Origin of the sequence: Microbacterium aquimaris (assembly GCF_039531285.1) — a bacterium.
Classification (GTDB): domain Bacteria; phylum Actinomycetota; class Actinomycetes; order Actinomycetales; family Microbacteriaceae; genus Microbacterium; species Microbacterium aquimaris.
The window spans coordinates 1,598,260-1,654,759 of sequence record NZ_BAAAPT010000001.1 but is presented as its reverse complement, the minus strand read 5'-3'; the positions used below and the strand labels follow the sequence as shown (position 1 = coordinate 1,654,759).

Genomic DNA, 56,500 nt, shown 5'->3' with positions numbered 1-56,500 from the left:
CCGCACGCTGGGCGCGCCCGAAGGATCCGATCGAGGCCTGACGTGACCTACCAGATCCCGCAGCCGATGCTCGCGAAGTCGGTGCCGACGGTTCCGGACCCGGCGAAGACGCCGGGAGGCCTCAGCTTCGAACCGAAGTGGGACGGATTCCGCGCGTTGGTGTCCTTCGACGGCGAGCGCGTCGAGATCGGCAGCCGCGGGGCGAAGCCCCTCACGCGTTACTTTCCGGAACTCGTTGGGGCGTTCACCCGGATCCTCCCCGAGCCGTGCCTGATCGACGGGGAGATCGTCGTCCCCACCGGCCCGACCGGCGCGGAGCGTCTCGACTGGGAAGCCCTCACCCAGCGCATCCACCCCGCAGCCTCGCGCGTGACGATGCTGTCGGAGCAGACCCCGGCGATGCTCGTCGCGTTCGACCTCCTCGCTCGTGGCGACCGCGACCTGCAGCCGGAACCGTTCGGGGCGCGTCGCGCCGAGCTGGTCGATCTGCTGGGGGACGTGCCGCATCCGGTTCACGTGACCCGCACCACCGACGACCCGGCCGCCGCCGAACAGTGGCTGGCGCAGTTCGAAGGCGCCGGCCTGGACGGCGTGATCGCGAAGCCCCTCGCCGAACCGTACGCACCGAACAAGCGCGCGATGTTCAAGATCAAGCACGCCCGCACCGCCGACGTCGTCACGTTCGGATATCGGGTGCACAAGTCGGGATCCGGGGTGGGCTCGCTCCTGGTCGGCCTGTACGACGGCGACGGGAAGCTGTGGAACGTCGGCGGGGTCGCCGCCTTCACGGACAAACGGCGACGGGAGCTCATCGACGAGCTCGAGCCCCTCGTCGTCCGGAACGACGACGGGGTGGCGGTGACCGGCGAGGCCGAGAAGTCGAGGTTTTCGGGGGGTCGAGACGCGGGCTTCGTCCGTCTGCGCCCGGAACGCGTCCTGGAAGTTCGCTACGACCAGCTCGAGGGGCACCGCTTCCGCCACACGGTGCAGTTCGCCCGCTGGCGGCCGGAGCGCGAACCGTCGTCGTGCACGTACGACCAGTTGGAGACGGTCGCCGCCTACGACCTGGGTGACGTCCTCGTCTGACCGCTCACTCGGCTCGAGGCGGGGTGAATTCGATCACGGGGATCCCCGCGTCGCCGCCGGCGATGCTGTCCATCGCGCCCTTGAGGTGCTTCCAGGCCGTGGGGTTCGCGAGCGCATACGCGGCCAGCACACGGTCGCATTCGTCTCCGGACAGGATGCGCACGTGCGCCGGAACGCGGCGGGCCCTCCCCGTGGACAGGTATGCGACGCCGTTCGCGACGAGGTTCTTGTACCACTGCGATCGGGTCCCGAACCCCGACGCGACCCGGATCACGTTGCGTTCGCGCGAGATGATCTCGACCACGACGAATCGCGGCTCGCCGCTGGAGCGCCCGAGGTGCTCGATCATGACGAACCGGTCCCCGAGCATCCACCCGAGCCCATGGCGGTACATCGGGATCGGTAGCCTCATCAGCCACGGCGTGGCGAGCAGGCGCGCGAACACGCGGTCGAGCAGGGGCGCCTGCGCGTCGGTCATGACCGTCCTTCCATGAGCGGTGTGTCGATGAGCCTAGCGATCCTTCTTCGCCCGACTCGGCTGCACCCGGGGCGGCTCGCCCGGCATCTTCGGGAAATCCGGCGGGAAGGGCAGCTCGCCGAGTCCGGCGTCGAGGTCGCCCGCCCACCACTCCAGCAGAGTGTCGATCCGTCCGGGCCGTGAGGCGAGGTCCGCCCAGGGATCGCCGACCGTCGCGATCCGCTCCGGGATGCTTCGCACGGTGAACGACGCCGGGTCCACCCCGGCCTCGAGTTCCTCCCACGTGATCGGGGTCGACACCGGCGCGCCGGGCAGCGCCCGCGGACTGTAGGCACCGGCCATCGTGCGGTCGCGATTGGCCTGGTTGAAGTCGACGAACACCCGATCGCCGCGCTCCTCCTTCCACCACGCCGTGGTGACCCGCTCGGGGAGGCGTCGCTCGAGCTCACGGCCGACCGCGATGACGGCGTGCCGGACATCGAGGAACTCGTGGGTCGGCTCGATGGGGCAGAACACGTGCAGCCCCCGGCTCCCACTGGTCTTCACCCAGGGCTCCAGCCCCGCATCCCGGAGCACGGCGCGAAGCTCGGGTGCCACCGCCGCGGCGTCGTCGAAGTCGGTGGCACCGTGAGGGTCGAGGTCGATGCGCAGCTCGACCGGCCGGTCGGTATCGGCGGCGAGGGATGCCCACGGGTGGAACACGACGGTGTTCATCTGCACCGCCCACACCGTCGCGGCCGGTTCGGTGAGCACGAGTTGCGGATGCCTGCGCCCGCTGTTGTAGGTGACGGTCGCGGCTTCGACGAAATCCGGCGCCCCTTTGGGTGGGTTCTTGGAGTAGAAGCGCTCACCGTCGATTCCGTCGGGGAAGCGTTCGAGGGAGACCGGGCGATCGCCGTTCGCGGTGAGGAACGGCCCGGAGACGGCGATCATGTACTCGGCGAGGTCGCGCTTGGTGATCCCCGAATCCGGCCACAACTCACGCCGCGGGCTCGACAGCCCGACCTCTCTGTCGCCGTGCGGCCCGGGGACGGTCAGGGTGATGCGCTCGGACGCCATATCCCGACCCTAGGGCGAGCCCCGCATCGACGAAACCACCTCGATGCGACGAAACCACCCCGTTTCGACGCCGATTCGGGTGGTCTCGACGAGCAGGGGTGGTTTCGTGTGGGGGTGCGGGTCAGGCGAGCGCGATGACCGGCGCGAGCTGGTCGCGGCTCAACCGGATCCACGGACCCCCTGGGTCGATGACGATGCCGCCGATCTCCGGGTCCGCGGTCAGGGCGCCGGCCAGCTGGGCGGCCGTCACCGGTGCCGGCTGGTCTTTGCGCTTCATCGCCGCGACCTCGAGCGGGTGCGTGAACACCTCCAGGTACCGCGTGCCGTCGTCGGCGCGGCCCTGGGCGATGCCCATCTTCTCGCCGTCGGGCGCCTTGCCCACCGCGACCCACAGACGGGCTCCGGGGATCGCCTCGACGACCGCCTCGGGCGTGGAGTCGGTGCGCGGACTCGACAGCAGCGTCTTGATGGCGAGCTTCTCGTCGGCCTGCTCGAGCATCTTCTCGATCAGCTCGCGCGGCACGACCGCCCGCGCGGGGGCGGAGGCCGGGTCGATGATGAGTCCGGCGTAGGTGCCGCTGAGCACGTACTTCAGCACGGCGGAGACCGGCTGGCCGACCGCCGAGGTCTGCGCGTCGTTGTCGGCGGCGAGACTCTTCTGCAGGGCCGCTCCGCTGCTGTAGGCGAGCACGAACTGCTTCTCGCCGATCTTCGTGACCGCCAGCGGCAGGTTCTTGCCCTCCGAGAGCAGCGCCCGGGCATCGCCCTTGACGCGGAGGAAGAGATGACCTTGGAGCAGCTGGCGGGCGACCTCGAGCAGACCGTCCGCCGGCGCCGTGTCCGGGAGCTTTCTGATCGCCTCACGGACGGGCACGTTGTCACGCACCCCGGGGATCGACTCGGCACGCGCCGGACCGCCCTGCTTCGGGGTCGCCGTGGCGTTGTCGGTCGCGCCGGGCCGGGACGCCTGGGCGTCGGCCACCATCGATGACGAGGCGTCCGACCCGCGCGGGGCGGTCGGCGTGGCCTGCCCGCCGCCGAGGCCGCGGAAGGACGACATCGAGATGTTCACCGACGCGGCCGCTTCTGCGGCGTCGACCTCCGGGCTCGACGTGGCGTCGTCATCGGTCTTCGGGGCGTCCGTCGACTCCGTCGGCTCGGAGGCTCCCTCACGGGAACGATCGGGCTCGGAGTCTTCGCGCTTGCGGCGGGAGAAGAAAGCCATCCCCTCGAGACTATCCCGTGGGCGGCGCGGAGCCATCCGGATGCGGCGTGCTCTCAGCCGATCTTCTCGATCGGCGCGATCTTCACGAGGAGTTTTTTGGGACCGACCGCGTCGAACCGCACGTGCGCGACGCGCTTGGCCCCCTCGCCGGTGAGGGTGTCGATGCGTCCCTCGCCGAAGTCGTCGTGACGGATGCGGTCGCCGGGCGCGAGCACCATGTCGCCGTTGTCGCGGACCTTCGACGGGATGCGGTTGGTGAACTTCTCCAGGCCCGCCTTCGGTTCCCGACGTCCCAGCGGTGCGAGGTCGTCGCCGTAGCGGCCACCGCCCCCACCGCGTGACGACCCGCCGCGGGAGTTGAGCGCCCGCGAGCGGGTGCCGCCGCGGGAGTTGACATCACCGGGCGACTGGCGCCAGTGCAGCAGCTCTGCCGGGATCTCCTGGAGGAAGCGGCTGGGCATCGCGACGGTGACCTCGCCGAACTGCGCCCGGGTCATCGCCAAGGACAAGTAGAGGCGTTTGCGGGCGCGGGTGATGCCGACGTAGAACAGTCGCCTCTCTTCCTGCGGTCCGCCGGGCTCGCCCGCCGAGATGCGATGCGGGATCAGATCCTCTTCGACGCCGGTGAGGAACACGGCGTCGTACTCGAGGCCCTTCGCGGTGTGCAGCGTCATCAGCGACACCGACCCCGACGCGTCGTCGAGGTCGTCGGCGTCGGCGACCAGTGCGACTTCCGTGAGGAAGTCGATGACGGTCCCCTCCGGGTTGTTGCGGGCGAACTCACGGGCGACCGCGACGAGCTCGTCGAGGTTCTCCAGACGGGCCTCGTCCTGTGGGTCGCGACTGGCACGCAGGGCATCGGAGTACCCGGACCGGTTCAGCAGGAGCTGCAGGCCCTCGGCCACCACGGTCGGCGGCGCGATCTCTCCGGAGCGCGGCAGCATGAGGTCGGACGCCTCGGCGATCACCGCGTCGAGTTGCGTGATCGCCGCTTGGATCTTGGGGCCGACGCCGAGTGCGGAGGCGTTTGCGAGGGCGTCACGGAACGTGATCTGCTCGTCGGCGGCGTACCGGGCGATCGCGGTCGCGGTGACCTCGCCGATCCCCCGGCGCGGCTTGTTCAGGATGCGACGCACCGCCATCTCGTCGGCGGGGTTGGCGACGGCGATGAGGTAGGCGAGGGCGTCCTTGATCTCGGCGCGCTCGTAGAACTTGGTCCCCCCCATGATCTTGTAGGGCAGTGCGGCCCGGATGAAGATCTCCTCGAGCGCGCGGGACTGGCTGTTCGTGCGGTAGAACACCGCGATCTGGGAGTAGTCCAGGCCGTCGCGGTGCAGTCGCTCGATCTCATCGGCGACGAACTGCGCCTCGTCGTGTTGGGAGTACCCGGTGAACCCGACGATCTGCTCCCCCGCGCCGACGTCGGTCCACAGCTTCTTCTCCTTGCGGTCGAAGTTGTTGCCGATGACCGCATTGGCGGCCGAGAGGATGTTCTGCGTCGACCGGTAATTCTGCTCCAGCAGCACCACCTTGGCACCGGGGAAATCCCGCTCGAACTCGCTGATGTTGCGGATATCGGCACCGCGGAACGCGTAGATCGACTGGTCCGAGTCGCCCACCACCGTCAGCGACGCCGCGTCGCCCTCAGCGGGCTCGGCGTCCCAGATCATCATGCCTCCGCCGCCGTCGACGGGCTCGGCGTCGGCGCCCGGCGGGCGGGTGAGCTCGTGGATGAGCGCGTATTGGGCGTGGTTGGTGTCTTGGTACTCGTCGACGAGGATGTGCCGGAACCGACGCCGGTAGACGTCGGCGACGGTCGGGAACGCCCGGAACAGGTAGACCGTCTGCGCGATCAGATCGTCGAAGTCGAAGGCGTTCGCGCGCTGCAACGCCCGCTGGTAGTCACCGAAGACCTCGACGAACACCCGCTCGGCGGGGTCGCTCATGTTCGCCTGGCGTGCGTACGACTCCGCATCGGCCAGCTCGTTCTTGAGTTTGGAGATCTTCGACTGGACCGCCGCGGGGGTCAGCCCGAAGGCGTCCGCCTCGTGCTCTTTCACGAGCCTCTTGATGAGCGCCCGGGAGTCTCCGGAGTCGTAGATCGTGAACGCGCGGGTGAACCCGAACTGTTCGGCCTCCCGGCGCAGGATGCGCACGCAGGCGGAGTGGAAGGTCGAGATCCACATGCCGCGGGCACGGTCTCCGATGAGCTGCTCGACGCGCTCGCGCATCTCCCCCGCGGCCTTGTTCGTGAAGGTGATCGCGAGGATCTGACTCGGCCACGCCTCACGCGTGCGCAGCAGACTCGCGATGCGGTGGGTGAGCACGCGGGTCTTCCCGGAGCCGGCGCCGGCCACGATCAGCAGGGCCTTGCCGCGGTAGGTCACCGCCTCGCGCTGGGGCGGGTTGAGCCCCTCGACGAGGTCCGCGTCGACGCGGCTCTCCCCGGGACGGGGACCGTGGTCGGCGCCGACGATCAGGGGCACGGATGCCGCGTCGGAGGCGGCCGGAGAGGCGTCGGTCATTGCGTCACCAGTCTAGGGCGCCCCACCGACATCGCCTCGGGCGTCACCGCAGCGCGCGGCGGGCATCGCCGATGCGGGCCAGGGGCTTCTTCAGGGCCGGGGGCCCGCCCGCGGCCTGCTCGCGCGCCGCGCGGACGATGTCGTCGTAGACCTCGGTCGGCTCGCCGGCCCGGCCGGCCAGGACCGCCTCGCGCTCGACGAACCGGGCGAAGCTTCGGGCGTCGCGGTGGGCGCCCAGCCGATCGTGCACGATGTCGCCCGCCTCGGCGAGGGCTGCGACCTCGCCGGGATGCAGGTCGGGCGCGGCGGCCGCGATCGCCTCGGAGATGTAGCGCAAGCGGCGCCCCGCCTTGCGCAGCGCGTGCAGCGACGCGTCTGTCCCGTCGCGCGCCTCGGCGCGGCGGCCGACCCGACGCGCCTCCCGTCGCAACACGTCGATCGCCGGTCCCTCCGCAGGCGATGCGCCGTCCTCGACGCGACTCTCGGCCACGAACGCCTCCAGCAGCCGGGCCCGTTCACGGGCGCGGCGGAGGTCGGCCAGCTGCACGAGTCGCGCGTGCGCGCGTGCGTACTCCACGCGCGGCGCCTCGACGAGCCGCTCGAACGTCGGACCGTCGCCGACGTCGCGCTCGACCAGCGCCGCCTCGGCGGCGGCGGCGAGCACCTCCAGATCCCGGGCGACGCCCAGCTGACTGCCCCACTCGGCATAGAGCACGCGGAGGCGCTCGGCGGCCGGCTCGTCCAGCACATCGCGGAAGCCCGCGAGCACGCTGCGTAGCCGCCGCACCCGGGTGCGATGCTGGTGGAGCGCGTCGGGCAGGTCTTCGAGCATCGGTGCACGTGTCGCCTCGAGCTCGTCCGCGGCGGTGCGCAGGATCCGCGCGAGGAGGTCGTCGGAGCGAAGGCCGGACGGGCGCGTCATGGCACTCACTCTAGGGGCGCGTCACCGCCGGCAGGCCGTCCGCGGGGAGGGTGACGGTGAACTCCGACCCCGCGCCGGGTTCGCTGCGTACGGTGACGTCGCCGCCGTGGGCGCGCGCGATGCGCCGGGTGAGGGTGAGTCCGAGGCCGGTTCCCGTGTTGCGCCGGGCCAGCGACGAGTCGATCTGCACGAACGGTTCGAACACCGCCTCGATCATGTCTGGCGCGATGCCGATCCCGTCGTCGCGCACGACGAGCGCGAGCATCCGGTCACGCCACTCGACGGTCACGTCGACGCGTCCTCCGACGGACGTGAATTTCACGGCGTTGCCGAGGAGGTTGATGAGCGCCTGGACGACCCGCCGACGATCGGCGGTGATGGGCGGGAGCACCGGCGGTGTCGTCACGTGGAGGGTGAGCTCACGCTGATCGGCCATGTCACGCACGACGGAGACCGCCTCGTGGACCGCGTCGACGACATCGACCTCGACCGCGTCGAGGGTCAGGCCCTCCGCTTCGGATTTCGCCGCGTCGAGGATGTCGTTGATGATCCCGAGGAGATGCCGTCCGCTGCGTTCGATCCTGCGGACCGCGTCGAGCTGGTTCTCGGCGAGGTCGCCGTAGATCCCCCGGCCGAGGATGGAGGCCAGTCCGATCACGGAGTTCAACGGCGTGCGCAGTTCGTGACTCATCCCCGCAAGCAGGTCGTCCTTGGCGCGGGCGGTCCGCTCGGCGGTGTCGCGTGCACGACGCAGCTCCGACTCGATGGCCTTGCGTTCGGCGATGTCACGGCCGATGAGAGCGGTCACCGGTGATCCCGACACCGTCGCACGCACGACGGTGACCTCGACGTCGACTTCGGCGCCGTTCACCGTCCGCACCGACAGCGCGATCGCGCCGCCGGTCTCCAACGCCGTCATCGTCCGTTCCCGGTATTCGCGCCCGGTGCCCTGCGGCAGCAGTCGCCGCAACGGGGAACCGATCAGGTCCTCCCGCGTCGTGTCGAACATCTCCGCTGCGGCCGCGTTGGCCCCCTGGATCACACCGTCGTCGCCGAACGTGAGCATCGCGTCGGCCGCTTCGGCGAAGATCGCCCGCGCGAGCTGCGTGATGTCCTTCTCCCGTTGCTCCGCGCACCGGCGCTCGTCCTCGGCCTCCGTCGCGGCGATGAGGCTTCCGGCGGCGGCGGCGACCGGTGTGAGGTATTCGATCGCCCAGTCGTCGAATCCGCCGGCGGCGTTGGCCAGTGCGATCACCCCGAAGACCGCCCCGCCGCGCACGATCGGCACCGCGACGATGCTGTGGAGATCCTGGACGGTCTCGGGCACGCCGGAGGCCGCGACGCCCGGGTCGTTGGACAGCAGCGGCATCCGCGTGGCCACGACATGCCCGAGCGGATTCCCCTCGACCGGGATCTCGCACATCAGCCGCCCGTCGGGGAGGGTGGTGCTCCCCTGGCGCCGGTCCCAGTGGAACCGCGTGGTCGCCCAACTGCGCAGGTGGGCGCCGTCGGCGTCGCCGCGCACGTCCGCGATGATGCCGTGCTCGGCGCCCAGGGAGTCCATGAGTGCGTGGAGCACGTCGTCGAAGAGCGCGGCGAGGGCGTCGCCGGCGAGGAAGCTGGTCTGCATCGAGGTGACCGCGTGCAGGAGCGCGTTCGAGCGGGTCAGCTCGTGGTCTGCGCGGGTGAGGCTGGAGATGTCCTCCATGACCCCCTCGAAGAAGGCGACCTCGCCGTCCGGACCCGGGACGGACCGCGAGCGGACCCGCACCCAGACGGACGAGCCGTCCAGGCGGCGTAATTCAAGTCGTTCCGCCGGCACCGCCTCCCCGGCGAGTGCACGGTCGAGCAGAAACTCACGCCGCGTCGGCTCGGCGTACAGATCGCGCACGCTGACGCCGGCCAGTTGCTCGAACGATTCGGCGCCCAACAGCTGGACGAGGGCGTCGTTGCCGGCGACGAATTCCCCCTCGACGGTGGTGCGGTACACCGCGACGGGCAGTCCCGCGACGATGTCGCCGAGTACCGACGAGTCGACCCCCGGCACGTCAGTCCTGCGCGTCGAGGGTCTCGGTCATCACCCGTGCGAGCTGATCGAACTCGAGCGGCTTGTTGAGCACGGCGTGTCCGAGCGAGGCGGCGCGGTTGAGCACATCGGCGCTCTGCGATGCGGTGACGAACACGACGCGCATCTTCTCGAGCCCTTCGATCGCCGGCAGGCGACGAGCCACCTCGAGGCCGTCGATTCCGGGCATCATGACATCGAGGAAGAGCAGGTTCGGCTGTTGCGCCCCGCACGCCACCAGGCCCTCCCAGCCGTCCAGCGCAGCACCGACGGTCACCGACGCGTCGACGTGTCGGGTCGCGGCACGCACGATCTCCGAGGTGACAGGGTCGTCGTCGATGACGAGCACCGACAGCTCGGCGCGGATGCCGAGGGATTCGGCGAGGTCTTCGAGCTCCCGGCGCCGTGCCGGATGCGGCTCGCTGCGGCCGCGCTCCCAGGAGTTGATGGTCGGGTAGGACACTCCGAGGCGACGGGCGAGGCCCTCCTGAGTGTCGCCGTTCGCGCCGCGGATGCGGGAGACAAGTTCGGATGTCGTGAGCACGGGATGAGCATACAAGACTTTATGAAGTTTCATGCGAGGGGTGGGCAAGAGGATCATCGATGCCGGCACCGCGCGACACGCGGACGATGTCCGGGTGTCGGAAGCCGGCAGGGGCCGCATCCGAGGGAGCGGGCGGTGGTCACATGACTGGGGGCATTCGACCCCGCGCGCTCGACCAGCGGAGGGCCCGGGCATCGCACCGGGTACCGGCATCGACGATGACGGCCGGGCGCGCCGCACGCACGCCCGGCCGGATACGCGACGACAACGGCGGGACTGCCTGATGGGGGGTTCGGCAGTGAGGCTCAAGGCCCTCCCCCTCCGTCGGTGTCCGTCACGATCTCTTCGAGCATACATAACTTTATAGCGGCTCATAGTGTCGTTGTCAGAGCTTTTCCCGAAGAGCACGACAAGATGGGGTCATGCGTCTTCTCCTCAACATCATCTGGCTCGTCCTGTCGGGCTTCTGGATGTTCCTCGCCTACCTGCTCGCGGGTGTGCTGCTGTGCATCCCGATCATCACCATCCCCTGGGCGATCGCGTCGTTCCGTGTCGGCCTCTATGCCCTCTGGCCCTTCGGCCGCACCATCGTCGACAAGCCCGGCGCCGGCGTCGGCTCCTTCCTCGGCAACGTCATCTGGGTCGTCTTCGCGGGGATCTGGCTCGCGATCGGCCACATCGCGACCGGTATCGCCATGTGCCTGACCATCATCGGTATCCCGCTCGGCATCGCCAGCTTCAAGCTCGTGCCCATCTCCCTCATGCCCCTGGGCAAGGACATCGTCGACGTCGACCAGGCGCGCGCCGTGCCGGTCGTGCGCTCCTGAGGGCGCGGCGGGGCGTCAGCGGGTGACGGTGCCGCGCGGAGGGCGCTTCAGCTGCGTCGCAAGCGCCCAGCCCGCCGCGACGAAGACCCACACGAACAGGGCGAACACGACGGCGACGTAGACCGTCCGCGACACCGGGTCCGCCCACACCGTGCTCCAAAAGCCCCCGGGACCGGCGACGGACATGGCCGAGAGCACCACGACGCAGCGACCCACCAGCGCACCGCCGGCGGCGGCGAACACCGGCCACGGCGACCTGCCCCACGCGAGAAGGCGAAGCGAGACGGCGAACACCCCCCAGGCCAGCAGGGTGACCACCAGCTCGGTGAGGGCGAGGAACGAGGCCTGCACGACGCTCGTGCCGACCAGCAGCGCGGCGGGGACGCCGAAGGTCAGCCGACGATCCAGCGGCAGCATCCCGAGCGTCGATTCACGCGCGCGCCAGGGGCGCGTCGAGGACAACCAGGTCGATCGCGCGGCGGCGGCACCGGGCCGTCGCACCAGGCGGGTCCGGGCGGCGAGCATCCCGATCACGAGCCATGCCGCGGCCAGGGCCAGCAGAACACGGGCGACCCAGGCCATGGCGGCGTCGCGTTCTGCCCGCTCCGGCGCGGTGACCGGATCGAACGACGCCTGCTCGAGGACGCCCACCCAGCGACGCAGATCGGGTTCGGGGACGACCACCGCGAAGACCGCGCCGAGCGAGAGGAGGACCAGGAGGGTGGCCACAGCGAGGATGCCTCGCCGTGCCGCCGTTGTCATGTGATCACGGTAGCCGATGCGCGGCGCCGCTCATTACCACAGCAACCCCGCCGCCGCGATGTCGGAGTTTCGAGCCGATGTCGGAGGATCCAGCCCACATCCTCCGACATCGCGCCGACTCTCCGACGCGCGGGATGCGGGCCGTCCTGGGAGCGGGTCACCGCCGGAACAGGTCCACGCCCAGGTCGGGATGATCGACGAAGACGCCGTCGACGCCGGCGTCCCTGAGCAACGCCCACTCGCCCTGCCAATCGCCCCGGGCGGCGCGGTCGAGCCCGTTGCGGAACTGCGGCGTGAGGAAGGCGTTTTCGGGACGGCAGGTCCAGGTGAACACCGACAGTCCGCGCGCGTGCGCATCCGGGATGATCCGCGAGCGATCGGTGACGCGACCCCGCGTGTCCGGTGCCAGCAGCATTCGTTTGTGCACGCTGATCCCGTCGACGGCGTCGCGCAGAGCGTCCAGCCCTTCCGGCGCGGCCAGCGAGGCATAGGTCGCGGCGTCGACGCCGTCACGCGCCACGAGATCCGCGGGTGCACCGGATGCCTCCAGCAGATACACGAACGTCGCCGACACCCCACGGGCCCGCACGTGGCCGAGGACGGTCTGCTCGAACGACTCGATCGTCAGCGGCGGCGCCCCCTGGCCCCAGCCTGCGGCACCGAGTTCGGCCGCGACCAGCTCCGCGACATCCCACCCCCGGTCCGCGAAGAACGTCGCGTGTTTGATCTCGAGGACCACGCCGACCTCTCCGCCGCCGCGCACCCGCACCAGATCGAGCACGTCGCGCAGGCGCAGCACCGGATCCCGATCGTCGTGCGCGGCACTTCCGGGGCGCAGCTTCGGCAAGCGCTCCCGACAGCGCAGGGTCGACAGCTCCCCCCACGTGAAGTCCTCGACGAACCAGCCCGACCACTGGACCCCGTCGATCAGCTTCGTGGTGCGACGGCCGGCGAACTCCGGCCGGTCGGCGACGTCCGTCGTGCCGGAGATCTCGTTCTCGTGACGGACGACCAGCACGCCGTCGCGACTGACGACCACATCCGGCTCGACCGCGTCGACACCCATCGCGAGGGCGAGTTCGTACGCGGAGCGCGAGTGCTCGGGACGATATCCGGATGCGCCACGATGGCCGATCACGAGGGGACGGGACACGTGTCCAGGCTACGGTGACCGGCCCGGCGCCCCACCGACGCGGGGACCGTTCATAGCCCTCTCACAGCCGCCCGACTCCCGCGGAATATCGCGGGTCGGTTAGTGTTGAACAGCAGCACGATGCTGTGAAACCCCGCGACTTTGGAGTGTGAGAGCAGTGGCCCTCAACAACCCCGCATTCAACAACCCGGCGTTCCAGGACTCGCGCGCGGTGCAGCGCTACCCGGGAGGTGCGAACGCCGCGAACCTGGGCGGTGCGACCTCGACCGCGCAGCGCGCAGGCACCGACGCCGCCGCCCAGGCCCACCTGGAGGGCATGTACGCCGCACCGCCGGCCGGATCGACCGACACCGGCCGCATGACCGTCGAGGACACCGTCGCCAAGACGGTCGGCCTCTTCGCGATCCTCCTGGTCGGCGCCGTCGCCGGATGGCTGTGGACGATGTCCCCGGTCACGGCGCAGAACCCCGTCCCGACCGCTCTGCCGATGATCATCGGCGGTCTGGCAGGCTTCGTCCTGTCGCTCGTGGTGATCTTCACGTCCCGCAAGAAGGTCCGCCCCGGCCTGATCTTCGCCTACGCCGCGGCGGAGGGCCTGTTCGTCGGTGGCATCTCGGCGTTCTTCGAGTTCATCTACCCGGGCATCGTCACCCAGGCCACGCTCGGCACCCTCGTGGTCGTCGGCGTCACCCTGGCACTGTTCGCCAGCGGCAAGATCCGCGCCTCGAAGCGTGCGACCAAGATCTTCCTGATCGCCATGGTCGGCTACCTCGTCTTCTCGCTGGTCAACGTGGGCCTCATGCTGTTCGGCGTCACCGACAGCGCCTTCGGCCTGCGCAGTGAAGTGACGATCTTCGGCATCCCGCTCGGGGTCATCATCGGACTGCTCGTGGTCATCATGGCCGCGTACTCGCTGGTCCTGGACTTCGACCAGATCCAGCAGGGCGTGCGCAACGGCGCACCCCGTCAGATGGGCTGGCTCGGCGGCTTCGGCATCATGGTCACCGTCGTGTGGCTCTACGTCGAGATCCTGCGCATCATCGCCATCGTGCGCGGCGGTGAGTGACCTCTCCCCGCGTCACACGGAGGGCCGTCCCGACCGGGGCGGCCCTTCGTCGTTCCCGGAACCAGAATCCGACCGCACTCTCTCGATGTCGAGCGATCATCACGAGGGTCCCTTGTCGCCGTGTGATCAGAGGAGGATCCTGGAAGGACACAGCGGGAAGGAGAACGTCATGACAACCTCCACCCTCCACCGGCTGAGCACCGCCGAGTGCTGGACCCATCTGGAGGCCGAGAGCGTCGGCCGGCTCGCGATCGTCCGAGACGACGGCGGCCCCGACCTCTTCCCCGTCAACATCGCCGCCCACGAGGGCGCGGTGTACTTCCGCACCGCGTCGGACTCCAAGGTCGTGCGTTTGACCGCGCACCCGGCCGCGGCGTTCGAAGTCGACGGACACGACGACCACGGCTGGTGGAGCGTCGTGGTCCGCGGTCATGCCGAGCGCATCGCCGATCCCACCGAGATCGAACGCAGCGGTGTCTCGCGCCTGCTCACGGCGAGCCCGCGGTACAAGCCGCACGTGTTCCGTCTCACCCCGGACGCGATCACCGGGCGCCGGTTCGAGGACCGCGACGTCGTCCGGGCCCCCACCCACACCTCCGTCGTCGACGCCCAGTCCGGTGATCCCGCCGACACGACACCGGACTCGCCGCCACACGAGCGGTATGAGGCCCCGCAGCGCATCCCGTCGCATCGGCCCTACTGACGCGCGCGGGATGACGGTCATCGCGACGATGCGCCACGCGGCCGGCGACCTGTCACGATTCGACACACTCCTGACCGTGTCGGTCGCGGCCGCTAGCGTGGGGACATCGCGGCGATCCGGGCGGCCCCGGGCGACGGTTCATACCCGATCGTGCTGCGGGTTCGACTCCCGCCGTCGCGTCTACGCCCCCGGGTAAGGCCCGCTGAGGCATCCGTACGCACCCCCGCCCAGCCCCGCCATACGCCACACTGGACGGATGCCGATCCAGCACACTGTCGTTTTCCGCCTCGCGCACGCGCCGGGTTCGTCGGAGGAGGAGGCGTTCCTCGCGGACGCGCGCACAACGCTCTCGGAGATCAGCGGCGTGGAGGAGTTCCGCGTCCACCGACAGGTGAGCGCGAAGAGCGACCTCCGACACCAGTTGTCGATGGTCTTCGCCGACGCGGAGGCGTACGCGGCCTACAACGACCATCCGGCGCACGTGGCGTTCGTGGCGCAACGCTGGATGCCCGAGGTGGCCGAGTTCCAGGAGTACGACTTCGTCGAGGCGTAGGCCGAGTTCAACCGGGCCGGCTCACTCCCATTCGATGGTCCCCGGGGGCTTGGATGTCACATCCAGCACCACACGGTTGATGTCGCGCACCTCGTTGGTGATGCGGTTGGAGATCTTCGACAGCACGTCGTACGGGAGGCGCGTCCAGTCGGCTGTCATCGCGTCTTCGCTGGAGACGGGACGCAGCACGATCGGGTGCCCGTAGGTGCGACCATCGCCCTGGACCCCGACCGACCGCACGTCGGCGAGCAGAACCACCGGGCACTGCCAGATGTCGCCGTCGAGACCGGCCTTGGTCAGCTCCTCGCGGGCGACGGCGTCGGCGTCACGCAGAATCTCCAGACGGTCGGCGGTGACCTCACCGACGATCCGGATGCCGAGACCCGGCCCCGGGAACGGCTGTCGGGAAACGATGACCTCGGGAAGCCCCAACTCGCGTCCGATCGCGCGCACCTCGTCCTTGAACAGCGTGCGCAGCGGTTCGACGAGCTCGAACTGCAGATCTTCGGGGAGGCCGCCCACGTTGTGGTGGCTCTTGATGTTCGCGGTGCCCGACCCGCCACCGGACTCGACGACGTCCGGGTACAGGGTTCCCTGGACGAGGAAACGGATGGGCTCCCCCTCCGCCTCGGCCTCGGCGATCAAATCGGCCTGCGCCTTCTCGAACGACCGGATGAACTCGCGCCCGATGATCTTGCGCTTCTGCTCGGGGTCGCTCACGCCCGCCAGGGCGGTCAGGAACTGCTCGCGCGCGTCGACGGTGACCAAGCGGACGCCCGTGGAGGCGACGTAGTCCTGCTCCACCTGCTCGCGCTCCCCCTTGCGGAGAAGTCCGTGGTCGACGAACACGGCGACGAGCTGGTCGCCGACGGCCTCGTGGACCAGCGCCGTGGAGACGGCCGAATCGACGCCGCCCGACAGCGCGGACAGGACGCGACCGGAGCCCACCTGCGCGCGGATCTTCTCGACCTGCTCCGCGATGACGTTTCCGCTGTTCCAGTCGGCGGGAAGGCCGGCGGCCTTGTGCAGGAAGTTCTCCAGCACGGCCTGACCGTGGTCGGAGTGCTTGACCTCCGGGTGCCACTGCACGCCGTACAGGCGCCGTTCGTCGCTGCCGAACGCGGCCACCGGCGTCGCCTCGGTCGAGGCGAGCACCTCGAACCCCTCGGGGGCGCGGGAGACCTGGTCGCCGTGGCTCATCCACACGTTCTGGGTCGCGGGCTGACCGCCCAACAACACCCCGCCATCACCGGCGAGCGCCGCATCCGTCGCCCCGTACTCGCGCAGACCGGTGTTGGCGACCTCGCCGCCCAGCGCCCGGGCCATCACCTGGAAGCCGTAGCAGATACCGAGGGTCGGCACCCCGAGCTCGAACACGCCCGGGTCGAGGGAGGGCGCACCGTCCTCGTAGACCGATGACGGCCCGCCCGAAAGGATGATGCCGAGCGGCTTGCGGGCGGCGATCTCCGCCGCGGTCGCGGTGTGCGGCACGATTTCGCTGTAGACGCCGGCCTCCCGCACGCGGCGGGCGATCAGCTGGGCGTATTGGGCACCGAAGTCCACGACGAGGACCGGGCGGAACTCGGTGTCACCCTCGAGTGCGGGGCTCGCCTCGGAGCCGTCGAACGTGTCGGTCCGGTCGATGTGGTCGGGGGAATCTGTCACCGGTGGTTCTCCGTCGGGATCTCGTGGGTCAGCGTCGAATGGGCGGCGTGGGTGTGAAGTTCTTCGTCCTCCCGGCGGCGCAGGTACTCCTTCACCTCGCGGGCGACGCGGGCCTCCATGAAGAAGGACAGCAGCGGGACGATACCGCCGAGAGCGAGGGTGAGGAACCGTCCGAACGGCCACCGCATCAGGCTCCAGATGCGGAAGCACGCGAACAGGTAGACCACGTAGAACCAGCCGTGCGCCACGAGGATGAACAGCGAGATGTTCAGGCCGTCGCCGGTGGAGATCATCTCGCACTCGTTGGTCATCGGGGCGAACAGGGACCACCACTGGCAGTCCGCGCCCGGGATGACGGTCGCGAACCACAGCGCCCCGCCGGATCCTCCGGCGAACAGCTCCACGTGCAACGGCGTGTACTTGAGGAGCATCTCGGCGACCAGCAGCAGCAGGCCAACGCCGGTGATGATCGACGCCACCTGGTAGAACGTCAGGGCGCCGCGGATCGCCGGGAACGAGGAGAGTTTGGGGGCGCGCGGCATGGGTCGATTCTAGTCGTCGCGCCTGAACGCCCGATCCGCGCTACGCGGCCGCGGCGTCCTCGATGTCCTCGACCTCCTTCTCCCACGCGTCTCGCGAGAGGCGGTACCACATGTAGAACGCGAAGCCCGCGAATACGGCCCATTCGGCGGCGTAGAAGATGTTCAGCCAGTTGACACCCGATCCCAGGTCCGGAGGACGCGTGGTGATGTCGTCGAGGGTGCCGGATGCGGTCTCCGCCACCAGGTACGGACGGTAGACCTCGAGGTCTTCGATGTCGCTCCACCGGCTCAACAGGGCCGCGGGCGACATGCGGGTCTGGGTGAACGGGTCGACGCTCGGCGACGGCGGGACCGGGCCTTCGTCGGAGATGAGGCGCCCGGTGACGGCGAGGGCCGCGGCATCGGCATCCCGGGCGGCCGCGTCGGCCGAGAGCTGCTCGAGGGCCGCGAAGGCCTCCTCCTCGGTGGCCGCCCACCCGACCGCGACCGCGATCGAGGTCGGGTCCTCCGCGGTGGCGAGCCGGAACTGTCCGGTGACCCAGTAGCCTTCGACGCCGTCGTTGTAGCGCGAGGAGACCACGACGAAGTCGTCGGCCACAAACCCCCCGGTGACCGTCACGCGCTGCCCCACGAGCGGTTCCGGCAGGTACTCCCCCGGTTGCACGACCTCGTCGATGGGCTGCACCTGCTCGGTGGCGCCCTCCGGGAGGGGCTGCATGTCGACCGCGCGCGACAACTGCCATTGGCCGAGCCACGCGAACACCCCCGCGACGACCAGGCACAGGGCGAGCACGCCGAGCCAGCGCGGGCGCAGCATCACTTCACGTAGCGTCGGCGGGAAGACCTCAGGTGGCACCGGGTCGGGCTCGGGCGTGGTCATCCGGCGTGGTAGGGCGCGACGACGACTTCGCAGCGCTGGAATTCCTTGAGGTCGGAGTAGCCGGTGGTGGCCATCGACTTCTTCAGCGCGCCGATGAGGTTCACCGTGCCGTCGGCGACCGGCGCCGGCCCGTACAGCACCGACTCGAGCGTCGCGAGCTGGTTGACGGCCACGCGGCGTCCGCGCGGGAGCTTCGGGTGGTGGGCCTCCGGGCCCCAGTGGTAACCGAGCCCCGGCGCATCGGTCGCGCGCGCGAGGGCGACACCGAGCATGACGGCGTCCGCGCCCATCGCGAGCGCCTTGACGATGTCCCCCGACGTGCCCACACCACCGTCGGCGATCACGTGCACGTACCGTCCGCCCGACTCGTCGAGGTAGTCGCGGCGGGCGCCGGCGACATCGGCGACGGCGGTCGCCATCGGGGCGTGGATACCCAGGGTCGCGCGTGTCGACGAGCTGGCACCGCCTCCGAAGCCGACGAGCACGCCGGCCGCGCCGGTGCGCATGAGGTGGAGCGCGGCGGTGTAGGTGGCGGCACCGCCGACGATGACCGGGACATCCAGGTCGTAGATGAACTTCTTGAGGTTCAGCGGGGCCGAGACGGAGGAGACGTGCTCGGCCGACACGGTGGTGCCGCGGATGACGAACAGGTCGACACCGGCGGCGACGACCGTTTCGTAGAGCTCTTGCGTGCGCTGTGGGGTGAGCGAGCCGGCGACGGTGACGCCTGCGGCGCGGATCTCGGCGAGCCGGTCACGCACGAGCTCGGGTTTGATCGGCTCGGCGTACAGTTCCTGCATGCGGCGTGTGGCCTGCTCGTCCGGCAGCGACGCGATCTCGGCCAGCAGCGGCTCGGGGTCGTCGTAGCGGGTCCACAGGCCCTCGAGGTCGAGCACGCCCAGACCACCCAGCTGGCCGAGCATGATCGCCGTCTTGGGGCTGACCACGGAGTCCATCGGAGCGCCGAGGACGGGGATGTCGAAGTGGAACGCGTCGATCGTCCACGCGGTCGAGACGTCTTCCGGGTTGCGCGTGCGGCGTGAGGGGACCACGGCGAGGTCGTCGAACGTGTACGCGCGGCGGGCGCGCTTGGCGCGGCCGATCTCGATCTCCATGCTCACCGGGCCAGCCTACCCGGGCCACCCGACACCCGCCGCGCCCCGTGCCCGCATCCCCGCACACCATCCCCGCACGCCGATGTCGGAAGATCGCGCCGATGTCGGAGGATTCAGCCTCGATCCTCCGACTTCCGCACGACTCTCCGACATCGAGACGTCATGGGCGCGGGCCAGGCCGCGGGGTGTGCGCCTACCGCTTGTAGTTGGGCGCCTCGACGAGGATCTGCACGTCGTGCGGGTGCGACTCCTTCAGCCCGGCCGAGGTGATCCGCACGAACCGGCCCTTGGCGCGCAGCTCGTCGATGGTGCGCGCGCCGACGTAGAACATCGACTGCCGCAGTCCCCCGACCAGCTGATACGCGACGGCCGAGACGGGGCCTCGATAGGCGACCTGACCCTCGATCCCCTCGGGGATCAGCTTGTCGTCGTTGGGCACGTCGGCCTGGAAGTACCGGTCTTTGGAGTAGGAGGTCTTCTTGCCCCGCGTCTGCAGGGCACCCAGGGACCCCATGCCGCGGTACAGCTTGAACTGCTTGCCGCCCTGGAACACGACCTCACCCGGTGACTCATCGGTCCCGGCCAGGAGCGAGCCGACCATGACGCTCTCGGCACCGGCGACCAACGCTTTGGCGATGTCGCCGGAGTACTGCAGCCCGCCGTCGGCGATCACCGGGACACCCGCCTCGCGTGCGGCCAGCGACGCCTCGTAGATCGCGGTCACCTGCGGCACGCCGACCCCCGCGACGATGCGCGTGGTGCAGATGGATCCGGGACCGACACCGACCTTGACGGCGTCGACGCCGGCGTCGATGAGCGCCTGGGCGCCCTCTCGGGTCGCGACGTTGCCGCCGATGACGTCGATGTGGTCGAACGAGGAGTCGCTCTTGATGCGGCGGACCATGTCGATCACACCGGCGGACTGTCCGTTCGCGGTGTCGACGACCACGACGTCGACACCCGCGTCGCGCAGTGCCTCGGCGCGCTCCCACGCGTCACCGAAGAAGCCGATGGCGGCGCCGACGCGGAGGCGCCCGTGCTCGTCCTTGGTGGCCAGCGGGTACTTCTCGCTCTTGTCGAAGTCCTTGATCGTGATCAGGCCGGCGAGCCGGCCGTCGTCGTCGATGAGCGGCAGCTTCTCGACGCGATGCTCGGCGAACAGCGCGATGACCTCGTTCGCGCCGATCCCCACCTTCGCCGTGACCAGACCGTCGCGGGTCATGACGTCTTTGACCCGCGTGGTCTGACGTTCGAAACCTGAGACGAAGCGCATGTCACGGTTCGTGACGATGCCCACGAGCCGTCCGTCGTCGTCGACGACCGGAAGGCCCGAGATACGGTATTGCGCGCACAGTCCGTCGACCTCTTCGATCGTCGCCTCGGGAGTCGTCGTGATCGGATCGGTGATCATTCCCGACTCGCTGCGCTTGACGCGGTCGACCATCGCGGCCTGATCTGCGATGGAGAGGTTGCGGTGGATGATCCCGATGCCCCCTTCGCGCGCGATGGCGATCGCCAGACGGGTTTCGGTGACGGTGTCCATGGCCGCCGAGATCAGCGGCGTCGCAACGGTGATCCGACGGGTCACCCGACTGGAGGTGTCGGCTTCGCTGGGGATGACGTCGGTGTGTCCCGGCAGAAGCAGGACATCGTCGTAGGTCAGTCCGACGAAGCCGAAGGGGTCGTGGTGCTCCATGGGTCCTCCTGCGCCGTCACGGTGGGGCGCGTGCAGATCGGGGATGTCGACGGCCGAGGCGAAAAGCCGGCGTGTCGATTCTAAGGCGCGCGAGCCGTGAAACATTCCCCGCCCTTTACGAGGTCGGGAGGTCCGATGGCAAGGGGTTGCGGGAGCGCTCTCCCGGATCGAGACCGAAATGAGATTCAGGCCACGAATGTGTTGTTGGCCTGAAACAACGGCGACACATTACGCTCGTACCGTCGATCATCACAGCCGATGCGACCTGAAGCTTCGGCGCGCTGATGTGCCGAACTGGGAGGTTCAGTGAGTCCTTCGACCACGATCGAGACGCCCCGATCGCGCCTGCGTGCGCTCTCGGTCGTCCTCGGCCTGATGTTGGCGCTGCTGGGTGTTCTCGCGGCGACGCCGGCGAACGCGGCCGAAGGCGATCCGTATCGCATCAGCGGAAACGTCCAACTCGACGGGCAGCCGCTGCCGGGAGTCGTCCTCATCGTCGACGGCCCCGGGGGCGCGCAGGAGGTCGAGACCGACGAGAACGGTCAGTGGAGCGTGCAGGTCCCCGAGCGTGGCGACGAGAACGAGTACACCGTCACCCTCGACGAGAACACCCTCCCCGACGGGGTCGCGGTCGTCGACCCCGAAGACGACACCCCGAACGTGTTGGAGGTCGTCATCGGCCCCGGCGGCTTCGTCGCGGTGAACTTCTTCATCGGAGAGGGCGAGCGCAGCGTCACGAGCTTCTTCGACCAGCTCGTCCAGCGTGTCGTGCAAGGCATCAGCTTCGGCTTGATGCTCGCCTTGGCCGCCGTCGGCCTCACCCTCGTGTACGGCACGACAGGCATCTCGAACTTCGCCCACGGCGAGATGGTCACCTTCGGGGCGATCGTGGCGTTCGTGCTGGTCGGGCCCGCGAGCCTCGCCCTCCCGTGGTGGCTCGGCTACCCGCTGGCGGTCGTCCTCAGCGCGGCGCTCGGGCTCGTGATGGACATGGCCCTGTGGCGTCCCCTCCGCCGGCGCCGGGTCGGCGTGGTCCAGCTGATGATCGTCAGCATCGGACTGTCTCTGGCCCTGCGCTACACCTTCCAGTTCTTCATCGGCGGAGGCACGGCGCAGCTGCCGGGTGCCTCTGCGCCGAAGATCGAGTTGTTCGGCGCCGTGCAGATGAGCGCCATCGATCTGGCGTCGATCTGCATCTCCATCGCCGTGATCGTGATCTTCGCGCTGTGGCTGACCCGATCCCGCATCGGCAAGGCGACACGGGCCATCTCCGACAACCCGTCACTGGCGGCCGCGTCGGGGATCGACGTCGATCACGTGGTCCGCGTCGTCTGGGTGATGGCCGCGGCCCTGGCGGGCCTTGCCGGCATCCTCTACGCCTATTACCGACCGGGCATCCGGTGGGACATGGGCGCGCAGCTGCTGCTGCTGATGTTCGCCGCGGTCGTCCTCGGCGGTCTCGGCACCGCATACGGCGCCCTCATCGGCGCCCTGATCGTCGGCATCGTCGTCGAGGCGTCGAGTCTGTGGATCCCCGCGGACCTGAAGTTCGCCAGCGGATTGTTCATCCTCATCGTGATCCTGCTGTTCCGACCACAGGGGATCCTCGGTCGACGCGAGAGAATAGGTTAGGCGCGGACAATGGACTGGCTTCAGATCCTCTCCAACTCGGCAAGCTCGATCCTGAGCCCGGCCACCATCGGCTACGCGCTGGCGGCTCTGGGCTTGGCGATGCACTTCGGCTACGGCGGCCTGATCAACATGGGCATCGCGGGCTTCATGGCCATCGGCGCCTACGGCTACGCCATTTCGGTCCTCACCTTCGGGCTCCCGTGGTGGCTCGCGGCGATCCTGGGCCTCGTGGCCGCGGCGGTCTTCGCGCTCATCCTCGGCATCCCGACGTTGCGGCTGCGGGGCGACTACCTCGCCATCGTGACGATCGCCGCCGCAGAGGTGGTGCGCCTGCTGTTCCTCACGACGGCATTCGACGACGTCACGGGCTCGGCCGACGGCCTCAGCGGGTATCACGCCAGCTTCCGCGCGTCGAACCCGATCCCCGACGGGGAATACGGCTTCGGCCCCTGGATCTACAACGAGACCCAGTGGTGGGTGCGCATCATGGGCCTGTTGACCCTCGCGTTCGCGGTCCTGGTCGTGTGGATGCTCACGCACAGCCCGTGGGGGCGCGCCCTGAAGGGCATCCGCGAAGATGAGGACGCCGTGCGGTCGCTCGGAAAGAACGTCTTCGCCTACAAGATGCAGACCCTCGTGCTCGGCGGGGTCATCGCCGCCGCCGGTGGAATCGTCTACGCCCTCCCGGCGGCGATCAGTCCCGGCGTCTACGTCACCTCGTTGACGTTCTTCGTGTGGACCGCGCTCCTGCTGGGTGGTGCGGCCACCGTGTTCGGTCCGCTCCTCGGGTCGCTCATCTTCTGGGTGCTGCAGACCTTCCTCTCCAACGTCCTTCCCGCGATGGCCTCGGCCGGTCTGCTGTTCGGCATGTCGTCCATCCAAGCGGCGACCTTGCGCTTCATCCTCGTGGGCGTGGCCCTCATGCTGCTGGTGATCTTCATGCCGCAGGGCCTGCTCGGCAACAAGAAGGAGCTGACCTTTGTCAAGTGAAACGCCGGCGAACGCCGAGCCGAGCACCGCGACCTCCCCCACGCCGCGCCCGAAGACCACGGGCCTGCACAAGGGAGAGGCCGGACCCGGTTGCGCCAAGGTCGACCCGATCATCGTCGCCGACAACGTCCGCCGCTCCTTCGGTGGCGTCCACGCCGTCGACGTCGACCACCTCGAGGTCCCCCGCGGGGCGATCACCGCACTCATCGGCCCGAACGGTGCCGGCAAGACGACCCTGTTCAATCTGCTCACCGGGTTCGACAAACCCGACGAGGGAACCTGGAGCTACGACGGACGCGACCTGGCGGGCGTGCCGGCGTACAAGGTCTCTCGCATGGGCCTGGTGCGCACCTTCCAGTTGACGAAAGCCCTCGGGCTGTTGACCGTGCTGGACAACATGAAGCTCGGCGCGACCGGACAGCGGGGCGAGAGCTTCTGGGGCGGCCTGTTCCCACCCTTGTGGCGCAAGCAGGACAAAGACATCGAGACCCGCGCGATGCAGATCTTGAAGAAGTTCAAGCTCGACACCAAGTCGTCGGACTTCGCCGCGAGCCTGTCGGGCGGTCAGCGCAAGCTCCTCGAGATGGCCCGCTCGCTCATGACCGAGCCGACCCTGGTCATGCTCGACGAGCCGATGGCCGGCGTGAACCCGGCCCTGACCGAGTCGCTGCTCGACCACATCCTCGACCTGAAGGACGAGGGGATGACGGTGCTGTTCGTCGAGCACGACATGCACATGGTGCGGCACATCGCCGACTGGGTGGTGGTCATGGCCGAGGGCAAGATCGTCGCGGAGGGCGACCCTTACGCGGTGATGAAGGACCCCGCCGTGATCGACGCCTACCTCGGCGCCCACCAGGACGTCGACCTCGGCGAGGTGACCGGTCGCATCCCGGTCCAGGGCGACGGGGTCGCCGCTCCCGCGTTGTCGAAGGCCGAGATCGAAGCCGAAGCCGAAGCCGAGCTCGCGGCCGAAGAAGCCGCCCGGAAGTCGAAGCGGCGCCATGACGAGGAGGACGCGCGATGAGCACCCCCACCACCACGGGAACCACCGTCGTGTCCGTTCAGGACGTGCACGCCGGCTATCTTCCGGGCGTCAACATCCTCAACGGGTGCAACCTCGTCGCCGAACAGGGCGAGCTGATCGGCATCATCGGCCCCAACGGCGCGGGCAAGTCCACGCTGCTGAAGGCGATCTTCGGCCAGGTGAACATCCGCAGCGGGACCGTCACCCTCGAAGGCGACGACATCACGGGTCTCAAGGCGAACCGGCTCGTCGCGCGCGGGGTCGGGTTCATCCCGCAGACCAACAACGTCTTCCCCTCGCTGACGATCGAGGAGAATCTGCAGATGGGGCTGTACCAGCGCCCGTCCGCCTACGCGGAGCGGCTCGAGTTCGTCACGGGGATCTTCGCCGAGCTCGGCAAGCGGCTGAAGCAGCGCGCCGGGTCGCTGTCCGGCGGCGAGCGCCAGATGGTCGCGATGAGCCGTGCGCTCATGATGGATCCGAAGGTGCTGCTGCTCGATGAGCCGTCGGCGGGTCTGTCGCCGGTGCGACAGGACGAGGCCTTCATCCGCGTCTCCGAGATCAACAAGGCGGGCGTGACCTGCATCATGGTCGAGCAGAACGCCCGCCGTTGTCTGCAGATCTGCGACCGCGGGTACGTGCTCGATCAGGGACGCGACGCGTACACCGGTTCGGGGCGGGACCTGCTGAACGACCCGAAGGTCACCGAGCTCTACCTCGGCAGTCTCGGCGCCTGATCCCTCGCCCCCTCCACCGGGTCCGGACCGGCACGGACAGGGGTAGGGTCGGCGCCATGAGCGATGATGCACACCTGGATCTGGGCGCCTTCTCCCTGAGCCTGACCGTCCGCGATCTGGCCGTCTCGACGGCGTTCTACGAGCAGTTGGGCTTCGAGGCATTCGGCGGCGACACCGACGCGGGATGGCGGATGCTCCGCAGCGGGTCGACGGTGATCGGCCTGTTTCAGGGGATGTTCGACCGCAACATCCTCACCTTCACACCCGGGTGGTCGGCCGACGGTCCCACCGAAGGGGCTTTCACGGATGTGCGCGACCTGCAACGGTCGCTGCGCGAGCGGGGCGTGGAGGTCGTCGACGTCGCCGACGAGACCGGTGACGGGCCGGCGAGCTTCACGGTCGTGGATCCGGACGGCAACCCGATCCTCGTCGACCAGCACGTGCCGCGCCCTGACCCCGGCGTCTGATCCGCACGCCGGCCGGGGAACGGGGAAGACCCCGGGAGCCGAGGCTCCCGGGGTCTTCCGTGGGTGGCGGGGCTCAGCCCTGCCAGGCGCCGTAGGTGTTGTCGTCGCCGTACTCGTAGATGCCGATCGACGCCTCGGTCGGGTCGCCGACCTCGTCGAAGGTGATCGGACCCGAGACTCCGTCGTAGTCGGCCGTGCCGCCGGCCACGATGATGTCGGCGCACTCGGCGTACGAGGTGCAGGTCTCACCGTCGCCCGAGCCACCGGAGACTTCCTGCAGCGCGGCGGCCATGTCGGCCGGGTCGGTCGAGCCCGACGCGAGCGAGGCGAGGGCCAGCAGCACGGTGGCGTCGTAGGACTCCGCCGCGTAGCTGTACTCCTCGAGCGGGTCCGAGCCCTCGGCCTCGAGGAAGGCGTCCAACTCACCGGTGAACTGACCGAGCGTGTCGATCGAGAGACCGGGCAGTGTGCCCTTCGCGCCGGTGAGCGAGCCCTCGGGGAACTCGTCGCCGAAGTTCGACAGGTTGCCGTCGACGAAGTACATGCTCTCCGCGGGGAACTGACCGAACAGGCTCGGCAGGATCGTGGTGATCTCCTCGAAGGTGATCAGGGCGATCGCGTCGGGGTCCGCCGCGAGCACCTCATTGATCTGCGCGTCGAAGGTCGTGTCACCCGTGTTGTAGGTCGGCGCGGCGACGACCTCGCCGCCGGCAGCCTCGAAGGCCTCCGTGACGTAGCCGGCAAGGCCGGTGCCGTACGAGTCGTTCAAGACGATCATGCCGAGGGTCTGCGCGCCGTCGGCCGCGATCAGGTTGCCGAGAACCTCGCCCTGCAGCACGTCGGACGGAGCGGTGCGGAAATACAGACCGCCGTCGTCATAGGTCGTGAACGCGTCGGAGGTGTTGGCCGGCGAGAACTGGATGACGCCGGCACCGGTGACCTGGTCGATGAACTGCAGGGAGACACCGGACGAGGCCGCACCGATGATCGCGGAGACGTCCTCGCCGAGCAGGCGGGGGATCTCGGTCTCGTAGGCCTTGTTGTCGGTGTCGCCCGAGTCGCCGTAGACGACGTCGATGCTCAGGCCCGTGGTGTCCGAGACCTCGTTGATCTGCGAGGCGGCGTAGGCCACACCCGCTTCTTCAGGCGGTCCGAGGAACGCCAGGTTTCCCGTCTGCGGAAGCGCCGTTCCGATGGTCAGGGTCATGTCCTCGACGGGACCGGCAGCGTCGCCGCTGTCTCCGCTGTCGTCACTCCCCCCGGCACAACCCGCCAGGACGAGAGCGCTCACACCGACGACGGCCAGGCCGCCGAGAGTGGTCGCGCGCGAACGTGTGATGACGCTCATGTTGCTCCTTGCTGTGTGTGATTTGCCACGGGAAGGCTCGGGCGCCCACCCAGTGATCACAACCTAGCCGCGCAGACGTCTCGACGATGTTGCCGTTCGTTAACGATCTGTAACGGGCGCGGCGAAAAGGTCACGATCCGGCAACGGCCGCGGGCGGCACCCGAGGACGGGAATACCCGGAGGGGGTATCCTGTTCTCCTCGGTGCCGGTGAGTCCCGGCCGCCCTCAACGACAGGAGACACCATGGACTCCGAACCCGCCGTCGACTACCTCGTGACCGGAATGACCTGCGGTCACTGCGAGCGCGCCGTGACCGAGGAGGTCTCCAGGTTGCCGGGGGTGACCGCGGTCGAGGTCAGCGCCTCCTCCGGCCGGCTCTCCCTGACCACAGACGGTACGCCCCTCGATGACGCCGACATTCTGGCCGCCGTCGACGAGGCCGGTTACTCCGCGACGCGCGCCTGATGGCCCCGACCTCCGCCGAGGCTCCCGCGGGCATCGACCTCGACATCCAAGGCATGACGTGCGCGTCGTGCGCGGCACGGATCGAGAAGCGCCTCAACCGCCTCGAGGGTGTCACGGCCACCGTCAACTACGCCAGCGAGCGCGCGCACGCCGAGGTGGGCCCGGGCATCGACGTCGACGCACTCATCGCCGAGGTCCAGCGCACCGGCTACGACGCGAGCATCCCCCGGCCCGCCGACGACACCGACGCGCGCGCCGACGCCCACAGGCGGGCGCTGCGCATCCGCCTTCTCGCTGCCGTGGCGCTCGCCGTCCCGGTGATCGCGCTCTCGATGGTCCCGGCGTGGCAGTTCCCCGGCTGGCAGTGGGCGTCGCTGGCCCTGGCGCTGCCGGTGGTCACGTGGGCGGCGTGGCCGTTCCACCGCGCCGCGGTCGTGAACCTCCGTCACGGCGCGGTCACGATGGACACCCTGATCTCTCTGGGCGTGACCGCTGCGACACTGTGGTCGCTGTACGCCCTGATGTTCACACCGGCGGGCGCGATCGGGATGACGCACGGCTTCGCGTGGTTCACCCCGCCCGGAGAACCCGCCGTCTACCTCGAGGTCGCCGCGGGTGTGACGATGTTCCTGCTGGCCGGGCGCTACGCCGAGATGCGGGCGAAGCGCCGCGCGGGGACGGCGCTGCGGGCACTGCTCGAACTCGGTGCGAAAGATGCCGCGGTGCTGCGCGACGGCGTCGAGGTACGTGTGCCGGTCTCGGAACTGCGGGTGGGCGACGATGTCGTCGTGCGTCCCGGCGAGAAGGTCGCCACCGACGGGGTCGTCGTCTCGGGCCAGAGCAGCATCGACACCGCACTGATCACCGGGGAGTCCGTTCCCCGCGATGTGTCTCCCGGCGACACGGTCATCGGTGCGACCCTGAACGTGGGGGGTCGGGTCATCGTCCGCGCCACGCGCGTGGGATCCGACACCCAGCTGTCCCAGATGACCCGCCTGGTCGAGCAGGCGCAGTCGCGGAAGGCCGATGTGCAGCGCCTCGCCGACCGCGTCTCGTCGGTGTTCGTGCCGATCGTCATCGCGGTCGCTCTGGCGACCCTGCTGGTCTGGCTTCTGGCGGGCGGGACCGTGCAGGCCGCCTTCACGGCAGCCGTGGCGGTCCTGATCATCGCGTGCCCCTGCGCCCTGGGCCTCGCGACACCGACCGCGCTCATGGTGGGAACCGGCCGCGGCGCGCAGCTGGGCATCCTCATCACCGGCCCGGAGGTCCTGGAATCCACCCGCACCGTCGACGCGATCGCGCTGGACAAGACCGGCACGGTCACAACCGGGCGCATGACCGTCACCGACGTCACCCCGGCGCCCGGAGAGCGCACCATCGACGTGCTCCGTCTGGCGGGCGCCGTCGAGGACGCCTCCGAGCACCCCCTGGCCCGGGCGATCGCGGCGGCGGCGCGCACACGGGTGACCGATCTCCCGCCCGTCGAGGGCTTCGCGGGAACCGCAGGCTCGGGCGTTTCCGGAGTGGTCGAGGGTCACGCGGTGCTCGTCGGCCGCGCGGATCTGCTCCGCGCCCGGGGCATCGACCCCCTGCCCACGGGCGATGCCGACCTCACGACCGTGCAGGTCGCGTGGGACGGTGCGGCACGCGGCACCATCACGGTGGGCGACACCGTCCGGCCGACCAGCGCCGACGCGATCCGACGCCTGCGCGAGCTCGGTCTGGAACCGGTTCTGCTCACCGGAGACGGGGAGAGCGTGGCCCGACGTGTCGCCGCGCAGGTCGGAATCGACCGTGTCGTGGCCGGTGTGCTGCCGGAAGGGAAGGTCGACGCGATCCGCGCGCTGCAGGACCAGGGCCGTACCGTCGCGATGGTCGGTGACGGCGTCAACGACGCCGCGGCGCTCGCACAGGCCGACCTCGGGGTCGCGATGGGCACCGGGACCGATGCCGCGATCGCCGCCTCGGACCTCACCCTCGTCCGCGACGACCTGCTCGCCGTCGTCGACGCGCTCCGCCTGTCGCGGGCGACCCTGCGCACGATCAGGACCAACCTCTTCTGGGCGTTCGCGTACAACACCGCCGCGATCCCGCTCGCCGCCCTCGGGCTGCTCAATCCGATGATCGCCGGAGCCGCGATGGCGTTCTCGAGCGTCTTCGTCGTCGGCAACAGCCTGTTGCTGCGCAGATTCCGCAGTACCGTCCCCGAGGAGCCCCGATGACCGAGTCCGGACCGCACGCCCCCGCCGACGCCACGGCCGACGTCCCTGCGCCGCACGGGTACATCACCGACAAGGACCGCTACCTCAACCGCCTCAAGCGCATCGAGGGTCAGGCGCGCGGCATCCGTACGATGGTCGAGGACGAGCGCTACTGCATCGACATCCTCACCCAGATCAGCGCGCTGACCAGCGCGCTCGAGACGGTCGCCCTGGGGCTGCTCGACGACCACCTGCGGCACTGCGTGGTCGATGCGGCCCGCGCCGGGGGCATCGAGGCGGAGGAGAAGATCGCCGAGGCATCGCAGGCGATCGCACGCCTCGTCCGCTGACCGATCCCGCGCCGCTCAAGCCAGCTCGGCGACGTCGGCGACAGCGCGGCGCCCTCGACGCGCCGCGAACACGGAATCGACCGACAGCACCACCAGGGCGGTCCACACCAGAGCGAATCCGATCCAACGCTCGACGGGCATCGGCTCCTGCAGGATCCACACGCCGATGGTGAACTGCAGGATGGGCGTGACGAACTGGAGCAGACCGATAAGGGTCAGCGGCACGCGCCGGGCCCCCGCGGCGAAGAAGAGCAGGGGCGTGGCGGTCATGACGCCGGCCCCGAGCAACAGCACCGCATGCAGCGGCCCGGCCGCGCCGAGGGTGATGCCCGAGGTGACCGCGACCAGCATCAGCTGCACCACGGCGACAGGGGTCAGCCACAGCGATTCCAACGTGAGCCCGCTGACCGCGTCGACCGATGGCCCGATGCGTTTCTTGACCAGCCCGTACAGGCCGAAGGAGGCCGTCAAGGTCAGCGCGATCCAGGGGAACGCCCCGTACCCGATGACGATCACCACGACCGCCGCCGCGGCGATCCCGACCGCCGTCCACTGTGCCGGGCGAAGTCTCTCGCGCAGGATCAGCACCCCCAGCAGCACGGTGAAGATCGGGTTGATGAAGTACCCGAGACTCGTCTCGATGACGTGGCCCGTGAGCGTGGCGATGACGAACACCTGCCAGTTGACGTAGATGAGGACCCCCGCCGCGACGGTCCACAACGCCAGGCGCGGCGATCGCAGGATCGCGCGAAGGCGGGGCCAGGTGCGCGTGAGGGTCAGCAGGACGCCGCAGAAGACCAGGGAGAGCACGATGCGCCACGCGACGACCTCCCAGGGCCCGGTGGGCGCGAGCGCGACGAAGTAGAGGGGCAGGAAGCCCCAGATGAGGTATGCCGAGAACGCATACACGCCGCCGACGGCGTGGGAACGGACCGGCTCAGCCGCCGCGACGGCGACCCCGGCGGTCGCGGCGGCCGCTTCTCCGAACTCCCGGGCGTCTGTCGACGCGTCATCCGGGACGGGACCGGATGCGTCTCGTTTCACCGGCCCATCCTACGGCCGCCCCGGCGTCGCGTCCGGCATCCGCTGCGATACGACGAAGGGCCCGGATGCCGAAGCATCCGGGCCCTTCCACGCGGGTGTCTCAGCGGACGACGACCGCCAGCACGTCGCGCGCCGACAGCACCAGGTACTCGTCGACACCGAACTTCACTTCGGTTCCGCCGTACTTGCTGTAGATGACGCGGTCGCCGACGGCGACGTCGAGCGGGACACGGTTGCCGTTGTCATCGATACGACCGGGGCCGACCGCCACGACCTCGCCCTCCTGGGGCTTCTCCTTGGCGGTGTCGGGGATGACCAGACCGCTGGACGTGGTCTGCTCGGCCTCGACCTGCTTGATGACGATGCGGTCCTCGAGCGGCTTGATGGAAACCGACACGGGTCTACCTCTGCTTTCCTGTGAGACGTCAAGACTCGTTAGCAAACTCGGACTGAGAGTGCTAACGCAAGTCTAGGGAAGCGTTGGCACTCTTGCAACGCGAGTGCCAGATTCGGGGTCGACACGTATCACCGAGGCCCTGGCCGACTCCCCTCCTATGTGTGTACGATGACACCACCGAGACCGGGTCAGCTGGGTGACCTGGCATCGGAAGCAGACGCCGGCGTTCGCCATCACGGCCTTCACGCCGGACCTGCTCCACTGGGACACTGGGAACAACTGGGATGATCACGGGCTCTCGCCAGTCCGCGCCCGATCCGTGGGGGGATCATGGCAACGGCGTATTTTCTGGGCATCGACGTCGGCACGAGCCGGACGGCGGTGGCGACCGCGCGGTCCGCTGCCGACGGAACACTCGACGCTCGTAGCTTTCCGCTCGGCAGGAGCAGCGACAGCGCTCCCTCATCGGTCTTCGTCACCGCCGAGGGCCTGCTGTTCGGCGATGCCGCCGAACGTCGCGGCATCAGTCAGCCGGACCGGTTGGTGCGCGAATTCAAACGGAGCATCGGCGACGACGTCCCGCTGTCGGTGGGCGGACGCACCCTCCCACCCGAACAGCTTTATGCGCGCACCGTCGCCTCGGTCGTCGAGACGGTCGTCGAGCGCGAAGGCGGATCGCCGACGGCGATGATGCTGACCCACCCGACCGGATGGGGCGCGCATCGCCTGGGTCTGATCCGCACCGCGCTGGAGCGTGCGGAGATCGGCGAGGTCTCGCTGATCAGCGAACCCGAAGCAGCGGCGCGGCAGTACGAGGCGGGGCGCCTGCTCGAACCCGGTGGCGCACTCGCCGTATACGACCTCGGCGGAGGCACCTTCGACTCGGTCATCCTGCGCAAGGACGGCGAGGGCGGGTTCGCCCCGATCGGCACCGCGACGGGTATCGACAACCTCGGCGGCGCCGACTTCGACGACGAGGTGTTGCGTCACGTGTTGCGGTCGGCCGGCGTCACCGCAGCCGACCTCCAGGCCGACGACGCCGACACGCGACTCGCCCTCGCGCAGCTGCGCCGCGAGTGCGTCGACGCAAAGGAGGCGCTCTCCTTCGACTCCGACGTGACGGTCCCGGTCCTGTTGCCGACGGGCGCGGCCAGCGTGCGTCTGACCCGCGCCGAATTCGAGGACATGATCTCGCCCTCGATCGAACGCACCGCCGACACCCTGGAAGACACGCTCGAGACCGCCGGGCTCGATCCGGCCGAGGTGGAGAGCATCCTGCTGGTGGGCGGGTCGTCGCGCATCCCGCTGGTCGCCCAGCTGCTGTCGGAGCGGTTCGACCGCCCGATCGCAATCGACGCCGACCCGAAGTCCTCGATCGCCCTCGGCGCCGCCCGCGCGGTGGCCCCCGCGGGCGCACCGCTGGCCGGACCGGCGGCGCTTCCCACCGGTGCCGCCGCCCTCGAGCCGATCGCCGAGCCGGCCGCCCTCCCGAACGTGACCGCGATGCCTCCCCGCCGCTCGCGGGCGATCCCGATCGCCGCGTCGGCCGCCGGCGCCCTGGTGCTGGCCAGTGGGCTCGTCCTGGCCAACGCGACCGGGCTGGGCAACGGCACGGTCGCCGCGAACTCGACCCAGCAGTCGCTCACCGAGTGGCTCGGGATGGAACTGGTCGGCAGCACCGAACAGATCGTCGAGACCAGCGACCCCGAAGCGGCCGGCGACGAGCCGCAGGCCGCCGCCCCCGAGGCTGCTCCCGCGCCTCACACGGACACCGGCGGCTGGACGACGCCACGGAGCAACCCGATGGTGCGCAACACCCGCACCACCCCGGTGTCGTCCTCCTCGTCGAGCGCATCGCAGGGCCGCACGTCACCGTCGACGTCGACACCGCCGGCCTCGTCCGGCTCCTCGGGCTCGTCCGGCTCCTCGGGCTCCTCCGGCTCCTCCGGCTCGAGCGGATCGAGTTCGACCGGGTCGACCGGATCCGCGGGGTCGTCCGGCTCGTCGGCGACACCACCGACCACCTCGACGCCGACGCCGACCACACCGTCCACGACGCCCTCGTCGACACCGACGCCGACGGCCACCTCGACGCCGACACCCACGTCGACCCCGACGTCGGATCCCTCTCCCACCATCGACCCGACGCCCACGAGCGACCCGTCCCCGACGAACGACCCGACGCCGCAGCAGACGACACCGCCGGCGACGGAACCGACGAGCGACCCGACGCCGACCGCATCCGGCTCGCCCTCGACGGCGCCGGACCCCGCCCCATCGCAGACCCAGACGACTCCCCCGACGTCACCGAGCCCCGAGCCGTCCGGCACGACGGTGGCGGGCTGACGTGCGGGGGCGGAGATGACTCGACTCACCGACACCACCGATCCGGCGGTCGAAGTGCTCCCCCGGGCTGCCCACGCACTCGGCGCTCTCGATGATCTCGTCACGCGCAGACCCCCACTGCGCGCCGCGATCGTCGGGAGCGCCGGCTCGGGCAAGACCGACGCGTTGGCCTATCTGCGCGCGAGACTCGAACGCGAGGGGCGTCCGACGCGGTCGTTGTCACCACGCGAGCGCGTGCCCGCGGTCGACGACGAGGTGACCGTGCTGGTCGACGACGCCCAGGAGTTGTCGACCGAGCAGCTGTCCGCACTCCTCACGCGGGCGACCCGTCCGGAGGCGGGCCTGGTGGTCGCCTACCGGACCTGGCCGGCACCGGCCGGGCTGGTCGAGATCACCCGGATCGTCGAGCACGACAGCCCGCCCGTCCTTCTCGGCGAAGTCACCCTCGCCGAAGTGCGCACCGACCTCATGTCGGCCGACACCGCCTGCGCGCAGCACATCCTCGACGTCGCCGGCGGTATCGCCTGGTTGGTGGCCGCCTGCGTCGAAGCGCACGATCTGCAGGACTGCAGCGACGACCCCGCGCACCGCGAACTCACCCGCGTCGTGCGCCGGCGCATACGGCATCGCCTGGAGACGGTCTCCCCCGCGGTACGCCGTCGCATCGAGAGCCTCAGTCTCGGCGCCCGCGACTCCGGCATGCACCACGCGGACCCGGCCGACGTGGTCGCCGAGGGTTACGCGGAGGGCCTGCTCACCGCCAACGGGCGTCCGGCGCCGCTCGTGGCCGAGGTCGCCCGGGCGAGTGTCTCCATCGACGTACTCATCGACCTGCTCCGCCACGGCTCGATCGACCTCGTCCCCGGATCGGACCTGGCCGCCTGCCTGGACGGGGTCGTCGATCCCGCACTGGGGGTCGCGATCGCCGATCGCGCCCGCGCCGAGATCGCGTGTGAACCCGGCCTCGCCGCCGCGCTGTTCGAACGCGCGGTCGCGTGCGGGGTGCCGGAATCCGACATCACCGTGGCCCGCGCCCACGCGCTGTGGGCCGCGGGCGACGGCGACGGCGCGGGACTGCTGCTCGGTGACATGGACATCACCCCGGACCACCCCGACCACGACCTGGCCGCCGACACGCTGGCCGTGACGTGGGCCGACCGCGGCATGATGTCGGTCGCCGACCACACCTATCGGGCGATGCCACCGACCACCGGAACCGGCCGGACACGAGCGGTCATCGCGGCGGTCGGCACCGGGATGACCGCAGACCTCGACGCCGAGGAGCCCGGACCGGACGCCGCCGCGCCGGGCGCCCCGTCGACGCTGGGCGTCGCGCTCGACCTGCTCGATCGCGGCCTGCGCGCCACCCTCTCGGACGAGAGCCCCCGAGAGGCGGTCGACGACCTCCGTCGTGCGGCGGATCTGTACTGCGCGGCCCGCGACACCGCCCCGACCCCCGAGCTTCCCGCGGTGGTCGCCGCCACCGCGGCCATCGGCATCGGCGACCTGGAGCTGGCGCACACGGTCGTCACCGACGCCCTCTCCCACACCGAGCGCTGCCGTCGCTGGCGGCCGCGGCTGCTGCTGTGGAACGCGTGGATCGCGGTGCAACGCGAGCAGGTCGCCGAGGCGCGCCGTTCGCTCGCGGAGGCGACCGCGGACGGCGTCGTCTTGGCGGCCCGTGACGACCTGATCGCCGCGGCGGTGACCGTGGAACTTGCCCGTCGCTACGAAGACGCGGCGGCACTCGGCGCGGCGTGGGAGTCGTTGAAGAGCCGCGTGCGCCGCGTCGAGCCCGACCTGTACACGCTGCTGCCGCTCAGCGAGCTGGTCGTCGTGTCGGCGCGTCTGGGAGACGCCGAGTGGATGCAGCCGGCGTTCCGCGACGCGCTGGTGCTGGTGGATCGACTCGGCCAGCCCTCGGTGTGGGCGACGGCGTTGCACTGGGCGGGGATCCAGCGCGGGATTCTGAGGAATCGTCCCGACGACCTCGTCCCGCACGCCAAGGCACTCGTCGAAGCGGCACACCGCAACCCCCTCGCGGCGCGCATGGCGCAGGCCGGTGGCGTGTGGACCTCGGTTCTGGCCGGCACGATCGATCCGGATGCGGTCGAGACCGCCGCCCGCGGACTGGCGACGGTGGGCCTGGCGTGGGACGGTGCGCGCCTGGCCGGGCACGGCGCACGTCGCAGCAAGGACAAGAAAGTCGGAGCGCGACTGTTGGCGTGCGCCCGCGAATTGCACCCGCGCGAGACCCCGTCACCGAACGAACCACCCACCGGCCCCGTCGCCACGGCCGCCGCGAGCGGTCTGAGCGAACGCGAACACGAGATCGCGCACCTCGTGTTGCAGGGACGGACCTACGCCGAGATCGGCGCTGAGCTGTTCATCTCACCCCGCACAGCCGAGCACCACATCGGCCAGATCCGCCGCCGGCTGGGGGCGACATCCCGTTCGGATCTGCTGGCCAAGCTGCGGGTGGCGATGGGAGTCACCGAGGGGGCCGCACGATGACCCCCGAGTTCCCCGCCGGACCCCTAAGGGCCCACCGAATCTTTCGGGGTTATCCCCGATTCCGAACCTCGCAGATCTGCATAGCCTCGAGAACGAGTCTCGAAACGACAGGAGACAGACCATGACCACCCCGCTGGCGACGATCGCCGACGCACTGATCGAGTTCATCCTGAGCCTGCTGAGAGACCCGGAGGCTGCCGCGGAGTTCGAGCAGGATCCCGAAGGAACGCTCGCCGCGAACGGACTGTCGGACATCTGCGCCGACGATGTCCGCGCCGTGGCGCCCGTCGTGGTCGAGCGGCACGACGTCCATCCGCACCCGAATCCGCATCCCCACCCCCCGGGCCCGAAGCCCACGCCGGTGGAGGAGATCAACACGATCACGCAGACCTTCACGATCGACAACCGTGCGACGATCGTGGACCAGTCGGTCAACCAGAACATCTGGGCCAACGGCGACGTCAACCAGATCTTCGACAACGAGGCCATCGTCAACAGCGGTGACTACGGGGCCGCCGCCGGCGAGACCGCCAGCGTCGACACGTCGAGCACCGACATCGACACCGGCGACATCGCGATCGGCAACGAGACCACCGACGTCGACATCGACGGTTCGTTCAACGACGAGTCGACGAACACCGACACCGAGACCGACACCACCGTCGACGACTCCTTCAACACCGACTCGGAGGAGGCCTCGGCCGACGTCGCGATCGACGACTCGTTCAACGACACGTCTTCGGAGGTCGACACCTCACAGGTCGCCGTCAACAACGGCGACATCGGTGGAGACGTCGCGGTCGAAAGCGAGGTCGTGGTCGAGACCGCCCCCGTCGAAAGCGACTACGGCTACGAGGCCGACACCTCCGCCGACTTCGTCGAGGAGCCGATGGAAGCGGACCTCGAAGACCAGCCGTAAGGCCGGCTCGTGTCCCCAGATCACATGCCCCCTCACCCGCGCGCCGAGGCCACACCCCGGCGCGCGGGTGAGGTATCCCGGAGATCGGAGACCACCGTGTCGCAGACATCGACCTCACCTGCGCGTCAGGAGATCCCGCCCCGCCCGCCGCTGCCGGCGAGCGCGCGGCAGGCGCAGCCGTCGGCCCGCCCGGCTCCGCCGAAGCCGCCCCGCGACGCACCGGAGCGGCCGGCGCTGTCCCACGGCGACAGCCCGCCGGTGCTGACCAAAGCGCCGCCGCCGTTCTCGGTGCGGCTGAGCCAATTCCTGTGGGTGCTCAGTCTCGCCTTCGGCGCGGTGACCATCGTCTTCTACTTCGTGATCCGCGAAGACCAGCTGCCCCTCATCATCGACGCGATCAAGGCGGTCAGCGAAGACCGCACCGACGAGACCTACGAAGCCGCGGCCGACATCGTCTACTGGGCGGTGTTCGCGATCATCGTCACGCTCGTGCTCATGCAGATCGTGCTGCTCGTGTCGTTCTCGAGCCGCAAACCCGGAGCCCGGTGGTGGCAGTTCGCCACGGTCATGGTCCAGGTCGTCGCCTTCCTCATCGCGCTCGAGCTCGTCGGAGGTGGGGAGTACGGGTCGATGTTGCGTCAGCTGTTCACCGGGGAAGCCGGATTCGCGGTGCTGGCCCTCCTGCTGAGCACCCTACGAGGCGCTCTGGCGTGGACCGCCCGCAAACACGACGTCCGACGATCCGGCGACAGCGGGGAGTACTGAGACGATCTCCTCGAGGCTGCGGACGACCACCCGGCACACCTCCACGGCGTTCCGCTCGGTCAGCGGCGACTGACCCAGCGCCCGCCAGCGGGCCAGGAGCCGTTCCGCCTCGACGCGGATGTCATCGTCGGTCGCGTCCTCCCGCAGGGCGAGACGCGCGATCTGCGAGGTGCCCTTGCCCCCGATGATCCGCTCCGCCTCCGCCGCGTCGGTGGGGGCGAGGGGAAGTCCGTCGGCGCGGGCGTGCGCGAGAGTCGACAGCTCCCGCAGTGCGTGAGCGCTCGCACGCACCCGCTCGATGCCGCCCTGTATTTGCTCGACGTCGTCGCGGGGGAAGTCAGCGAGGACCTGATCGAGACCGTCGAGCACACCGCGGACCTTCAGGATGCCCGCCCGCGTGCGGAACTGTTCTCGGATGAACTGCTGCAGTTCGTTGAGGCCGCTGTGCTGCACGAGCATCTCGGCGAAATCGGTGGAGGTGGGCGTGGACCGGCGCAACAGCGCCGTGGCGAGCCGCACGCCGAAGATGCCGAACCGTGTGAGCAGACCACGCCGCCGCTCCTCGCTGAGCGTGGTGGCCTCGGACGGGCGGATGAAGCGGTCGGCGGAGATCAGCAGACGTTCCCGGTCGTCACGGTCGAGCCCGGCGAGTTCCTTGAACGCCGCGTATTCGTCTTCGCGGAGCGTGCGGGCACTCTCGGCCAGCAGCCCGGCCACCGGGATCACGCCGAGGGCGAGTGAGGCGAGGTCGCCGTCGAGTTCATAGCGGCGTGCGACCTTGTTGGCCGAGAGGATCGAGTCGATGCGACCCGACCCGATCTCGTCGGCGCGGGAGAGGACGGCGACGGCGTTGACGGTCTGCGAGGCCCCGGCTGCGGTGTCGCGGAAGGCTTCGAGAAAGGTCAGGTCGGATGCGTGCAGGTGCCGCATCAGATAGATGATCGCGTCGGCCGACGACGGCTTCTCCTCGGGCACCAGGAACGTCGTCGACCGCGCCGAGACGTCCTGCGAGAGGGAGGCGATACCGGGGGTGTCGATGAGGATGAGCGAGCGCAGTCCGCTCGAGGGCCACCCGACGTCGATCCAGTCGACCTCGTCGGCGGACACCGCGCCGAGCTCGAAAACCAGGCGGCCGCGGTCCCGGTGGATCGCCAGGCGTTGCTGTTGCCCGTCCCGCCGGTGAAGGGTGACGGAAGGTGTGGCCGCATAGCGGTACCACGTGACCACGCGGGTGCACTCCCCCGCGTCGGTGGGTGCCAGCCGCTCACCGAGCATGGCGTTCAACAGCGTCGACTTCCCCGCCTTGACCATGCCCGCCAACGCGAGCCGGAGCGGTTCGTGCAGACGCCGCGAGAGGGCCTCCAGCTGGGCGCTCGCCTCGGGGTCGTCGACATACCGTGCACGCGCGTCCTCGAGGAGCCGTGCGGCGGTATCGCGGAGCGACGAGCTCACGATCGCACCGTCTCGAGTTGTTTCGCGACGGGGGCGATCTCGGGGATCTTCCGCTTGAGGGCCTCCAACTCCCGGATCTGGGCCTGCAGTTCCTTGACCCGGTTGTCACGACCGGCCGCGTAAGTGGAAGCAGCCTGCTTGGCGGCCAGCACCGCGTCACCCAACGAACGGTGCAACTCGTCGGCCATCCCCCCGAAGTGGTCGCGTGCCGCCCGCTGTACGAGGCGCAGGCGGTCCTTCAGTTGCTTGCCCACCTGGAAGATGACCTCTTCGATGTGCCGACGCACGACGGTCTTGGCTTCGAATCGGCGGCGGGAGAGCCGGTTGGTCATGTCTTCGCGGTAGGCGCGGCGACCGACGACCACTCCGGCCAGCAACGACAGCGGGTTGATGAGGGACAAGCCGATCAGCCCGGTCGCCAGACCCACCATGAGCACACCGCCGTACGAGCCGCGGACGCCGATGAAGATCTTCTCCGCCGCACCCATCTGCCCCGAGTCGACGTCGCCGATGCGGTCCACCGGGTCGAGGACACCTTCGGTGTCGCCGACTGCGAACAGCGGGATCTCCGTCTGCCCCTCGAAGAACTGCTCGGCGACCTCTTCGCACAGCCAGCGGGAGCGTTCGTCGGTCCACACGAACGTCTCCGACACGGCCGCGCTGACGCGCTGGTCGATCCACTCGGTGATCTGATCCCAGATCGGCCCCGGGTCGCCCTCGTCGATGGCGGCTTCGGCTTCGCGCTGGACGCGACGAAGGCGATCGCGGAGGTCGTGCTCCATATCGGAGATGAGGTCGGCGACGCCGTCGTTGAGGGTGGTCTGCCACTTCGATGACCGGCCGCGGAACTCGTCGGCGCGCGCTTTGGCGTCCTCCAGTTGGGCGATCATGCGCGGGGTGTCCTCCGGATGGAGGATCGCGTTCAGCTCCGACGTGAGCGAGATCTCCATCTGGTCGACCACCGAGACGATGTCGTGCACGGCACTGCGTGCGTGGATGATCTCGGCGTGACCGAGTACCTCGCCCCGCAAGTGGTGCACGAGTTGCGGGAAACCGGATTCGAGGTTCAGCTCGCGGTCCTGGTGCTCCGCCGCCAGCAGCCGCAGGTCGCTGGATACCGAGAACATCGGAACGTCTCCGACCTCACCCAGGTGCGACCGATCGATGCGCTCGATGTCGCGCCAGTGCGGGTACAGGTCGGTCTTGGACAACACGGCGGCCACGTTGGGGGAGACCCGCATCGCGTGGCGGAGGAACTGCACCTCCGGCTCGGTGTACTCCTGTGAGGCGTCGGAGACCAGGAGGACGGCGTGCGCGGAGGACAGCGCCGCGAGGGTGGTCAACGCGTTGGTGGAGTCGAGGCCGCCGACGCCGGGGGAATCGACCAGGCGCAGACCGCCCCGCAACAGCTCTCGAGGCAACACCACCTCGGCCGAGAGCAGTTTCTGTTCGTTGCTGGGGTTTCCCCGCTCGGAGACGTAGTCGGCGAGCGCGTCGAGGGGGATGTCGAGTTCTTCGACGGCACCCGGCTCGTCCCCCTTCTGCTGCACCACCCACGCGCGGGGGATCTCGGCGTAGCCGACGGCGGTGGGGACGCTGGTGGCCACGTCGTCGTCGACGGGGCAGACCGGGGCGTTCACAAGCGCATTGATGAGCTTGCTCTTGCCCTTTTTGAACTCCCCCACCACGATCACGCGCACGTGGGGATCCTGAAGCCGTTCACGGGTGTGGTCGAGCCGACCGGCGAGATCGGCACGCCCCGTCGAGGCCGCGAGCTTTTCGACGTTGTCGACGAGGGCGACCAGCTGCTTCCCCGTCTGCGACGACACCAGCGCCGGCTCCGTCGTGATCTCTCCGTCTCGCTTCGCGATGTCCTCGCTCACGCATCCCCCTCGAATCCGTCCCCCGGGCCCACGCTATCCCGATCCCCCGGGCGGGGGTAGGGCGGGCGCGGGCCGGACGACACATCTCGCCCGGCCCCTCGAAAGGCGGCCGGGCGAGATGTGTGTCAGCTGATGATCACAGGTCGAACTCGACCACGTCTCCACCCGGGCTGAAGATGTTGCCGTTGTTCTCCCACTCCCAGTCGTTGTCGACGTCGGAGTCGAACTCGTTGAAGGAGTCCTCGACCTCGACCTCGATCTCGGTCTCCTGCTCGAAGCTGTTGAACGAGTCGTCGATCTCCATCTCGTACTCGGTCCACGAGTTGGTCGACATGTCGTTGAACGACTCCTGGATGTGGGTGTCGATCGTGGTGTTGCCGATCATCACGTCTCCGACGGAGATCGAGGTCTCGGTGCTGCTCACCTCGGCGTCGTCACCGGCTGCGGCACCCCAGTCACCGGTGTTGACGACGACGTCGTTGGAGATGCGCTGGCTGACGTCGTCACCGGCGACGATGCTCTGGTTCACCGACTGGTCGACCTGCGTCGCGCGGTTGTCGATCTCGATGTTGAGGGCGGCGGCGCCCGCCGCGGCCGCGCCGGCACCGGCCAGGCCACCGACGTGGAAGTCACCGAAGCCGGTGTTGTACTGCCGCACGCCGACGGTGACCGACTCGTCGTCGAGGTTGGTGGAGTTGTCGATCTCGATCTCGGTGTCGTTGTAGGAGTCCCGGTTGTAGGAGTCCTCGTAGTCGTTGTACGAGTCCTCGTCGTTGTAGGAGTCCTTGTCGTTGTACGAGTCGTTGGTCGAGTCGTCGTGCGTGGAGTTGTCCGACGCGTCGATGTCCACATCGACGTCGACCTCGACCTCGGTGTCGTTGTAGGAGTCCGAGTTGCCGGAGTCCTCGATCTCGGTGTCGTTGTTCGACAGGAGGTCGTTGTACGAGTTGCTGTTGCCCGAGTCCTCGTTGCCGACCACGCTCGCGACGTTGTTGTCCTCGATCTCGACCTCGAGCTCGTTCTCGGTGTTGCCCGAGTCGTTGACCGAGTTGTCGTTGTCGGAGAAGTTGTCGGAGAGGACCTCGTTCTCGTTGACGCCGAGGTTGTTGTCGTTCAGCGTCTCGTCGAGGATGATTCCGTCGTTGAAGTCGTTCCCAGTAGCCATTGTCCCAGTCCCTTCGATGAAGCCATCAGCGGCCTTGCGGATCCATAGTCCGTCCGATCCCGTCACAGGACATCCGGGATACCCCCGGAGCCTTCCGGGGATCCCCTAGGGGTGTCATCGGTGTTTCCGGTCGGGGGTTCGGGTTCGGCACCGGGATCGGGTCCCGGGGAGCGCCTACGCTGGATCGAATGGACTCGTCGGAACTGACCGCCCTACTCACCGCCGACGGGCTGCGGATGCTCGCCGACATGCCGTCGGTGCGCTCGTCCGACGACGTCGCCCGTCAGGTGTCGGACCTACGTGCCGCCGGCCACTCCCCCGATTTGGTCTCGGCGCTGGTCGGTCAGGCCCGTTTGCGCGCCAAGGCCGAGACGAAGTTCGGCGACCTCGCCCACCGCATGTTGTTCACCCGGGCGGGCCTCGAGCAGGCGACGCGCCTGTCGATCGCCTCGCTGCACGCCGGGCGCTTCCGCGACGCCGGCGCGACCCGCGTGGCCGACCTCGGCTGCGGCATCGGAGGCGACGCCCTGGGATTGGCCGGTCTCGGCTTGTCGGTCGACGCCGTCGACGCGGACGAGATCACCGCGGCGATCGCCGCCTACAACCTCGCCCCGTTCGGCGGATCCGTCCACGTCGCGCACGGCCGTGCCGAGGACCGTGATCTCTCCCGCGCCGACGCGGTCTGGCTCGATCCCGCTCGACGCACCGCCGGTCGGGGTGACACCGCACGCACCCGCCACGACGCGTGGTCGCCGTCGTTGGAGTGGGTGTTCGAGCTCGCGCGCACGCAACCGATCGGGGTGAAGCTCGGCCCGGGGCTTGACCGCGACCTCATCCCCGACGACCTCGAGGCCCAATGGGTCAGCGCCGACGGGTCGACGATCGAACTCGTGCTGTGGTCGAAAGGCCTCGCCCGGGAAGGCGTGCGCCGCGCAGCCCTGGTCACCCGCGGTGACCAGGCGTGGGAGCTGACCGCCCCCGCCGACGCGGCCGATGCCCCGACGCGCGAACTCGGAGCGTACCTGCACGAGCCCGACGGTGCGGTCATCCGCGCCCGTCTGATCGGCGATGTCGCACGGCCGCTCGAGGCGGGGATGCTCGATCCCCACATCGCCTATCTGACCTCCGACGCCGCCCTCACGAGCCCCTTCGTCGCCTCCTTCCGCGTGCGCGAAGAACTCCCCGCCGATATCAAGGCTCTCGCCAAGGCGCTGCGCGCCCGGGACATCGGGCGGCTGGAGATCAAAAAACGCGGAGTCGACGTCGACCCGGCGATCCTCCGGACGAAGCTGAAGCTGCGCGGTGACAGCGCCGCGACCCTGGTCCTCACCCGCATCGGCGATACCCGGCGAGCGATCCTCGCCGACCGCGTGTGACCGGGTCGGATCCGCTCGGATCCGCTCCGATCAGCTGAACAGGCTCGCGCTGTAAGCGGCGAACACCAGCCAGCCGACGCTGTAGATCACCGACGCCGACGCGATGCAGATCGCCCAGATCGCCATCGCCCGGTCCTCGACCAGGCGTCGCAGGGCCATGACGGCGACGACGATCGCGACCAGGCCGAGGGGGAAGGCCCATCCGACGAAGAAAGACGCGATCAATCCGAGGATCGCGATCCCGAGCGCCCAGCCGGACAGGACGCTGCGCAGCCGCGGCGCCGGCGTCGACCAGACGTCGGCCGTGGGTGCGACCGACGGTTCGGGCGGCGCCGTCATCCCGGTGATGCCCAGGGGGCCCGTGGGAAGGCGCGAGAATCCGCCACGGTGCTCTCCGGGCATCCGCGACTCCCCCGCCACCGGAGCGAGGTCGTCCGAGGGCTGCTCCACCGACGGATCGTCCGCGGCGGTCATCCCGCATCCGTCCTCTCGGCGACCTGGATCTCGGTGACCGGCAACGTCGAATCGGCACCGAATGCCAGGGTCGAGGGCCGCCTGCCGGACATGATGAGCTCGGAGGCGAGAGCGGCGATCATCGCCCCGTTGTCGGTGCACAGCGACAACGGGGGGATGCGGACCGCGACGCCCGCGGCCCCGGCACGCTCGAGCGCGACGTCCCGGAGGCGCCGATTGGCGATCACGCCGCCGCCGAGGAGGAGGCGGGGGACGCCGTATGCCTCGCACGCCGCCAACGCCTTGGTCACGAGAACGTCGACGACCGCCTCCCGGAAGCTCGCCGCCACGTCGGCGACCGGGACCTCTTGACCGGCGGCACGGGTCTGCTCGGTCCAGCGGGCGACCGCCGTCTTCAGCCCCGAGAAGGAGAAGTCGTACCGGTGCGCGGCCATGTCGCTGGCGCGGGACAGTCCGCGCGGGAACCGGATGGCGGTGGGGTCACCGGTCGCGGCGGCCCGGTCGATCTCCGGTCCCCCGGGGTAGGGCAGCCTGAGCAGCCGCGCGACCTTGTCGAACGCCTCCCCCGCGGCGTCGTCGACCGTCTCGCCCAGGAGCTCGACGTCGGTGGTGAGGTCGCGCACGAGCAGCAGAGACGTGTGGCCCCCCGAGACCAGCAGAGCGACGGTGGGGTACTCCAGCGGTGGAGCACCCGCATCCAGGATGTCGGCGGCGATGTGACCGACGAGGTGGTTGACCGCGTACAGCGGGCGGTCGAGCGAGACCGCGAGGGCCTTGGCCGCCCCCACGCCGACCATGAGCGCGCCGGCGAGCCCCGGCCCGCTGGTGACGGCCACCGCATCGACATCGGCGAGCGAGACCTGCGCCTCGGCGAGTGCGGCCTCGATCGCCGGCTGCAGGGCCTCCAGGTGCGCGCGGGCGGCGACCTCCGGGACCACGCCGCCGTAGCGGGCGTGTTCGTCCATCGACGACGCGATCGTGTTGGACAGCAGCGTGCGGCCACGCACGATGCCGATGCCGGTCTCGTCGCAGCTGGTCTCGATGCCGAGCACCAGCGGGTCGTGGCGGTTCACGTGCACGCTCCTGCCTCGCTCCGTCGGTCGGAGATTCCGCCCGATGTCGGAGGATTCTCGTCCGATGCTCCGACATCAGCGCGATTCTCCGACATCGGTGAGGTGGATACGTGGGCGGCAGCCCAAGCGGGCATATCCAGTCGCATCACGATGGCGTCGACATTGCCGTCGGGGTAGTAGTTCGGGCGGCGGCCGATCTCGAGGAAGCCCTCGGAGGCGTACAGCCGTTGAGCCGGCGGGTTGTCGGCACGGACGTCGAGGAACACCTCGCGCACGCCTCGGCGCGATGCCTCCGCCAGCAGGGCACGGAACAGCGTCCGACCCCGCCCCCGTCCGCGCGCGGACCGGTCGAGCGCGATCGTCTGCACATCGGCGTCCTTCGCCCCGTCTAGAGCGCGCAGCCCGGCATATCCGACGAGACGCCCGGCCTGCTCGGCGACGATGTAGTGGTTGTGGGGCGAGGCCAGTTCGGCGCGCATGGCCGTCTCGCTCCACGCATCCCCCTGGAAGGAAGCACGCTCGAGGGCCATGATCGCGTCGAGGTCCGCCGTTCCGCCCGGCCGGAGCCTCATCCGCCCACTCGCTTCGGTGCCGTCGGGGCTGACACATCCGGTGAACGCAGGTAGAGCGCATCATCGCCGGCGATGCAGCGTCCGGCGGCCACGGCGCGGGCGGCGGCGAGAGCCAGCATCCCCGCCGGCACGACGGCGGCGTCGAGGCGGCGGGCGCCGAGCGCCTCGAGGGTCGCGTCGATCTCGTCGCGGGGCACCAGCGCGGGGTCGGTGACGCGGACGGGCAGGCCGTCGTCGTCCATGCCCTCGTAGACGGTGTACGCGAATTCGCGGCGCCGGGCGTCGCTCACCACGGCGAAACGCTCCTCGCCGGCGTCGGTGAGGGCCGCGAGCAGCAGGCGGTCCAGGGCGACGGCGTCGTGGCTGACCACGGGCACCACGGGAATGCCCCGACCCAGCGCGAACGTGCGTGCGGCGGCGATGCCGACGCGGAGTCCCGTGAACGGACCCGGCCCCATGCCCGCCGCGACGTGGGTGATCTCGCCGCTCGAGATCTGCGCTTCTGCCAGCGCCCGCGCGAGGTGGTCGCCGATCACCTCGGCGTGCCCGCGCGGATCGCCGCTGTCGAGCTGCGCCCGCACGACACCGTCCGGCTCGATCACCGCCACGGCGGTGCCGATCGACGTGTCGATGCCCAGAATCACGCCTTCCAGCGTAATCGGAGTGCAGGTCTGCGAGCACGGCGACGATCCGATCCGGCGCGCGGCCACGAACACCCCGTATGCGGATGCTCCCCCGGTACGTGCGCGAAGGCGGCACTCCCCCGTTGGTCGCCGAGCCGGCGCGCTTCCGCTGGCGCACCGTGAGCGTCGCCACCGGTGTGGGCGATCTGACCGCGCGGGTCTCACGGCGCACCGGTCCGGTCGCGACCGTTCTCCTCCACGGCGCGGCGGGAACGTGGACGACGTGGACGCCGCTCGCCGAATACGCCGAGGGCAGCGGCCGCGCACTCACCGACGTGGTCGCCGTCGACCTGCCCGGGTGGGGCGACAGCGCTCCCCTCGAGGAATCCACCACCGTCGCCGACGTGTCACGCGCGGTCGCGGAGGTGGTCGTCGCACTGGGCTACGAGCGAGCGATCGTGGTGGGTCATTCCCTCGGCGCCCTGGTCTCACTCGACGTCGCCGCGCGGGAGCCGGATACGACGCTCGGCGCGGTCCTGGTCTCCCCCACCGGCGCCGCGGCGCTCGACGCTTCCCGCCGACCGCTCCGGGGCGGGATGCGACTGCCGGGCTTCGCCGGGATGCGGGCCACGATGCGTGTGCTCGCCGCTCTCGGGCCGGCCGGCGGCGCGGTCGTCGGCGCGGTCGCCTCCGCGGGCCTCCTTCCTGCGCTGGCCCGCCCGCTGTTCGCCGCTCGGGTCGACCCCACGGTGGTCGCGGCGTTCCGCTCCGAGATCCGCCCGGCCACCTTCGCACGGGGCGCGCGGGCGGCTGCCGTCTACGACGAGGATGCGTGGCGCGCGATCCGGTGCCGGGTGGTCTCGGTCCGCGGCCCGGCCGACGTGTTCGCCTCACCCGGCGACGACGCCGCGTTCGCCGCGCGTATCCCGCGCTTCACCGTTCATCCGGTCACCGGCGCCGCGCACTTCGCCCATGTCGAGCGCCCCGACGCCGTCCTCGATGCGATCGCGGAGGTCAGGGACGGCGCGTGACGGTCACCGCCCGCGGCGAATCGGCGTCGAGGTCGACCTCGTGCGCGGTGACTCCGCAGGCGGTGTCGACACCGCGGCCGTGCCACTCGCGATCGAGTTCGATCTCCCACCACATCTCGCGCAGTCCGTCGACCATGCCGGCGCCCCATTCGACGATCACCACCGAAGCGTCCACGTCGATGTCGAGGTCGTCGAGCTCTGCGGCAGACCCCAGCCGGTAGGCGTCGACGTGCACGAGGGGTGCGCCTCCGACCAGTGACGGGTGCGTGCGGGCGAGCACGAACGTCGGACTCTGCACCGGCCCGCGCACCCCGAGACCCTCGGCGATCCCGCGGGTCAGGGTCGTCTTGCCCGCACCGAGTGGGCCCGTGAGCACGACGAGGTCGCCGGCCGACAGCATCCGTCCGATCTCGACGCCGAAGGCGTGCATGTCGGCGGGGCTCGTCACTTCCCGCGTGCCGAGCATCGCATCCAACCCCGTCATGGTCCTCCTCCGGTGAGCGGGCTCCGGGTCTACCGTGCCACACCGGCGGCGGCCGGGCTCAGCTGAGAAGGTGCTGCGCGATCGTGCCTCGGAGCTCGGCCGGAGACGACACGTCGTGCCACCGCGCCGCCACGGCACGCGCCGCGACCAGCACCGAGCGCGCCGCCGGCGCGCGCACGTCGGGTTCGAGCGACTCGATGTCGGCGACCTTCGCCGCGCCGACGATGCGGCGGGCCATCTTGGCCGAGGCGAACAGAGCCGCCTCACGCAGCGTCTCTGCGACGCGGCGGCGCGCGAACGCCCCATCGAAGAGCTTCGTCTCGCGCCACGTCGATGCTGCAGCCAGGTACGCCTCCTCGAAGCCGATCCACGTCTCGTCGATGAGGGAGAGAGCCCACGCGGCACGCTCGTCGTCGCCCAAGGCGCGCGCCCGCGCCGCGGCGAACACGTAGTTGGCGATCAGCGCGCCGAGGTCGAAGGCCACCGGGCCGTAGAACGCGAACTCCGAGTCGAACACCTTCACCGACTCGACCTCGTCGCCCCGACGCCCGGAGCCCCGCACCATGACCGACCCGGTGTGGAGGTCACCGTGGATGAGCGCCTCGGCGTGGGTCATGAAGCGCCACTTCGCCTCGCTCATCGCGGCGGCGAACACGCCGTCGGCGGCGAGCGCCGCGGCATCCGATGCGTTCTGCGGCAGCACCGAGTTGCGTCCGACGTCGAACACCGGCTCCGTGAAGACGAGATCTTCGGTGATCACGCATAGCTCGGCGTTCTGAGAGCGCGCCGTCGCATCGGCGACCTCGCCCCGCTCGCGCCCCAGCACGGAGGTGCCGACCGCGACCCCGGCGACGTAGCGTCCGAGCTGCACCGCGACGCCGTCATGGCACTCCCCGTCGTTCAGGGCGCCCCGCCAGACGCGATGGTCGGAGAGATCCTCCAGGGCGAGGATGTAGCGCTCGCGGTCGTATCGGACGACCTCGACGACCAGTTCCTGTTCGATCGCACCGTGCGCCACGAGCGAGTCGGCCTCCCGCCGCGCGCGGTCGGGTGTCATCGGCCAGCCCTCGCCGGTCATCCGAACGTAGGGCAGCGACTGCTTCAGGATGAGCGAGCGTCCGGCGGCATCCCGCACGTGGAAGACGACGTTGAGGTTCCCGTCGCCGATCTCACGGATCTCGGTCAGCCGGGTGCCGTCGAGGCGGGCCTGCAGTTCCGGGTGCGCGGTGATGTAGGCGCCGATGTTCGCCTCGGTGAGAAATTCGTACTCGTGGGACATGGACCCGTTCCTTCGTTGGGGGGCTGGATGCGAGTGTGGGCTGAGGCTAGGTCGCCGGCGAGTAGCGCGACTTGCGCCGCGACAGCGTGAAGGAGAACAGCAACGCCACGATCAGCACGAGCCCCTTCGCCGTGTCCTGGAAGTAGTACTGGAACCCTGCCATGGTCATGCCCGTGAGGACGATCGCGACCAGGACGGCACCGAGCAGCGTGCCCCACGCGTTGGGTTTGCCCATGCCGAGGACGGAGGTGCCCACCAGCGCCACCGCGACGGCCTCGAGCAGGCTCGACGAGCCGGCGTTGACATCGCCCTGCCCGATGCGCGAGACGAGGATGATGCCGGCCACCGAGGCGAACAGGGCCGAGACGACGTACGCTCCCCCGCGGTAGAGCCCGACGCGGATGCCGGACAGGCGCGCCGCCTCCGGGTTCGCACCGACGGCGTAGAGGACCCGTCCCCATGACGTGCGCGTCAGGACGAACCACGACGCGACGACCAGCACCAGCATGATGACCACGGGGATCGGGACGGGCCCGATGGTGCCCCGGTCGATCAGCAGGAAGGCCGGGTCGAACTTGCCCGGTGCGGTCTCGCCGCCCGGCAGGATCATGCCCGACGACACGGACTGACCGGCGACGGGGATGAGCTTGACACCCTGGATGACGAACATCACCCCGAGTGTGGCCAGCAGATCCGGGATCTTGCAGACGACGATGAGGAACGCGTTGAGGACGCCCACCAGAAGACCGGCGACCAGGGCCACGCCGACGGCGGTGACGCCGGTGAGGTTGTAGAAGACCATGGTCACGGCGACCAGCTGCACCGCCAGGCCCGCGACCGAACCGATCGACAGGTCCAGTCCACCCACGATCATGCTGAACATGACGCCGAGCCCGAGGATCGCCGTGACCGACGCGAACTTGAGCATCGAGAACAGCGACTCCGGCGTGGCGAAGGCGGGCTGGGTGAGGGCGAAGAAGACGAACGCGATGACCGTCACGGCGATGAAGCCGTACTTCACCACCGCGTCTCGGACCAGATCGCCGGTGCGGGTCTCGCGCGACTGCGCGCGAATGGTCGTGGTGTCGGCCATCTCAGGCCACCTCCGTCATGCTCTGGACGATCTCGTCGTCGGAAACGGTGTCGATACGGGCGTCGAGGGTGATGCGCCCCTCGACGAGGACGAGAACGCGGTCGGCGATCTCGCGGAGCTCGTCGACGTCGCTGCACAGCATCACCACGCAGCTTCCGTCGGCGGCCTGCTCGCGGGCGCGGCGGGCGATCTCGCGTCGGGCGCCGATGTCGACGCCGCGGAAGGGTTCGTCGAGCAGGAGGACGTCGGGCGGCGTCTGCATCCACCGCGCGACCATGACCTTCTGCTGATTGCCGCCCGAGAGGGCGTCGACCGTCTGCCCGGGCCCGGTCGCGACGACGCCGAAGTCGTCGATCGCCTGTGCGGCGCGTGCCGTCTCGGCCCCCTGCTGCAGTAACGGCCCGCGCGCGAAACGGGACAGGAACGGCAGGCTGAAGGTCTTCGCGATCGACCAGCCGGGGAGCATCCCCTGAGCGGCGCGGTCCTCGGGGACGAGGTAGACCCCGCGTCGGATCGCGTCGCGGGGATGCCGGGGGGTGTACGGCTCCCCGCGCAGAGTCATGACACCGGCCTCGGCCCCGGTCGATTCGCCGAAGACGTACTCGGCCAGCTCGGTCTTGCCGGCGCCGATGAGACCGACGATGCCGGTGACTTCGCCTCCCCGGAGCGACACCGACACCGCGGGCGACTCGGGGAAGACCCGCAGACCCGCGATCTCGAGGGCCACCTGCTCGCCGACGAGGTGCTCGAGGCGCTCGATATCGCGCGTCGCACCTTCGCCCAGCATCGACGTGACGGCGGCGGCGAAGTCGAACGGACGCTCCTGCGTCGCGGTGATGCGACCGTCGCGCAGGACGACGATGTCGTCGGCGAGCTGGTCGATCTCCGCGAGCCGGTGCGACACGTGGAGTATTGCCACGCCGCGCTCGCGGAGCGCCACGATCGTCTCGAACAGTCGCTCTGCTTCGGACTGGCTCAGCGTCGAGGTGGGCTCGTCGAGGATCAGGACCTTGGGATCGGTGACCAGCGCGCGAGCAAGCAGCAGCATCTGGCAGTCGGCGATACCCAGCTCGAAGACGTCTTGACGGAGGAACGCGTCATCCCAGTCCAGAGAGAGGGCGGCAGCCACCGCGCGCGCACGCGGAAGCAGCGACGTCAGCGACGCGACCGTCGGCGCCTCGCCGAGCGCGATCTGCTCGAAGACGAGGTTCTCGGCCACGCTCAGCCCCGGCACGATCGCGTCGTCGATGCGCTGATGGACGGTGCGCACACCGAGTCGAGAGGCGGCGATCGGATTCTCGAGATCGACGGCCGCTCCGTCGAGGAGCACCTCACCGGAGGTCGGTTCGTGCACTCCCGAGAGAGCCTTGATGAGTGTGGACTTGCCCGCCCCGTTCGCGCCGAGGAGCGCGGTGATGCGCCCGGGACGAAGGGAGAGGTCGACACCCTTCAGGACGGCGTTGGCTCCGAAGGACTTGCGGATGCCACGCAGTTCGAGAACGGGCGGGGGGAGGGGTTGCGTGTCGCGCGGCGTGCTCATGGTCTCGCTGCTCCTCGCTGAGCGGTCGATGTGAGGGGGACGGTGGGGCGGCGTCGGGGGCGCGCCGCCCCACCGGAGGGGTGCGTCAGAAGCTGACGACGGGCATCCAGTCTGCAGCCGAGACCTGCGACAGGTTCAATTCGGGCACCGCGGCGCGCAGGCCGTCCATGTTCTGGATGTCGTCATCGCGCAGCATCTCCTGCGTGACCAGGACCGGCGGGAACTCCACCAGCTCGGAATCCAATTCTCCGGCCATCGACAGGGCGAGCGTGCGCAGCACGGCCGCGCCGATCGCGTTCGGATCGGTCGCCCCGGTCGCCACCCACCGGCTTCCCTCTGCGCGCATGAGTTCGATGTCGGCGTTGGAGATGTCGGCGCCGTACACGAGGACATCCTCACTGCCGCCCACCTGGTCCAGCCCCGTCAGCGTGCCCTTGGTGAACTCGTCGTACGGCGCGTACACCGCGACGATCTCGGGGTTCGCCTGTGCGGCGGCGGCGACCATCGGCGCACTGTCGCTGGCCGACGAGCTCGTGAACGAACCCGTCTTGAACATCTGCTCCCACCCGTTGTCGGCGACGTACTCCCGCCACACCGCGTCACGACGGTCCAGGGGTGCGATGCCTTCGACGTTGACGTAACCGACCGGCTGACCGTCACCGATGTCCTGGTACATGCGGTCCAGCACGAGCTGCGCCATGATCTCGTCGGACTGCTGCGTCTGGATGACGCCGTCCGCGCACTCCGAGACGTTCACGTCGTAGGCGATGACGGCGATCCCCTTGCTGATCGCATCGTTGACGCCGGGGCACAGGGTGTCGGGAAAACCGTGGCGGACGATGATCGCGTCCACGCCCGACGACACGGCCTGCTCCAGCTGCGTCGCCTGCGTCGCGTTGTCGCCTTGGGCGTCGTAGACCGACAGGTCGAATCCGAGCGCCTCGGCCTGCTGCCGCGTGCCGTTGAGGTACTGCTGGAAGTAGTCGCCCTGGCCGGACTGCTGGACGATGGCGATCTTCGCCCCGACCAGCTCCGCGGGCATCTCGTCGGTGGCCTCGCTGACCGCTCCGGAGTCCGAGGACTCCTGCGCAGCAGGCTCCCCCTGACTGCAGGCGGAGAGGGCCAGCACGGTGGCGAGTCCGACCGTGCCGGTGGCGGCGAGTCGGCGCCGGAGGCTGTGGGTAGACATACGCTTCATTGCGATTCCTTTCTTGGGGACGATTCGGCTGATCGGTCTCAGGCGAACGCGGGTTGTGTCACACCGGGCTCGACGACACCGTGTTCGGTGACAATCCCGGTGATGAGATCGTGCGGGGTGACATCGAATGCGGGGTTGAAGCCGCGCACACCCGGCGCGGACAGGCGCGTGCCGCCGACGGCGAGGACCTCGTCCTGATCGCGCTCCTCGATCTCGATGAGGTCACCGGAGGCGAGCGTGACGTCGACCGTCGACAGCGGAGCAGCCACCAGGAACGGGATCCCTGCTCGGTGGGCGGCCAGCGCCACCGAGACCGACCCGATCTTGTTCGCGGTGTCACCGTTGGCGGCGATGCGATCGGCGCCGATGACGGCGAAGTCGACGAGCCCGCGCAGGATCGTGCTGGCGGCCGCGCCGTCCACCTCCACCACATGCGGGATGCCGTCCTGTGCCAGCTCCCAGCTGGTCAGCCGCGTGCCCTGCAGGAGCGGCCTGGTCTCATCGACGTAGACCATCTCGAGGGCTCCGCGTGTGTGGAGTTCTTTGAGGACCCCGTAGGCGGTCCCCCACGCGGTGGTCGCGAGGGCACCCGTGTTGCAATGGGTGATCGCGCGCAGGATCTTCTTGCCGGTCCGCTCGAGCAGCCAGTCGGCACCGAGGCGCGACAGTTCGCGGTTGGCAGCTTCGTCCTCACCTGCGAGGCGGTGGGCCTCGGCGAGCGCGCCGCCCCCGCCCTCGCGCCGTACCGCATCGACCCGACGTGCACCCCACGCGAGGTTCACCGCCGTGGGCCGCGCGAGCGCGACACGCTCGATCTCGGCCTCGAGACGCGCATCGTCCCATCCGCAGGCGTCTGCCTGCCGTTCGGCGAGAGCGACCCCGTAGCCTCCGGCGGCGCCGAGCGCCGGCGCACCGCGCACGGCGAGTCGGGCGATCGCGTCGACGAGCTGGTCGACGGTCCGCAGCTCGAGGTACGACTCCTCGGTCGGAAGCACCGTTTGATCGATGATCCGCACGGCCGCGCCGTCGTCATCCTCAACCCACTTGATCGCGTGAACCACCGTGTTCGTCTCCTTCCGCCGCACTCCGTCGTTGCGTCTTGCACGACGCTAGCGGTTGTCCGACAACCGTGTCAACTAGACCTGACAACACAGTCATCTGACATGATGTCTCTACAGCGCAGGCCGCGACGAGGCGAGCGGACGCGAGACAAGGCCCAAGCGATGGAGGGGTTCGCGATGGCACGGAAGGCATCCCGCGTCGATGCGGTGGTCGCGGGGATCCGCGCGGGCATCATCGACGGCACGTATCCCGTGGGCGACCGCCTGCCCACGGAATCCGAACTCGGCGAGACCTTCGCCGTCTCCCGCCCGACCGTGCGCGCGGCTCTGAGTGAGCTCAAGACCGCCGGCCTGGTGCACACCCGGCACGGCGTCGGGACCTTCGTCTCCGAACCGCCGGTGGTCACCGCGGGCCTCGAGCGCCTCGAGTCGATCACCGATTCGATCCGACGGACGGGGCGCGAACCGGGGATGCGGTACCGCAGCCGCACCATCCGGCCGCTTCTGCCCGAGGAAGCGGCGAAGCTGGAGCTCTCGACCAACGATCTCGCACTGGAGACCCGCCGGGTGATCCTGGCCGACGACGAGATCGTGGCCTACTCGTACGACCTGCTTCCGATCGGCGTGTTCCCGGAGGGCGAGTCGCCGGAGGTGCTCGACGGATCGGTGTTCGCGTACCTGCGGGATGCTCGGGGGATCGTCCCGACACGGGCCGTCGCGGAGATCCATCCGGTCGTGTCAGAACACGTCACATGGGACACCCCGCCCGGGCGCAGCGAACTGGCACTCCTGCTCGATCAGGTGCACTACGACCAGGACGAACGGGCCGTCGCGTACTCGCGCACCTACTTCATCGACGGCCGGTACACCTTCTCCATCATTCGTCACGCTTAAGGTTCACAAGGGCGCACGTCCCCGATATGGTTGTCAGACAACACTCCCGATTTCGAGGACAGATTCGATGACGCATCACCCGACCCACGCCGACGCCGTCCAGCAACTGATCCGCGCCGGAGCCGAGATCGTGCAGTCCGGCCTCGCGCTCGCCAGCGCCGGCAACCTCTCGATCAGACTCGCCGACGATCGATTCGTGGTCACCGCCTCGGGCACCTGGCTCAACCGCCTCGACGCGGCGTCTTTCACCGTGATGGATCTCGACGGCGCCGTGCTCGGCGGTGCGACCAAGCCCTCGAGCGAGTGGAAACTGCACCAGCGGGCCTACCGCTCTCGGCCCGACATCGGCTCGGTCGTCCACGTGCACCCTGCGCACGCAATCCTCCTCGATGCGCTGCACCGTCCCATCCGTCTCGTCACGCTCGATCACGCCTACTACGTCGGATCCGTGGGGCGTACCCCCTACTACCCGAATGGCTCGGATGAGCTCGCCGACACCGCAGCCGCCGAACTGGCGGCGCACAACTGTGTGATCATGGGCAACCACGGCTCGACGACGGTCGGCGACGACTGCGACATGGCGCTGCGCCGCGCTCTCAACCTCGAGAACGCCGCCGAGCTGACCTACCGGGCTCTTCTCGCCGGCAACGGCGACCTCGACTTCCCGTGGGAGTCCGAACCTCACCTGCACCACGCCTGACGGCGCCGGTTCTCCGTCAACCGACGTAGACGCGGGGCACGCGCGATCCGATGCGGGTGACGATCTCGTAGTTGATCGTGCCGGCCGCATCGCCCCACTCGTCCGCGGAGGGGGCGCCCAGCGTCGGATCGCCGAAGAGGATCACCTCGTCGCCGACCGAGACGTCGTGATCGCCGACGTCGACGACGAACTGGTCCATCGCGATACGGCCCGCGACCTGGAACCGCTCGCCGCCGATGGTCACCGGCCCCTGCCCCGAGGCCTGCCGCGGGACACCGTCGGCGTAGCCGAGCGGAACGAGGGCGAGGGTCGTGGGGCGCACGGCGTGGAAGTCGTAGCCGTAGGAGACCCCGTGGCCGGCCGCCACGCGCCGGACGGCCGCGACCCGCGCCCGCAGGGTCATCGCCGGACGCAGACCCAGCTCGGCGGAGGTGCTGTCATCGAAGGGCGACAGCCCGTACAGGCCGATGCCGATGCGCACCGCGTCCAGGCGGGTCTCGGGAAGGGAGATCGCGGCGTTCGTGGCCGCGAGGT

53 protein-coding genes and 1 tRNA gene (2 of these 54 running past the window's edge) are annotated in these 56,500 nt (G+C 69.6%); 23 read left to right on the top strand and 31 right to left on the bottom strand.

All coding sequences use genetic code 11. From position 1 onward, the window contains the following. A protein-coding gene (locus tag ABD204_RS07610; RefSeq protein ID WP_194424024.1) for an AI-2E family transporter crosses the window boundary here: on the top strand, window positions 1-41 show its 3' end. The gene continues 1,111 nt to the left of window position 1, outside the view; the window shows 41 of its 1,152 coding nt (coding positions 1,112-1,152); its start codon lies off the left edge, out of view; it ends in the stop codon at window positions 39-41. Between the two features lies 1 nt (window position 42). Beyond that, the gene (locus ABD204_RS07605; protein WP_322597545.1) at window positions 43-1,086 is read left to right on the top strand and encodes an ATP-dependent DNA ligase; all 1,044 of its coding nucleotides are present in this window, start codon (window positions 43-45) and stop codon (window positions 1,084-1,086) included. 4 nt (window positions 1,087-1,090) lie between these two features. Here the strand turns inward: ABD204_RS07605 and ABD204_RS07600 are convergent, their stop codons facing one another. The 7 genes from ABD204_RS07600 to ABD204_RS07570 all read right to left on the bottom strand — a co-directional run bounded on the left by ABD204_RS07600 (window position 1,091) and on the right by ABD204_RS07570 (window position 9,904). Further along, window positions 1,091-1,564 carry a nitroreductase family deazaflavin-dependent oxidoreductase gene (locus ABD204_RS07600; RefSeq protein WP_194424023.1) on the bottom strand — a complete coding sequence of 158 codons (474 nt, stop codon included), beginning with the start codon at window positions 1,562-1,564 and terminating at the stop codon, window positions 1,091-1,093. Window positions 1,565-1,597: 33 nt separating this feature from the next. Continuing rightward, window positions 1,598-2,623: a non-homologous end-joining DNA ligase gene (gene ligD, locus ABD204_RS07595; protein WP_194424022.1), complete on the bottom strand. Its 1,026-nt coding sequence runs from the start codon at window positions 2,621-2,623 to the stop codon at window positions 1,598-1,600. A 121-nt stretch (window positions 2,624-2,744) separates the two neighbouring features. Then, on the bottom strand, window positions 2,745-3,848 hold the full coding sequence (locus ABD204_RS07590; RefSeq protein WP_194424021.1) for an SseB family protein: 1,104 nt from the start codon (window positions 3,846-3,848) through the stop codon (window positions 2,745-2,747). Window positions 3,849-3,901: 53 nt separating this feature from the next. Then, window positions 3,902-6,373, bottom strand: a complete 2,472-nt coding sequence (locus tag ABD204_RS07585) for an ATP-dependent helicase (RefSeq protein WP_194424020.1) — start codon at window positions 6,371-6,373, stop codon at window positions 3,902-3,904. A 43-nt stretch (window positions 6,374-6,416) separates the two neighbouring features. Beyond that, window positions 6,417-7,295, bottom strand: coding sequence for a CHAD domain-containing protein (locus ABD204_RS07580; protein WP_194424019.1), 879 nt, complete (start codon window positions 7,293-7,295; stop codon window positions 6,417-6,419). Between the two features lie 10 nt (window positions 7,296-7,305). Beyond that, complete coding sequence (locus ABD204_RS07575; RefSeq protein ID WP_194424018.1) at window positions 7,306-9,342, bottom strand: ATP-binding protein; 2,037 nt, start codon at window positions 9,340-9,342, stop codon at window positions 7,306-7,308. A 1-nt stretch (window position 9,343) separates the two neighbouring features. After that, window positions 9,344-9,904 (bottom strand): response regulator, encoded by a 561-nt coding sequence (locus tag ABD204_RS07570; RefSeq protein WP_194424017.1) that lies wholly within the window; start codon window positions 9,902-9,904, stop codon window positions 9,344-9,346. Between the two features lie 422 nt (window positions 9,905-10,326). Between ABD204_RS07570 and ABD204_RS07565 the strand changes: the two genes are divergently transcribed. Continuing rightward, window positions 10,327-10,731, top strand: coding sequence for a YccF domain-containing protein (locus ABD204_RS07565; RefSeq protein WP_194424016.1), 405 nt, complete (start codon window positions 10,327-10,329; stop codon window positions 10,729-10,731). Window positions 10,732-10,746: 15 nt separating this feature from the next. Here ABD204_RS07565 and ABD204_RS07560 read toward each other — a convergent pair whose 3' ends face one another. Together ABD204_RS07560 and ABD204_RS07555 are read right to left on the bottom strand one after the other, a co-directional pair. Beyond that, window positions 10,747-11,493: a hypothetical protein gene (locus ABD204_RS07560; protein WP_194424015.1), complete on the bottom strand. Its 747-nt coding sequence runs from the start codon at window positions 11,491-11,493 to the stop codon at window positions 10,747-10,749. A gap of 157 nt (window positions 11,494-11,650) precedes the next feature. Then, window positions 11,651-12,646, bottom strand: coding sequence for a glycerophosphodiester phosphodiesterase family protein (locus ABD204_RS07555; RefSeq protein ID WP_194424014.1), 996 nt, complete (start codon window positions 12,644-12,646; stop codon window positions 11,651-11,653). A 157-nt stretch (window positions 12,647-12,803) separates the two neighbouring features. Between ABD204_RS07555 and ABD204_RS07550 the strand changes: the two genes are divergently transcribed. The 4 genes from ABD204_RS07550 (at window position 12,804) to ABD204_RS07535 (ending at window position 14,968) form a co-directional block, all read left to right on the top strand. Then, entirely contained in the window at window positions 12,804-13,712 is a 909-nt protein-coding gene (locus ABD204_RS07550; RefSeq protein WP_194424013.1) for a Bax inhibitor-1/YccA family protein, read from the top strand. Between the two features lie 169 nt (window positions 13,713-13,881). Beyond that, the gene (locus tag ABD204_RS07545; protein ID WP_194424012.1) at window positions 13,882-14,415 is read left to right on the top strand and encodes a pyridoxamine 5'-phosphate oxidase family protein; all 534 of its coding nucleotides are present in this window, start codon (window positions 13,882-13,884) and stop codon (window positions 14,413-14,415) included. 107 nt (window positions 14,416-14,522) lie between these two features. Further along, a tRNA-Met gene (locus ABD204_RS07540) sits at window positions 14,523-14,595 on the top strand. Between the two features lie 76 nt (window positions 14,596-14,671). Then, the gene (locus ABD204_RS07535) at window positions 14,672-14,968 is read left to right on the top strand and encodes a Dabb family protein (protein WP_194424011.1); all 297 of its coding nucleotides are present in this window, start codon (window positions 14,672-14,674) and stop codon (window positions 14,966-14,968) included. 21 nt (window positions 14,969-14,989) lie between these two features. On the opposite strand, the gene guaA is transcribed toward ABD204_RS07535, so the two are convergent. The 5 genes from guaA to guaB all read right to left on the bottom strand — a co-directional run bounded on the left by guaA (window position 14,990) and on the right by guaB (window position 20,866). Beyond that, window positions 14,990-16,612, bottom strand: a complete 1,623-nt coding sequence (gene guaA / locus ABD204_RS07530) for a glutamine-hydrolyzing GMP synthase (protein WP_457809948.1) — start codon at window positions 16,610-16,612, stop codon at window positions 14,990-14,992. A 17-nt stretch (window positions 16,613-16,629) separates the two neighbouring features. Continuing rightward, complete coding sequence (locus ABD204_RS07525) at window positions 16,630-17,175, bottom strand: DUF3817 domain-containing protein (protein WP_194424010.1); 546 nt, start codon at window positions 17,173-17,175, stop codon at window positions 16,630-16,632. 40 nt (window positions 17,176-17,215) lie between these two features. Next, the gene (locus ABD204_RS07520) at window positions 17,216-17,992 is read right to left on the bottom strand and encodes an SURF1 family protein (RefSeq protein WP_194424288.1); all 777 of its coding nucleotides are present in this window, start codon (window positions 17,990-17,992) and stop codon (window positions 17,216-17,218) included. A gap of 59 nt (window positions 17,993-18,051) precedes the next feature. Next, entirely contained in the window at window positions 18,052-19,170 is a 1,119-nt protein-coding gene (locus tag ABD204_RS07515; RefSeq protein WP_194424287.1) for a GuaB3 family IMP dehydrogenase-related protein, read from the bottom strand. Window positions 19,171-19,363: 193 nt separating this feature from the next. Beyond that, window positions 19,364-20,866: an IMP dehydrogenase gene (gene guaB / locus ABD204_RS07510; RefSeq protein ID WP_194424009.1), complete on the bottom strand. Its 1,503-nt coding sequence runs from the start codon at window positions 20,864-20,866 to the stop codon at window positions 19,364-19,366. Between the two features lie 375 nt (window positions 20,867-21,241). Here guaB and ABD204_RS07505 point away from each other — a divergent pair, with 375 nt between their 5' ends. The 5 genes from ABD204_RS07505 to ABD204_RS07485 are packed head-to-tail and all read left to right on the top strand — an operon-like array spanning window position 21,242 to window position 25,719. After that, window positions 21,242-22,498, top strand: coding sequence for an ABC transporter permease subunit (locus ABD204_RS07505; RefSeq protein ID WP_194424286.1), 1,257 nt, complete (start codon window positions 21,242-21,244; stop codon window positions 22,496-22,498). Between the two features lie 9 nt (window positions 22,499-22,507). Continuing rightward, window positions 22,508-23,488: a branched-chain amino acid ABC transporter permease gene (locus tag ABD204_RS07500; protein ID WP_194424008.1), complete on the top strand. Its 981-nt coding sequence runs from the start codon at window positions 22,508-22,510 to the stop codon at window positions 23,486-23,488. Continuing rightward, the gene (locus ABD204_RS07495) at window positions 23,478-24,515 is read left to right on the top strand and encodes an ABC transporter ATP-binding protein (protein WP_194424007.1); all 1,038 of its coding nucleotides are present in this window, start codon (window positions 23,478-23,480) and stop codon (window positions 24,513-24,515) included. The genes ABD204_RS07500 and ABD204_RS07495 overlap by 11 nt, the downstream gene beginning before the upstream one ends. After that, the gene (locus ABD204_RS07490; protein WP_194424006.1) at window positions 24,512-25,252 is read left to right on the top strand and encodes an ABC transporter ATP-binding protein; all 741 of its coding nucleotides are present in this window, start codon (window positions 24,512-24,514) and stop codon (window positions 25,250-25,252) included. The genes ABD204_RS07495 and ABD204_RS07490 overlap by 4 nt, the downstream gene beginning before the upstream one ends. A gap of 56 nt (window positions 25,253-25,308) precedes the next feature. Beyond that, on the top strand, window positions 25,309-25,719 hold the full coding sequence (locus ABD204_RS07485; protein ID WP_241747790.1) for a VOC family protein: 411 nt from the start codon (window positions 25,309-25,311) through the stop codon (window positions 25,717-25,719). Between the two features lie 73 nt (window positions 25,720-25,792). Here ABD204_RS07485 and ABD204_RS07480 read toward each other — a convergent pair whose 3' ends face one another. Next, window positions 25,793-27,067, bottom strand: a complete 1,275-nt coding sequence (locus ABD204_RS07480; RefSeq protein WP_194424005.1) for an ABC transporter substrate-binding protein — start codon at window positions 27,065-27,067, stop codon at window positions 25,793-25,795. Between the two features lie 243 nt (window positions 27,068-27,310). Between ABD204_RS07480 and ABD204_RS07475 the strand changes: the two genes are divergently transcribed. Genes ABD204_RS07475 through ABD204_RS07465 form a run of 3 tightly spaced genes read left to right on the top strand, consistent with a single transcriptional unit; the run spans window position 27,311 to window position 30,083 of the window. Continuing rightward, the gene (locus ABD204_RS07475) at window positions 27,311-27,532 is read left to right on the top strand and encodes a heavy-metal-associated domain-containing protein (protein WP_194424004.1); all 222 of its coding nucleotides are present in this window, start codon (window positions 27,311-27,313) and stop codon (window positions 27,530-27,532) included. After that, complete coding sequence (locus ABD204_RS07470) at window positions 27,532-29,754, top strand: heavy metal translocating P-type ATPase (protein ID WP_194424003.1); 2,223 nt, start codon at window positions 27,532-27,534, stop codon at window positions 29,752-29,754. The genes ABD204_RS07475 and ABD204_RS07470 overlap by 1 nt, the downstream gene beginning before the upstream one ends. Then, on the top strand, window positions 29,751-30,083 hold the full coding sequence (locus tag ABD204_RS07465; RefSeq protein ID WP_194424002.1) for a metal-sensitive transcriptional regulator: 333 nt from the start codon (window positions 29,751-29,753) through the stop codon (window positions 30,081-30,083). Before ABD204_RS07470 ends, ABD204_RS07465 begins: the two co-directional genes overlap by 4 nt. 15 nt (window positions 30,084-30,098) lie before the next feature. Here the strand turns inward: ABD204_RS07465 and rarD are convergent, their stop codons facing one another. Together rarD and groES are read right to left on the bottom strand one after the other, a co-directional pair. Next, complete coding sequence (gene rarD / locus ABD204_RS07460) at window positions 30,099-30,992, bottom strand: EamA family transporter RarD (RefSeq protein WP_322597569.1); 894 nt, start codon at window positions 30,990-30,992, stop codon at window positions 30,099-30,101. Between the two features lie 235 nt (window positions 30,993-31,227). Further along, window positions 31,228-31,524 (bottom strand): co-chaperone GroES, encoded by a 297-nt coding sequence (gene groES, locus ABD204_RS07455; RefSeq protein ID WP_194424000.1) that lies wholly within the window; start codon window positions 31,522-31,524, stop codon window positions 31,228-31,230. A 330-nt stretch (window positions 31,525-31,854) separates the two neighbouring features. Here groES and ABD204_RS07450 point away from each other — a divergent pair, with 330 nt between their 5' ends. The 4 genes from ABD204_RS07450 (at window position 31,855) to ABD204_RS07435 (ending at window position 38,068) form a co-directional block, all read left to right on the top strand. Further along, on the top strand, window positions 31,855-33,870 hold the full coding sequence (locus ABD204_RS07450; protein WP_194423999.1) for an Hsp70 family protein: 2,016 nt from the start codon (window positions 31,855-31,857) through the stop codon (window positions 33,868-33,870). A 15-nt stretch (window positions 33,871-33,885) separates the two neighbouring features. Then, window positions 33,886-36,384, top strand: coding sequence for a helix-turn-helix domain-containing protein (locus tag ABD204_RS07445; protein ID WP_194423998.1), 2,499 nt, complete (start codon window positions 33,886-33,888; stop codon window positions 36,382-36,384). A 121-nt stretch (window positions 36,385-36,505) separates the two neighbouring features. Beyond that, entirely contained in the window at window positions 36,506-37,303 is a 798-nt protein-coding gene (locus ABD204_RS07440) for an IniB N-terminal domain-containing protein (protein ID WP_194423997.1), read from the top strand. Window positions 37,304-37,399: 96 nt separating this feature from the next. After that, window positions 37,400-38,068: a hypothetical protein gene (locus ABD204_RS07435; protein ID WP_194423996.1), complete on the top strand. Its 669-nt coding sequence runs from the start codon at window positions 37,400-37,402 to the stop codon at window positions 38,066-38,068. On the opposite strand, the gene ABD204_RS07430 is transcribed toward ABD204_RS07435, so the two are convergent. The 3 genes from ABD204_RS07430 to ABD204_RS07420 all read right to left on the bottom strand — a co-directional run bounded on the left by ABD204_RS07430 (window position 37,997) and on the right by ABD204_RS07420 (window position 42,568). Then, window positions 37,997-39,520 carry a dynamin family protein gene (locus ABD204_RS07430; RefSeq protein WP_194423995.1) on the bottom strand — a complete coding sequence of 508 codons (1,524 nt, stop codon included), beginning with the start codon at window positions 39,518-39,520 and terminating at the stop codon, window positions 37,997-37,999. The two genes, ABD204_RS07435 and ABD204_RS07430, sit on opposite strands and share 72 nt — an antisense overlap. Beyond that, entirely contained in the window at window positions 39,517-41,403 is a 1,887-nt protein-coding gene (locus ABD204_RS07425) for a dynamin family protein (protein WP_322597543.1), read from the bottom strand. The genes ABD204_RS07430 and ABD204_RS07425 overlap by 4 nt, the downstream gene beginning before the upstream one ends. 136 nt (window positions 41,404-41,539) lie before the next feature. Further along, on the bottom strand, window positions 41,540-42,568 hold the full coding sequence (locus ABD204_RS07420; protein WP_194423994.1) for a hypothetical protein: 1,029 nt from the start codon (window positions 42,566-42,568) through the stop codon (window positions 41,540-41,542). A 188-nt stretch (window positions 42,569-42,756) separates the two neighbouring features. Here ABD204_RS07420 and ABD204_RS07415 point away from each other — a divergent pair, with 188 nt between their 5' ends. After that, window positions 42,757-43,944 carry a THUMP-like domain-containing protein gene (locus tag ABD204_RS07415; protein ID WP_194423993.1) on the top strand — a complete coding sequence of 396 codons (1,188 nt, stop codon included), beginning with the start codon at window positions 42,757-42,759 and terminating at the stop codon, window positions 43,942-43,944. Window positions 43,945-43,974: 30 nt separating this feature from the next. Here the strand turns inward: ABD204_RS07415 and ABD204_RS07410 are convergent, their stop codons facing one another. Genes ABD204_RS07410 through tsaB form a run of 4 tightly spaced genes read right to left on the bottom strand, consistent with a single transcriptional unit; the run spans window position 43,975 to window position 46,707 of the window. Continuing rightward, a complete protein-coding gene (locus tag ABD204_RS07410) occupies window positions 43,975-44,418 on the bottom strand; it encodes a hypothetical protein (protein WP_194423992.1) in 444 nt (147 codons plus the stop codon). Continuing rightward, a complete protein-coding gene (gene tsaD, locus ABD204_RS07405) occupies window positions 44,415-45,497 on the bottom strand; it encodes a tRNA (adenosine(37)-N6)-threonylcarbamoyltransferase complex transferase subunit TsaD (protein ID WP_409263979.1) in 1,083 nt (360 codons plus the stop codon). The genes ABD204_RS07410 and tsaD overlap by 4 nt, the downstream gene beginning before the upstream one ends. Next, a complete protein-coding gene (gene rimI / locus ABD204_RS07400) occupies window positions 45,488-46,063 on the bottom strand; it encodes a ribosomal protein S18-alanine N-acetyltransferase (protein WP_194423990.1) in 576 nt (191 codons plus the stop codon). The genes tsaD and rimI overlap by 10 nt, the downstream gene beginning before the upstream one ends. Beyond that, window positions 46,060-46,707 (bottom strand): tRNA (adenosine(37)-N6)-threonylcarbamoyltransferase complex dimerization subunit type 1 TsaB, encoded by a 648-nt coding sequence (tsaB, locus tag ABD204_RS07395; RefSeq protein ID WP_194423989.1) that lies wholly within the window; start codon window positions 46,705-46,707, stop codon window positions 46,060-46,062. The genes rimI and tsaB overlap by 4 nt, the downstream gene beginning before the upstream one ends. A gap of 83 nt (window positions 46,708-46,790) precedes the next feature. Here tsaB and ABD204_RS07390 point away from each other — a divergent pair, with 83 nt between their 5' ends. Beyond that, window positions 46,791-47,717 (top strand): alpha/beta fold hydrolase, encoded by a 927-nt coding sequence (locus ABD204_RS07390; protein WP_194423988.1) that lies wholly within the window; start codon window positions 46,791-46,793, stop codon window positions 47,715-47,717. Here the strand turns inward: ABD204_RS07390 and tsaE are convergent. The 6 genes from tsaE to mtnA all read right to left on the bottom strand — a co-directional run bounded on the left by tsaE (window position 47,701) and on the right by mtnA (window position 54,372). After that, on the bottom strand, window positions 47,701-48,201 hold the full coding sequence (gene tsaE / locus ABD204_RS07385; protein WP_194423987.1) for a tRNA (adenosine(37)-N6)-threonylcarbamoyltransferase complex ATPase subunit type 1 TsaE: 501 nt from the start codon (window positions 48,199-48,201) through the stop codon (window positions 47,701-47,703). The two genes, ABD204_RS07390 and tsaE, sit on opposite strands and share 17 nt — an antisense overlap. A gap of 58 nt (window positions 48,202-48,259) precedes the next feature. Further along, window positions 48,260-49,480: an S-methyl-5-thioribose kinase gene (gene mtnK, locus ABD204_RS07380; RefSeq protein WP_194423986.1), complete on the bottom strand. Its 1,221-nt coding sequence runs from the start codon at window positions 49,478-49,480 to the stop codon at window positions 48,260-48,262. 46 nt (window positions 49,481-49,526) lie between these two features. Further along, window positions 49,527-50,573, bottom strand: a complete 1,047-nt coding sequence (locus ABD204_RS07375; RefSeq protein WP_194423985.1) for an ABC transporter permease — start codon at window positions 50,571-50,573, stop codon at window positions 49,527-49,529. A 1-nt stretch (window position 50,574) separates the two neighbouring features. After that, window positions 50,575-52,113: a sugar ABC transporter ATP-binding protein gene (locus ABD204_RS07370; protein ID WP_194423984.1), complete on the bottom strand. Its 1,539-nt coding sequence runs from the start codon at window positions 52,111-52,113 to the stop codon at window positions 50,575-50,577. Between the two features lie 85 nt (window positions 52,114-52,198). Further along, on the bottom strand, window positions 52,199-53,311 hold the full coding sequence (locus tag ABD204_RS07365; protein WP_206697159.1) for a substrate-binding domain-containing protein: 1,113 nt from the start codon (window positions 53,309-53,311) through the stop codon (window positions 52,199-52,201). 38 nt (window positions 53,312-53,349) lie between these two features. Then, window positions 53,350-54,372, bottom strand: a complete 1,023-nt coding sequence (gene mtnA, locus ABD204_RS07360) for an S-methyl-5-thioribose-1-phosphate isomerase (protein WP_194423983.1) — start codon at window positions 54,370-54,372, stop codon at window positions 53,350-53,352. A 177-nt stretch (window positions 54,373-54,549) separates the two neighbouring features. On the opposite strand from mtnA, the gene ABD204_RS07355 reads away from it, so the two are divergent. Continuing rightward, window positions 54,550-55,266: a GntR family transcriptional regulator gene (locus ABD204_RS07355; RefSeq protein ID WP_194423982.1), complete on the top strand. Its 717-nt coding sequence runs from the start codon at window positions 54,550-54,552 to the stop codon at window positions 55,264-55,266. A 67-nt stretch (window positions 55,267-55,333) separates the two neighbouring features. After that, window positions 55,334-55,966 (top strand): class II aldolase/adducin family protein, encoded by a 633-nt coding sequence (locus tag ABD204_RS07350; protein ID WP_194423981.1) that lies wholly within the window; start codon window positions 55,334-55,336, stop codon window positions 55,964-55,966. 16 nt (window positions 55,967-55,982) lie between these two features. Here ABD204_RS07350 and alr read toward each other — a convergent pair whose 3' ends face one another. Next, on the bottom strand, window positions 55,983-56,500 hold the 3' portion of the coding sequence (alr, locus tag ABD204_RS07345; protein ID WP_194424282.1) for an alanine racemase. The gene runs 580 nt beyond the window's last position; the window shows 518 of its 1,098 coding nt (coding positions 581-1,098); the start codon falls outside the window, past its right edge; its stop codon occupies window positions 55,983-55,985.

What these genes read in the sequence shown, in the direction of transcription:
- ABD204_RS07600 (WP_194424023.1), bottom strand. Translation starts at nt 1,564, where the DNA reads ATGACCGACGCGCAGGCGCCCCTGCTCGACCGCGTGTTCGCGCGCCTG.
- ligD (WP_194424022.1), bottom strand. Translation starts at nt 2,623, where the DNA reads ATGGCGTCCGAGCGCATCACCCTGACCGTCCCCGGGCCGCACGGCGAC.
- ABD204_RS07590 (WP_194424021.1), bottom strand. Translation starts at nt 3,848, where the DNA reads ATGGCTTTCTTCTCCCGCCGCAAGCGCGAAGACTCCGAGCCCGATCGT.
- ABD204_RS07585 (WP_194424020.1), bottom strand. Translation starts at nt 6,373, where the DNA reads ATGACCGACGCCTCTCCGGCCGCCTCCGACGCGGCATCCGTGCCCCTG.
- ABD204_RS07580 (WP_194424019.1), bottom strand. Translation starts at nt 7,295, where the DNA reads ATGACGCGCCCGTCCGGCCTTCGCTCCGACGACCTCCTCGCGCGGATC.
- ABD204_RS07565 (WP_194424016.1), top strand. Translation starts at nt 10,327, where the DNA reads ATGCGTCTTCTCCTCAACATCATCTGGCTCGTCCTGTCGGGCTTCTGG.
- ABD204_RS07560 (WP_194424015.1), bottom strand. Translation starts at nt 11,493, where the DNA reads ATGACAACGGCGGCACGGCGAGGCATCCTCGCTGTGGCCACCCTCCTG.
- ABD204_RS07545 (WP_194424012.1), top strand. Translation starts at nt 13,882, where the DNA reads ATGACAACCTCCACCCTCCACCGGCTGAGCACCGCCGAGTGCTGGACC.
- ABD204_RS07535 (WP_194424011.1), top strand. Translation starts at nt 14,672, where the DNA reads ATGCCGATCCAGCACACTGTCGTTTTCCGCCTCGCGCACGCGCCGGGT.
- ABD204_RS07525 (WP_194424010.1), bottom strand. Translation starts at nt 17,175, where the DNA reads ATGCCGCGCGCCCCCAAACTCTCCTCGTTCCCGGCGATCCGCGGCGCC.
- ABD204_RS07520 (WP_194424288.1), bottom strand. Translation starts at nt 17,992, where the DNA reads ATGCTGCGCCCGCGCTGGCTCGGCGTGCTCGCCCTGTGCCTGGTCGTC.
- ABD204_RS07515 (WP_194424287.1), bottom strand. Translation starts at nt 19,170, where the DNA reads ATGGAGATCGAGATCGGCCGCGCCAAGCGCGCCCGCCGCGCGTACACG.
- guaB (WP_194424009.1), bottom strand. Translation starts at nt 20,866, where the DNA reads ATGGAGCACCACGACCCCTTCGGCTTCGTCGGACTGACCTACGACGAT.
- ABD204_RS07505 (WP_194424286.1), top strand. Translation starts at nt 21,242, where the DNA reads ATGTTGGCGCTGCTGGGTGTTCTCGCGGCGACGCCGGCGAACGCGGCC.
- ABD204_RS07500 (WP_194424008.1), top strand. Translation starts at nt 22,508, where the DNA reads ATGGACTGGCTTCAGATCCTCTCCAACTCGGCAAGCTCGATCCTGAGC.
- ABD204_RS07490 (WP_194424006.1), top strand. Translation starts at nt 24,512, where the DNA reads ATGAGCACCCCCACCACCACGGGAACCACCGTCGTGTCCGTTCAGGAC.
- ABD204_RS07485 (WP_241747790.1), top strand. Translation starts at nt 25,309, where the DNA reads ATGAGCGATGATGCACACCTGGATCTGGGCGCCTTCTCCCTGAGCCTG.
- ABD204_RS07480 (WP_194424005.1), bottom strand. Translation starts at nt 27,067, where the DNA reads ATGAGCGTCATCACACGTTCGCGCGCGACCACTCTCGGCGGCCTGGCC.
- ABD204_RS07475 (WP_194424004.1), top strand. Translation starts at nt 27,311, where the DNA reads ATGGACTCCGAACCCGCCGTCGACTACCTCGTGACCGGAATGACCTGC.
- ABD204_RS07470 (WP_194424003.1), top strand. Translation starts at nt 27,532, where the DNA reads ATGGCCCCGACCTCCGCCGAGGCTCCCGCGGGCATCGACCTCGACATC.
- ABD204_RS07465 (WP_194424002.1), top strand. Translation starts at nt 29,751, where the DNA reads ATGACCGAGTCCGGACCGCACGCCCCCGCCGACGCCACGGCCGACGTC.
- ABD204_RS07450 (WP_194423999.1), top strand. Translation starts at nt 31,855, where the DNA reads ATGGCAACGGCGTATTTTCTGGGCATCGACGTCGGCACGAGCCGGACG.
- ABD204_RS07445 (WP_194423998.1), top strand. Translation starts at nt 33,886, where the DNA reads ATGACTCGACTCACCGACACCACCGATCCGGCGGTCGAAGTGCTCCCC.
- ABD204_RS07440 (WP_194423997.1), top strand. Translation starts at nt 36,506, where the DNA reads ATGACCACCCCGCTGGCGACGATCGCCGACGCACTGATCGAGTTCATC.
- ABD204_RS07420 (WP_194423994.1), bottom strand. Translation starts at nt 42,568, where the DNA reads ATGGCTACTGGGAACGACTTCAACGACGGAATCATCCTCGACGAGACG.
- ABD204_RS07415 (WP_194423993.1), top strand. Translation starts at nt 42,757, where the DNA reads ATGGACTCGTCGGAACTGACCGCCCTACTCACCGCCGACGGGCTGCGG.
- ABD204_RS07410 (WP_194423992.1), bottom strand. Translation starts at nt 44,418, where the DNA reads ATGACCGCCGCGGACGATCCGTCGGTGGAGCAGCCCTCGGACGACCTC.
- rimI (WP_194423990.1), bottom strand. Translation starts at nt 46,063, where the DNA reads ATGAGGCTCCGGCCGGGCGGAACGGCGGACCTCGACGCGATCATGGCC.
- ABD204_RS07390 (WP_194423988.1), top strand. Translation starts at nt 46,791, where the DNA reads ATGCTCCCCCGGTACGTGCGCGAAGGCGGCACTCCCCCGTTGGTCGCC.
- tsaE (WP_194423987.1), bottom strand. Translation starts at nt 48,201, where the DNA reads ATGACGGGGTTGGATGCGATGCTCGGCACGCGGGAAGTGACGAGCCCC.
- mtnK (WP_194423986.1), bottom strand. Translation starts at nt 49,480, where the DNA reads ATGTCCCACGAGTACGAATTTCTCACCGAGGCGAACATCGGCGCCTAC.
- ABD204_RS07375 (WP_194423985.1), bottom strand. Translation starts at nt 50,573, where the DNA reads ATGGCCGACACCACGACCATTCGCGCGCAGTCGCGCGAGACCCGCACC.
- ABD204_RS07370 (WP_194423984.1), bottom strand. Translation starts at nt 52,113, where the DNA reads ATGAGCACGCCGCGCGACACGCAACCCCTCCCCCCGCCCGTTCTCGAA.
- ABD204_RS07365 (WP_206697159.1), bottom strand. Translation starts at nt 53,311, where the DNA reads ATGAAGCGTATGTCTACCCACAGCCTCCGGCGCCGACTCGCCGCCACC.
- ABD204_RS07355 (WP_194423982.1), top strand. Translation starts at nt 54,550, where the DNA reads ATGGCACGGAAGGCATCCCGCGTCGATGCGGTGGTCGCGGGGATCCGC.
- ABD204_RS07350 (WP_194423981.1), top strand. Translation starts at nt 55,334, where the DNA reads ATGACGCATCACCCGACCCACGCCGACGCCGTCCAGCAACTGATCCGC.